Below are 55,910 nucleotides of genomic sequence, written 5' to 3' on the forward strand. Positions count from 1 at the left end.
ACCGCTCCGGAGGAGCCGGGCGGTCCCCCGCAGCCGGCACCGTTTCCGGAGTCCCTTCGAGGCCAGGACCTAACCGTCATCCCCGGGGCGGGCCGTGTGGCTGCCCTCACCTTCGATGCCGGTGCCAATGCTGCAGGACTGCCCAGTATCCTGTCCACTCTTGCTGGCAAGGGGGTTATCGGGACCTTTTTCCTGACCGGCAACTGGGCCGTGAACAACCCGCAGGCCGTGGCACAGATCGCGGCAGCCGGGCACCGGGTGGCCAACCATTCCATGACCCATCCGGGCTTCACCGGGCTGGGCAGCGACCAGATCGCCCAACAGGTGCGCGGTGCCGAGCAGGCCATCCTCGCAGCCGGCGCCGATCCCAGGCCGCTGTTCCGCTTCCCCTACGGCGAACGCGACGCACGGACCATCGCGGCGGTCAACTCGCTGGGCTACGTGGCGGTCAGGTGGACCGTGGACACCCTGGGCTGGAAGGGCACGAGTGGAGGTGCAAGCCTCCAGGTGGTGGCCGGCCGTGTCCAGGCAGGGCTGCAGCCCGGTGAAATCGTCCTCATGCACGTCGGGTCCAATCCCGACGACGGGACCACCCTCGACGCCGACGCCCTCCCCCACGTTATTGACCGCATCACTGCCGCTGGGTATGGCTTCACCACCCTCGATGCCCTGCCGGGACAGTGAAGCGCGCCGCGGCGTTTAGGCTTGGTCCGGCTGCCACAACGGCTGGGCAGCGGGCATGAAGACGGCCAGGCCCACAGCCCGGGCGGTGGCACTTCCAGCGATCCAATGCCCGCCAGTGCCGGAAGCCCGGCGCGGCGGGAGCCCTGCGAATTCCCTGCTGCCCGTCGCGGGACAGGACTAATGGCTCTGCCGGCGGCACCGGCCGCATCCAATACTGGAAGGGAAGGCGGACGGATGGCGTCCGCCTCCGCTAGGCGGAGGTCGTGAAGTGTACGGCTGGAATGACGGCATGGGCCTGTGGGGCTACGTCCTGGTGAGCATCATCATGGTGGTGGCCTGGGGAGCAAGCAACGCCGGCATCGGCCTGCTGGCCCGTTCCCTGCGGGCGCCCTCCCCGGGTGCAACCCAGCCCCCATCGCCTCGAACGGCAGAGGACGTGCTGGCCGAACGTTTCGCGCGCAGCGGGATTGACGTCGCGGAATACCAGAACAGGCTGGCTGTCCTGCGCGGCCGCCCGGGTACCTGAGTTCCGGCTCCCGCAGGCAAAGGACAGTGGGTGCAGCTGTGCCGCTCTCTGAATTTGAAAAACGCCAACTCGAATCTATCGGCCATGGCCTGGCAGCGGAAGACCCCGGTTTCGCGGCCCTGCTTGGCCGGGATGCCTTCGTGCTGTGCCTTCGGAACCGGTTCAGGCGCGGACTGCTCCTCGTAGCGGCAGGCGTCTGCGTCCTGGTCCTTGGCTTGGTAGGACGGGTCCCCTGGTTGGGTATCGCGGGGTTTGCCATCATGATCGGTGCGGGATACTGGGCCGTCAAGGACTTCCGTTGGTCGTCCGGGACGAGGGACCGGGAGGTCACCCAGATGGAAGGCAACAACGAATAATTGCGACAACCGATGCTGGTAACGCGCCTTCTGTCTGTCAAGGCCCTAGGGCCGAAGGTCATTACGGGAAGAACAGTGCAAAGACACTCCGGTCGCCGCCCTGCCATGCACCAGCGCACGCAGGTCCCTTCCAGCTTCACTCCCGCTGGGCAACAATGGGATCAGGCCCTCCCCGGGGGCCGCCCCGCACAGGCGGGATTTGGTCCTGGAGATTTGGGAGCGTTCTGTGCATATGCATGAAGCTGGGTCTGATGTAGCGGCAGGATCAACCGGGCAGGTCCGCGTGTTCATCCTTGACGACCATGAACTTGTCCGGCAGGGACTGAAGGACCTGCTGGAGGGTGAAGGGTTCCTCGTGGTGGGCGAAAGCGGGTCCGCAGCCGAGGCCACCCGTCGTATTCCGGCGCTGCACCCCGACATTGCCATCCTCGACGGAAGGCTCCCCGATGGTACGGGAATCGAGGTTTGCCGGGACGTGCGTTCCCTCGATCCCCGCCTCCGCTGCCTGATCCTCACCAGTTACGACGACGAACAGGCCCTCCGCGGTGCAGTCCTGGCCGGCGCGTCCGGATACATCCTGAAACAGATCAGGAGCGATGACCTCCTGGCCGGGATCCGCAAAGCCGCTGCCGGCGAATCCCTGTTTGAACCGGGGGTTGAGCAGCAGATCATCACAGGCCTGTCCACGGTCCCCACCGATCCCCGGTTGGAGGGCCTGAGCGCGCAGGAGAAAAAGGTTCTTGCGCTGATTGGGCAGGGGCTGACCAACCGGCAGATCGGCGATGAGCTGTTCCTGGCCGAGAAGACCGTGAAAAACTACGTGTCGTCCATCCTGGCGAAGCTGGGCTTCGAACGCCGGACGCAGGCGGCCGTCTTCGTCACCAAAAGCTCGACAGACACTGCCTGACAAAAAGGTCAGGCGGGCAGCTCAGGCCAGCTGGGCGGACCACGTCACCGACGTGCCCGTGCCCGGCACACTGTCGATGATGCAGGCGCCCTTGAGTAACGCAGCCCGATGCCGCATGTTCGCCAGGCCGCTGACCTGGGCGGGCTCGGTGAAACCCCGGCCATTATCGCTGATGAGAAGCTGGACCTGGTCCCGGAGCACGTCAACCTGGATCTCGATTTCCGCTGCTCCGGCATGCCGCAGCGCATTGCTGAGCCCCTCCGACAGGACAGACAAAAGATGGACCGCCACGTCTTCCCGGATCGAGTCCACTGCTCCGTTCAGGGAAACTTTGGGAGTTACGGCGTAGCTGCGCGAGTTTTCCCGGACCACGCGCAGGATCCGGCCCGTCAGTGGTTCCCGTTCCTCGTCGGCGGTACGAAGGGAGTAGATCGTATCGCGCAGCTTGCGGATGGTGTCATCGAGTTCAGTGGTCACAGCGGCGATACGTTCATGCGCCACAGGGTGGGTTGTGTAGCGGCGCAGGCTCTGGATGCTCAGGCCGGCAGCGAACAGGCGCTGGATCACCAGGTCATGCAGGTCCCGGGCAATCCGTTCCCGGTCACTGATGAGGAGGTTCTGTTCGCGCAGGGCGTTCACGCGCGCCAGGTCAAGGGCCAGGCCGATCCTGCTTCCAAAGATGGCGCTGGTCTCTGCCTCGGCCTGGGTGAAGACCGCCGTTCCGTGGGCGCGTGCCAGCAGGAGGACGCCGTTGTCGCTGCCGGCGTGCCCCAGCGAACAGACAAGTATGGAGCCAAGCTTCCCTGCCACGTCGTCGTCGTCGAACACCTGCCGCGGGTCCTTTGCAACGAAAGACCCGCCGTCGTCAATAACGCCGGATACCGCCGGTGAGGGCATCAACTCCTGGCCCGCCTGAAGGCCTTGCACACCAAGGCATGAACGGCATCGAAGGGTACCGTCACCGGCCGGCACAGCCACCACTGCGAGCGCGGAGTCCGATACCTTCAGGGCCGTGTCGGCAACAATGTCGAGGATGTCCGCGTCCCCCGGATGCGGCGCCATGATCAACCGGCTGCTCAGCTCCATGCCTGCCTCAAGCCATTTCTGCCTGCGGTTGCTCTGTTCAAAGAGGCGGGCATTCTGGATGGCGACGCCGGCCGCCGCCGCCAGGGCAACAGCAAGATCCTCATCGTCGCTGGTGAAATCCTCTCCACCCTGCTTTTCCGTCAGGTAGAGGTTTCCGAACACTTCGTCGCGCACACGGACGGGCACGCCCAGGAAGGTCTTCATGGGTGGGTGGTTGGGAGGGAAACCGGACGCAATGGGATGCTTGCCAAGGTCATGGAGCCGCAAGGGCCTTGGCTCGCGGATAAGCGGGCCAAGGACACCGTGCCCTCTAGGCAGGTCGCCAATGGAACGGATCCCTTCTTCATCAATGCCCACCGTGATGAAGTGGCTCAGGGTGCGGTCCTCACCGATGACGCCCAAAGCGCCGTATCCCGCACCGACCACAGCGCAGGCTGACCGGACAAGGCGGTCGAGCACGGCCTCCAGGCTCAGGTCCTCGGCGAGGGCCACCACTGCGGCCAGCAGGGCGTTGATGCGCTCCTGGCTATCCAGCAGCTCGTGGCCCCGGCCGGCAGAGTCCGGCACCAAATCTTCAACGCTGTCCCTCAACGGCGGTCGCCAGGGCTCCTCAGTGCTCACGTTCCACCTCCTGCGGCAAGGGCCTGCGGCGCTGCGGGTCCCTGTCGCGATCCATGTGTCCGGGAGGGAAAAGCCTGCCCCCGCCCACAAGTCCGCCTTCACATGAGCATGAAGACATGTCCTGGGATCATTGTAAAAGGCCTCGTCAACAGCCCGCGGGACCTTCTTCCCTACCGGCCGGCAATTTCGCGGCCCTAGGCTACGCCCATGAACACAGCAGCGGCAGAACCGGAAATCAAAGAACTCGGCGTCCACGATTGCTGGAAGTACCTTCGGTCCACGTCCATCTGCCGGATTGCGTTCAGTGAGGGGGACGCCGTGGAAAACTACCCCGTGAATTTCGTACCCAGCAACGGCACCTTGCTCATCCGTACCGGCGAAGGCACAAAGCTCGCCTCCCTGGCGGACCGAAAGCCGCTTGCCGTTGAGGTGGACGGAATGAACCAGTACGGCACTATCGCCTGGAGCGTCATCCTCAAAGGGTATGCGGTGGTGGTGTCCGATGAAGAGGAAACACAGGATGCGATGGAGGCAGGCCTGTCCCCCTGGCAGCCGGGCCGGAAGAACGTCCTGCTGCGGATCACACCACAGGAGATCAGCGGCCGGAAGTTCGTGATCGCGGCACCAACCCATTGGTGGCCGGCCAGAGAGACCGCCGCAGACTGAGCCCCACGAAAAACGCCGCACGGCAATCCGTCCAAAACCCCTTCGCACGCAACCCCAAAGGATGGCCCCCGTGGCAGCTGCCAAACCAATCGCCGTCGGCATCACGGCTACTTCGGCGTCCAACGCCGCCCTCTCGTGGGCTGCAGCCCGGGCCAACAGGCTCAACTGTCCGCTCGCCGTCGTGAACGTCTTGGACGATCGCTGGATGGCGGCCGAAGTTCTTCCCTACCTGGAGATCCTCCGTGAATCGGGGCTGGCCCTGTTGAAGGAAGCCGGCGAAAAGGCCATTGCCGCCGAACCCGGACTGCAGGTGACCCTCCAGCTGCTCGAAGGAGGTGTGGGGGCGGCGCTGGGTGACTATTCCAGGAATGCCTCCATGCTTGTCCTGGGCAGCAGCGGCCACGCGCACGGTGCCCTGACCGACCGGGCCCTCCAAGCAGCTGCCACGGCCGAGTGCCCGGTGGCCGTCGTTGGGGACGGCCAGGAGCGGGGCCGTGGCATCGTGGTGGGCGTGGATGGATCCCGGGAATCGACACAGGCAGTGGCCTTTGCCGCCGCTGAAGCAGACGCGCTGGGAGAGGAACTGACGGTTCTTTACGCTTTCACCGGCCCAAGCCGCTGGATCGCGGCTGGCCTGCCGCAGAGCAGCTTTGCAACCCACGTGGTGGAGGAGGAGCAGATCGTGCTGTCCGAAACCGAGGCGGGTCTCCGGCAGGACTACCCGGACCTAGTGGTCAACACTGTGATGGAAACCGTCCTGGAGCCGGCGGACGCCCTGATCCGTGACGCAGCCGGCGCACGGCTGCTGGTCCTTGGCAGCCGGGGAAAGGGTGGTTTCGAAAGGCTTGTCCTGGGGTCCACGGCACACGCGGTGCTGACCCAGCCGCCGTGCCCCACCGTGATCACCCGCCTGCACAAGCAGCAGCACAACGAATGACCGCGGGCTGAGGACCCTTAGGCTACGACGCCGGCGCACGGCTCCTCCAGGGAGCGGCCGCTTTGGGGAGTCAGGCACTTTCCTGCGGCCGCGTTTACTTTTTTTCGTCCGCTGGGCATCCTGCGGGCTGGTCAGGGACTTTGGTCCCTAAAAGACGGGCGTGTCCTCTGAGATGGTGGTCTGGGCCGGAAGCACAACAACGAGGTTGTGCATCCGGGTTCGCTGTGGCCGCCGCGGGCCGGCATGCAGCCGAATCCATGACGGCCGGACGGTAGAGGAGAGCAAGGCTTATGGCAGGTACGTTCGAACTGTTTGTCGATGAAGATTCACGGATCCGGTTCCGGCTCGTGATGCCGGACGGGCACGTACTGGCGGTTTCCGGGCAGTTCAACGACAAACAGGCGGCGGCTGCTGCGATAAAAGAGGTAAGGGAATGCGCGGGGACCGGCTTGATCCGGGACGTGGCACCGACGCCAACAGGCCGGATGCTTCCTTCCCCGCCGCAGCCGTGCCGGAAACCCCGGGACGGTATCCGGAGGCTCAACTCCTTGGGCGCCGCATAAGCCCGCAGGCGCAGGGAACACCCAGCCAGGAAAGCGGCTGTTGATGATGAGCCCAGTCACGTGACGCGTGATCCGGAGTCCATCGTGGCCGGCTATGACGGCTCGGACCAGGCAGCGGCGGCCGTCCGTTGGGCGGCGCGCCATGCCCGGGCCACCAATTGCCCGCTCCATGTGGTGCATTGTTCAATGTGGCAGTTGCTGACAAGGCACCTGGGTCCTGTCCCTGGGGTGTCTGGCAGTGGCCTGGAACAGTCCGCCGAGTCCGTCCTGGAGGAGGGCGTCTCGCATGCGGCAGCGGAAGTACCGGGGCTTGAAATCCGCCGCACCCTGCTCCACGGACTGCCCGCGCAGGTTCTGGCCGAATTCTCCGCCGGTGAAAAGTTACTGGTCGTCGGCAGCCGCGGACTGGGCGGCTTCCTTGGCCTTCTCGTGGGATCCGTGAGCCTGGAACTGGCGGCCACTGCTGCCTGCCCCGTAGCCGTGATCCGCCAGGACACCCATCCCGGCGGACCCGTCGTCGCCGCCGTGGATGCATCAGGTTCTCCCGCGGCGCTGGAAGACGCCTGTGCCATGGCTTCGGCATGGCACGCACCGCTCGAGGTGCTCCACGTCCGCCACCAGCCGCCTGGGTACCACCAGCCGAAGAGGCAGGACGCCGCGGCTGATGCCCGGGAAGTACTTGAGTCCGCCTTGGACCGTGCGCGGGCCATGGCGCCCGGTATCGCCGTTGACGGCCGGGTACTCACGGACAGTTCGGTCCCGCACGCCATCCTGAAAGCCGCACGGGAAGCCCGGCTAGTGGTGGTGGGTTCGCAGGGCCGCGGGATCCTCCGGGAGACCATCGGTTCAACCGCCCACGCAGTATTGCATCACGCCCACGGCCCGGTTCTCATTTCCCGGCGCGGCGCCTGATGGAGCAACGCTGCGGCAGGAGTGTCAGCCGGGCTGCAGCGCGGACCGGCGCCTAAGCTGGTCTGGTGACCCCTGTTCCCTCCCCCGGCCCACTGGACGTCGTCGTCCATTCGGGGCCGGCGGACTGGTGGGTCATCCTTGCAGGGCTTGGACCCTTGGCGGTTCTTATCGCAGCCCTGCTGGCCTTCTATATCAACTGGCGGACGCTCAAGCAGCGCACCGCCGCGGACAAGACCGCACTGGACCAAAAGCGCGAAGCGGACGCCGACGCCCTGAGGCAAAAGACCGAAGCAGACAGCCGGGCGGAATGGTGGCGCCGTACCCAGTGGGCGCTGGAACGGGCTTTGGATCCCGATGAGGGAACAAAGGCGCTGGGCCTGGCGACGTTGGAAGTCCTGGCCAGGAGCGAACTCGCCCGTACCGAGGAGCTTGAGTTGTTCGACATCGCCTGGAAGAGCGTGTCCGGCGAGGAGAACGGGGATGATGCAGAGGCCGACGCCGGTACAGGGCAGGAGATGGCGGTCGTGGACGACGGTGGGAACTTAGGCGAGAATGGGATGACGGATGAAGACCGTGCCAAGGAGGTTGGACCATGAGCGCAGCATCGCCTGAACACCGTCTTGTCCATGCTCCCCGGAACGGCACTGCCAAGCCCGCCACGAAAAAAGCGACGCCTGCCGAGCACCGGGTCCAGGTTGCCGCGGCCCGGCTGCGTGTCACACTCGATGAACGCCTGGGGCGGGAAACGCCCGCCAAGACCAAGGCACTGGCCAAGGAACCGATCTAAGTTCCGCTGCACGGGCTTGGGGGTCGACGACGCATGGCTGGGTTTGGTGGGCAGTGGCGGCAGTAGTTCTTGGCTGCGGCATGGACCGGCTGCGCCGCTGGGACTATGGAGCCGTCGTCGCGCAGGTGGCGCAGTCGGGCAGGTTCCTGGACCGTTGGCCTATCGGTTTTTGCCCTGACATCGTCCCTGGCAGCGAAGCATGGCTCCTGCTGCAAGGCAGCAACGATGCAGGCACTGGCCTGATCGGGCACGGGTGGCTGACGTCGGAGCCCTACCAGGCTGCCGCGGGCGCCGATTCCGATGGCACTGACTGGTTTATCGGGGTGGCCTTCGATTCCCTGCTGCCGCTGGGCGAACAAATACGTCCCGGGACGCTTCGGGAGGCCTTCCCCTGCGACCCCTGGGATATCGCGAGCGGTCCCGCCCTGGTGACCTTGCCGCCGTCGTTCGGGCCCGTTCTGCAACGCCTGTGGCGGGAGTACGGGCCAACGACGGGGGATCCGGCCGAAGTGGTCGGTGGAACCTACCCCGCGGGTGCGGTCAGCCATATCCAGGTGAACCGCTTTGAACGGGACCCTGACGCGCGCCGGGCCTGCCTGGCCTTCCATGGCACGTCCTGCGCCGCCTGCGGTTTCTCCTTCGAGTCGGCCTACGGCGAGGCCGGCACAGGGGCGGCCGCCGTGCACCATGTGGTGCCGCCGGCGATGCTTGGAAGCGGATACCAGCTTGACCCCATCGCCGACCTCATTCCGCTCTGCCATAACTGCCATGCGGTGGCACACGGTGTAAATCCAGCGCTGACCGTTTCCGAACTCCGTGGCATCATCATGGCCGCCGGGCATTTCAGGGGTGAGGTGGTCAGTGATTTGGCCCTTCAGGCCCAGGAGGATGCTCGGCGGATCCTCGGGGGCGGCCAGGCCTAGGGTCTGCTGGACGACTGCCGGCTTTTCGTCGATGACTTCCTGGCGGTCACGGAGACCACAACCACGCCGTGCACGTTGTGGCTTATTCTTTGGCCGGCAGCCGGATTTACTGCCCAGCCGGCGTGGTCCCGAACATCAGGGTCCGCCGCCGAACATCGTAAAAGACGGTGGCCGAACGTTTCAGGAGGCCCTGGAGAACCTCGGCATCCTCAGCGTCGAGGGTGAGCACTTCTTCCCAGGCCCCCTGGTCCAGGACCAATTGGAGCGTCCAGGTGCCAGGCTTTCCGGCGTCTCCGGCGACCCAGCTGAATTGGTAATGGTTGACCTGGCGGACTTGGATGCTGTCATCGGTGATCGGCTGTTTCGGTGTGGGGCTCATGGTCCCCCTCCTGGATTCGGTGTGAGTGGGCCCGCTGCATAAGCCAAGATCCAATCTAGACCTGGTGCGCCGCTTCATCCAGAGCCAGCAGCAGGCTGGTAGGGACTGCATTGGCGGTTGCGGAAAAGATGTGAATCACCACACTCACATCGCGCCCACCCGGGTTATCCTCAAAGGGCGTATCCAGTTGTTGGGGCATCCGGGCGGGGGGCAAGGCGCACCCGCGGTGTGACTGCCGCGGACCGGTTTCATCATTTGTATTTGCACCGGGGAAACCCGGCGGATTTCAAAGGAAACGAGCATGGGCCGCCGACACGCAGCAGCTGACGTCAACTATCCGCGCTGGATTTGGATCGCCGCGTCGGCCGTCGTCGTACTTCTCATTGTCGGCGGAGCATTCGTGCTGCGAATGCTGATCTTCCCCACGGGTTCAGGGGAGGGTGGTGCTTCCGCAGGGAACGGCACCACTCCTTCAGCAGGCGAACCCCTGGCACAGGACTCTCCTGCCGCCATCGCCGGGGCCTCTCCCTGTATCTCCTTGAATATCCTCACGTCCCTTGAGAACGCCGAGATGGTCCGGGCTTTGGTGTCTGAGTACGTGGCGAAACCACGAAGCGTGGATGGCAGGTGTGTGACGCCGGCAGTTACCGAGGAAAAATCGGGAGTCGCCGCCGGCAAGGTCGCTTCCCGCTTCCCCGCCGTTCCGGCCGGGGACAGGCCCTCCATCTGGCTGCCGGACTCCTCCGCGTGGTTACGAATTGCAGCGGCCGGTGCCGGAGGAAGCACCGTCCCGCATGATGGAACCAGCGTCGCCCGTAGTGCGATCGTCGTCGCGCTGCCGGAGAAGATGGCTGGTGAGCTGGGCTGGGACGGCAAACCGCCGTCGTGGTCCGAGGTCTTCGCCATGGCCAAGGATCAGAACGTCTGGGGGCAGCGCGGCCATGGCGACTGGGGGAAGTTCAAGTTCGGCAAGGCCAGTCCGCTGGTCTCGACGTCGGGCTTGATGGCCCTGGCTGCTTCCTACGGCGCCGCCGGCGGCAGCGTAGGGGGGTTGGACGCCATGGACCTGCACGCACCGCCGCTGGTGGAGAAAGTGCGCGCCGTGGAACTGGGCACCAGCCACTATATGGCCACCCCTGAACATTTCCTCTGGCACACCAGGGAGGCGGACGACGCCGGAAAAGTCTCGGAATTTCTGTCAGCCGTGGTCGTGGACGAAAAGTCTGTCTGGGACTACAACCGGGGAGTGGTCAGCGAGGACGGCAAAACGAAGAAATCCGGTCCCGCGCCCAAGGAGCCTCTCCGCGCCATTTATCCCAACGATGGAGTGCACGTGGCGGATAACCCGGCAGTGGTCCTCGACGGGGATTGGGTGGGAAGCCAGCAGCGTCTGGCCGCCCGGGATTTCATCGCGTTCGCCGTGACCGAACAGGGCCAACAGCTCGTGAAGGCATCCGGGTACCGGAGCATCCAGGGCGCGCTGGATGCCGGAGTGGCAGAAACCGGGCGGTACGCTGAAACGCTCCAGCAGTTGCCACTGCCCAAGGCGGAGGCGCTCATTAGCATGCAGGACAGCTTTCCCGACATCCGAAAGCGGGCCAGGGCCCTGTTCCTGCTGGATGTCTCCGATTCCATGGTGCAGGAGCCCGGAGTCACCAAGCTGCAACGGGCCAAGGACGCCGTCCGCAAGGCACTGGACCATTTCACGGGTGAGGATGAGATTGGGCTCGCCGCCTTCTCCCACGTGGGCGACGGTCCCCTGCAACCGGGCATCGTCAGTCCGGTAGCACCGTTCAAGACGAATAAGGAAGATATCGTCGCCAAGCTTGGTGAGCTCCAGGCAGTGGAAGCTACGCCTCTGTTCGAAGCGGTGAGCCGGTTTGCGGGCGATCAGGCCAAGGACTACAAAGACACCTTCATCAACACCATCGTGCTTCTAAGTGACGGCAAAAACGATTCCCGCCACCCGGGAGACCTGGCCGGGCTCTCCGAACAGTTGAGCCACCAGAACCACTCGACGCCGGTGCTTGTGTTTACCCTCGCATACGGGCCCGACGCCGATGTCCCCACTCTGCGGGAAATCGCCCGGGCCAGCGGGGCGCACTACTATGACGCCACCGATCCGAACAGGCTGGAAGAAGTACTGGGCGAACTGGTGACCAGTTTCTAGGCGGGGCACCGGGCCGGGTGGGCGGATGCTTGGCTTGCCCCCATTACAGCGGGACCGTTTCGGCCCGGTCCCGGATGTTCAGCAGCATCCTGCGCATCATCCAGATGTCGCCGAATTCCAGCAGCGTGGAGAAGAGGATTGAGGGTGGGAACCAGCGGTAACGCGTGTCCAAGGCGCCACCGCTTCCGGGAACAAGAGCTTCAAGGCTACGATCTCTGAGCACCCACTGACACAGGTGGCTTGGCTTGGCGGCAGAGGAGAAGACTGACGTGGCCGGAAGCAGGAGAATGAGCGGCCCCCATTGGCGGCGGGTCCTGGCAACGCTCGGCAACGGCGACGCACGGATTGCCTACGCCCAGATAGTACTCGGGGCTGCGCCTGCCGACGTCCTGCCTGAAATGAAGGAGCAGCGGCGGAACCGCGCTATCGCCGGCCTTCTTGAAGCCGGACTCGTGGACCAGAGCGCCTCCGGAGACTTGGTCGCGTCGGACTCGGTATTCCGCGACCTGCTCGCCCAGCAGCCGCGCCGGCAGCCCCAGACGGGACTGGACCGGTTCATGCGGCTCGGCCGGATCGACAGGTATCCGGCGAACGTGGCGGAACGGCGGGATCTCCTTGCCAGGATTGCGGGTGAAGTCATTGCCCCTGGAGAAAAGCTTACAGAGAGGCAAGTCAACGAACGGCTCCTCAGTTATACCGACGACGTCGTGCTGCTGCGCCGCTATCTGGTCGACTTCGGGCTGCTGGAGCGCACACCCTCGGGCTCTTCCTACTCCCTGATGGAGTAGTCCTGCTTTACCCAGCCACACCGCCAGCGGTACAGCAGTTTGGCACCTTGAAGTATGGTTCCCACCCTACGGCGACTGGCATCCGCGCAACTGGCTCAGTCATGAAGGCCAGGTTAAGGCGATGCACTGCTGCTATTCATCGAAATGGGTTCGAAGTGCAGCGGCGTGAGGTGAGACGGATTCGATGACTCCTGCCGCTACATCGCGCAGTTTGATGTTCCGGGAACCGGAGGCTCTCCTCAGGATCGTAATTGCCGCGTCCTGGCTGCACCGGTTCTGCGCCATGATCACACCGATTGCAATGTCGATGACAGTCCGGTTCTTCATCGCCGCTTCCAGGTTGTCGTTCGCTTCCTGCAGCTGGGTCAGGCGCAGCTCCAACCGGAGAGTCTTGGCCGATTGTTTGCCGAACAGTTCAGCGCGGGCGATGTCCCCCCCGGTAATGCCATGGGGCCGCGAGGAGTAAATATTCAGGGCGGCGGTGGACTCGCCCTCCAACCGCAGGGGGACGCCCAGGATTGATTGGACTCCCTTTTTCGAGACGGCTTGGATGTATTCGGGCCAGCGGTGTTCGCGGGATACGTCAGGGACGTAGATCGTCATACCGGTCCGCATGGCCGTCAGGCAAGGCCCGTCTCCGAACGCGTACTGGAGTTCATCCATCGCCCGCGCCCGGGCATCGCTGCACGCTACCGTGACCGGTTTCTTCCTGCGCGCCACGGTGACATTGCAGTGAACCTTTGATTCAGGTGGAGAAAGGAGGGACGCGGAAAAGACGGCCAGTTCCTGGAAGAACTCCTCAGCGTCCGACGTTTCCAGAACCATGTCCTGGAGCCGGGACGCAATTCCGTCCCGCAGTTCTGTAAGAAACGGTAGAGCGTCCACGGCGTGTCCTTAGGAAGTATGTTCAACCGCTGACGATCAAGCGCGGCGTGAAGACGCCCACTTCCAAACGTTTCCTTTCCAGCCTACGGCACCAGTCGGTGCCCGGCATGAGAAGACCCTACCCTTTAATGACGAGCGGCCAGCGAGCTGGGAGGCGGCCCGGTGGGTGCTTTCCCCCGGTCGGCTGGACAGTCGGCGCGGGATTGCGTACATTCTAAGTGGCAAGCGTCACACTATTGTGTGTACGCTCCCCCTTCCGGCCGAGTGCAGGGCCCGAGGAGGTACCGCTAGAGCCTGCTGGCGGACAGATGCACAACGGGGAAAGAGAGCCGACATGGCCACCTCGCATTTTACAACGTTCCTTGCAGAAGCCACCGTCCCTGAGTTCGACACGGACTGCCCCCTGACCGCGGACAGCCTTTACGGCCTGTACGTCAGCTGGTGCGTCCTGAAGGGGATAGACGCAGTACCTGACATCACTTTCCGGGCAGCAATGCACTGCCGTGATGTGGACGTGCATGACAGCCGGCTTCGGATGGTGGGCCCTGCGGCCGCGGACTACATCCTCTCCAGCTACCCGACCGCTGCCTGATCGTGTCCATAGAAAGTGGGTTACTCCTGCAGGGCATGTCGGCGGAGCTACCCGCACTTTGCCGATGTGGCAGCCGTTGCCGCAGTCCTGAACAGGGAAAGTAACACAGAGGGCGTCTTGACCTTCGCGGGCAGTTACATCCATTGCGGGCAGCCAATGCAGAAAACCGGCTCGGAGATCCGTCGACTCACGGCCCCGAGCTTCACCGACCTCACCACGGAAGACGACTTAGACGTCTACCTGACAACCCAGGTACTGCATTGTCCCACCCGCCGGTCGCCCTCGTTCCCCCGAACCAGTGCAAAGGTGCGCTGCCCGTAATTCAGCTAGCCGGCAGCCTTGGTTGCCGGCAGGACAAGGTAGAGGTCATGAACTATTCCCTTCCCCAGGCCTATGAACTGGCCGTAGTAACCGGGAGGATGATTACCGGCCTTCTCAGCGAGGAGGATGCTTCCAAAGCGGTGCAATCCCTGGCGTACGTCTTGAAGGACTCGATCCCGAACTCGGCAGGAGCCGGGGCGTCGATCATCAACCCCGACGGCCGCGGCGAAAGCACCGGCGCCACCGATACCTTGTGCTCCGAGCGGACAAACTGCAATACAAGCTCGGAGAGGGACCATGCCTCAGCGCCTGGGCGGAACAGCGCCCCATCATCATCCAGGACACCCAAGAAGAAGTTCGCTGGCCTAGATGGACGGCGGCGGTGGCGGACACTCCCGTCCGTTCCGTTCTCAGCGCACCGCTGACCACCAGGGGAAGACAAATTGGCGCACTGAAGGTCTACTCCCCCCTCCCGCTGGCATTCGATGACAACGCAGTCTTCCTGATCGAGCGGCTCGCCAGCGCAGCCGCCGTCTTGCTGGGCCACCTCCGGGACCGGGAAGTTGCACATCGGATGAGCAAGGAACTGGCGGAAGCCTTGGCCAATCGAGACATGATTTTAAAGGTGCAGGGGATCCTGATTGAGCGCATGAACTTGAACTCGCAAGAGGCTTTGGAGGTACTGCTGGCCCGCTCGCGTGGAGAGAGCACACCACTTCATGATGTAGCACTGGATATTCTCCAAAAGGCAACCCGCGAGTAGGAAGTGCGATTTCGCCACAAAACGGTGCTGGCTTGCCAAACCAATGATAAGCATGCTTAGTATAGATGCAGCCGAATGCGAACGGCTGGACACGGAGAATCGAGAAAGGCGCGCTCAGCGAACGGGGCGCGCCTTTCTCATGTCCTCCTGACTGCGGCCGAACCGTAATTTGTTTTGCCTTGCCCCGCCGCCCTGGTGAGCGGAAACTTTACTCATTGGGCTATGAAGTCAGCCAAACCAGCAGTCACCGAAAGCCGGGACATCATGTCCACCCGTGCTGACCCTCGCCCTGTCCACGACCTGTTGCTCACGAGCTCCGCCCGTTGGGCGCCCTTGTCATGAGCACGATTCAGGCGGTAACCCTGATATTCGTTGCCGCTTTCGTATGGACCGGCTTGACCCTACTCGTTCTGCTGGAGATGCGGCGCCGCAGGAGGGGGTCTTCGAGGGTCGCTTCGGCACCCCAGCCTCCCGACCCCATCAGCTATCGCCCTCATCGGCCGTGGCACCGGGCTCGTCCCGTAACCGGTCAAACTCCTACCCAGAGGAGACACAGGGTGAGGATCAGAAGAGTCCGGGGCTGAAGACGCCACCCCCGGCGCACTGGGAAGTCCCGGCAAGATACCGGGCAGCCAAGAATTCGACCAGCATCACCCGCTCAGGGTGACCGTTCTTTGGAGCAGACATGGACGCCGGGACGATCCTCGGTTTCATCTTCGGGTACTTCGCCGCCATCGCCGGGATTTTCCTCCTGTATGTCCCGGACATCGTCATGCTCCTTGTCCTCCTTGTCGTGGCCGGTGTCCTGCAATTGCTGCTGCTGCCCTTCGCTCTTTTGATCAGAAGACTTCGCCGACGGCAGCAGACGGACACGGACGCATCATGGCTCCTGGACCGGTAGGGCCTAACCTCCCCCGCCGCCTCCTACTGGTCCTACCCAGGCACTGAAGTTCCCGCCGCCACCTCCCCCGCCGCTATCGTCGTCTTTGCCGCATCTTAGACAGCGTTTGTACAGGCTGCCGTCTTCGGTGTGTTCGACGTGCCATTCGTGCCGGATGTTCAGTCTGCACAGCAGGGCCTTCAACATGGCCTTCTCCAATCCGCGTATCTGGCACCTTCAATAATGGCCCTCGCGTAGCCCCGGCGGTACTGGCAGATATTGGCCTTGACCCTCGCGCCCGTGACCCGGCGGTGGTTGCTATGAACGCCGGGCGTGGCCACCATGGGAAGCGTGGACATACGAGGCATCTGCCGCCAGCTAGCCTTTCCCCTGTGCCTGCTGTTACCGGTGGCCGGAACGTCCGGGTGCTCCTATGAATACCCTGACACGGCGGACACATCGACGGCCGAAGCTCTCCATGCCGCCACAACAGAACCTTCACCCACGACGGAACCCGCCACACGACCCGCCGACCCCCTTGTCCTGGAGCGCGAGGTCAAAAACTACCAGGACCTGGACGCGCTCCTTCAGGCCGCGCCGGGGCCGGTCCTCCTTTTTCAAGAGGGTCCACTCGACGGCCCTGCCCGAGGCTTTGGCACCACGAAAGAGGTGACAGCTGCCGGCTCGTACACGGTCACAGCTGCCTGCGTCGGCGCTCCAAACGCCACGATCTTCATCCGGCAGGAGAACCCCACGGTTACACTCTGGCCCGTCGAACTGACCGTTGACTGCCCAGGAACCACGACGCAGGTCATCACACTTCAACAGGGCTACGTTTCCGCGCACCTATCCCTGCCCAGCCCGGGAGACACGCCCCGGACGGGGGCCGTCGGCGGAGTACGGGTCACCCGCTGACGCGGTGAGTGACGGTGAACCTCCGGCAGGGCCGTGAGTCCCCTGTGGCCTAAGATACTGGCATGCCTACACGTGTTCATGAATTTTCCTGGCCTGATCGGGTCGTCATCGGTACCGTCGGCGTTCCAGGGGCGCGTACGTTCTACCTGCAGGTACGCACAGGCGCACAAATCGTGAGCATCGCCCTGGAGAAGCAGCAGTCGGCTCTGCTGGCCGACAAAGTTGACGAAATCCTCGACCAGCTCATCACCCTCGAGGACAACCCCTTCAGCGTTCCCACCGGCACTCCCATTGAATTGGTCGATAATGATGGGCTCGAGGCGGTTGAGGAGCAGTTCCGAACCGGCGCCATGAGCCTAGGTTGGGACCCGACGACGGCGCAGGTGGTGATTGAGGCTTACCCAGTCACCGATGTCGACGCTGACAGTGACGACGAATCCCTTGATCAGGAAGGCGCTGACGTGTCCGAGATGCTGCTGGTGCGGATGCCGGTCGGCACCGCCCGCGCGTTCGCCAAGCGGACCCGCGAGGTGGTGGGCGCCGGTCGTCCGGCATGCCCGCTCTGCGGTTACCCCATTGACGTCGAGGGTCATACCTGCACTCTTCCCGAGGTCTGATGCCGGCACCGGACCTGCAGGCTGACTAGCCAACGGTCTGGGCACAGGCTGTCGCAGACGCTCGGCGAAACCCGCTGATCACGTGCCTTGCCATAGTGCCGCCGTCGGCAACCTTGAAACAGACCAAGGACCCCGCACGCCTCAGCGTGCGGGGTCCTTGGTCTGTAACGGGACAGCGGCCCGGCTATTGGAAGGAGGAGGAGGAGGAGGAGGAGGAGGATGTGAGATTTTGATCTAGTCGGAAGAACTTCCAACAACGAATCGGCGGAAATACGCGCGACACATCTCCGGCGGCCAGGGCGCAGTGGCAGGTCGAATTGGAAGTTTGTCGGTGCAGTTCTCGGAAGACCGCCTCGGGGACCGTCGACGTCGCATCCGAGAAGCCCCTCGAGCTCCACGTTTTTACGAGGTTGCCTACCGGCATGGCGTCGATCAGACCAGCGGGACGGAGGTTCCCCTAAGTATCCTGGGAGGTCCGACGGTAGGCTGAGCTGACTGAACGGCAAGGGAGAGGTCGGGGACAAGTTGGTTGCAGTCTGGGGCATTCACAATGACGCACTGTCTGATGAATTGGTTGAGGAGGGATTCATCAGCATCGGCTGGTCTGCCATTCCCGACATTCGCTCAATCGGCAGAGACCGCGATTCATTGAAGCGCGCACTTAGCGGCGCTTATCCGGAAGCCAAGGCAGGAGCTATCCCAGTCTGGGCTGGCATTCTCTATCGCTTCGGCTTTGAAATGAAGGCAGGCGACGTCGTCATCGCACCGTACCGCGCCGATAGCACCCTCAACTTTGGCGTCATTACGGGAGAATACGAATACCTACCCGAAGTCCCTGTGCACCCTCACCGGCGCAAGGTCAGGTGGGTCAAGACGGGAGTTTCTCGAGGCTTGTTTCCCCAGGCTGCACTCTATGAAATTGGCTCTGCAATGACGCTTTTCCGGGTCAAGAAAAATGTTCCCGTGTTCATGAACTTCCTCGATGCAGGTACGGACAGCCCGACACAGGAACACGTTGTTTCAATTGAGTCACACGCGGTAGATGAGTGGATCGAAACCGAGCCAAGTGCCGCCCGTTTGGACCAATTCACCCACGACTTCATTCTGAAGACCCTGCTGCAAGACCTCTCACACGAAGAGTTTGAACATTTCACCGCCGATCTCCTCCGCGCCATGGGATACCAAGCGCGCGTGACGCCTTACTCCTCGGACGGCGGTGTTGATGTCATCGCGCACAAGGACCCTCTCGGCCTCGAACCACCGGTGATTAAAGTCCAGTGCAAACACACTGCCGCGCAGCAGTCCCGGCCGGACGTTCAACGCCTGAGTGGAACGCTTGCACACGGTGAACTTGCCCTCTTTGTCTGCCTTGGTAGTTTCAGCAAAGACGCTTTGGGCTACGAGCGTGAACGGCAAAACCTGCGGCTGCTCACAGGAGCGGAAGTCGTGGAACTGACCCTCGACAACTACGACAAGTTGGAGCCGCGCTGGAGGACGCGTATCCCCCTACGTCAGGTGTACGTTGTGGACCGCGCTAGTGAAGGTCGTTAGCTCAGTCGGGGATTGCCGCTAAGGCAATGTGTTCGTCCAGTGGTCCCGCCAATTGCCGTGGAGTTCGAGCATCAGGGCGGGCTTCTCCACTGCACGAACGCTCGAAGCCTCGACCGAAAATTCCTGGTCGTGGGTGTTCAGCTTGCCACGGCACTTATCCCAGGACTGCAGAGAGCTTTTTCGTCCTCTGCCACCAGCCTCGTCAATCCTCGAGAACGAGGCTGACCGCATATTCCAGCGCATGCCGAGCGAGGCTTCATGGTCCTGCACAAGTTGAAGGCCCAGTGCCACGTGCGCGAAGTCAGTCGGCCCTTTCCGTAGCTTCGTCAGAGCCAGCCGCGCGCGCTCGTGTCGGTATCGAGGCGCCAACAGCTTCACTCCCGGGTAGTTTGTCCCCGGCAGGGCAGTGAGCAACAAAGACCATTCCATAAGGAGTTCGAGACGCTTTGCCTCAGTCTGGGACCTAGTGCCGGTACCGCCATAGACATCTGCTAGGGCACTCCAGAACAACACGAAGTTCTTGAGCAACCCGTCAGCGGCAAGGGCGTCGGAAGGCGCGCCCCGGTCGAGTTCAATTATGTCGAGTACAAGGGATTGGGGCAGAGTTAAGCACCCCTCGTGCCCCAGCTGCAAGAACCTGTCGATGCGGGCGGCCGTTGCGCTGAAGCACAGACTCCATTCCTGAATGCCCGGCACCTGAACCACAACAGACCGCTCGTGGTAGCGAAGCAGGTTTTTAGTCCAATTAAAGTACGGTGTGATTTCTTGCTCGGTCATCGTTTCTCCTTTAGTGGGTTAAAGCAAAGTGCCCTTGGCGGATGCCAAGGGCTGGAATTTTGGACAGAATATTCGTTCATGGATAAGCGGATCGGCGTGCACGGCAGCTGGTGCGGGGGTCAGGGAATGCAAAAGGCCTCCGGAACGATCCGGAGGCCTTCATTGCTTCTATTATCTTCTTTGCCGCGTTACCAAATCAATTATCGTTGTTCTGAGTGGGTTTCAGAGCGCCCGTCATCTCGGCAACCTGGACAACATCGCTGATGGCAGCCCGCTACTCCGGGTTATCGATGTGCTCTTCCGTCGTATCGTGGGACCGCTTCCGTGACACATGCAAATCCCAGTCACTGCATATCAGATCGCAACCGCGAAGCAGTGTGCCTATTTCATGAGGTCGTCATGGCTGCTTTAGTCGATCCGGGCCTCAGCCAACGGCTCGTCTGAATCAGTAACCAGGGCCGCCGGCAGCGGCAACCCGTACTTCTCACACAGGAATCGGGTCTGGCAGTACCGCTGCGCATCAGCGGCCACGTTGCCGAGAACTGCTGAGTTCATGCCGGCACCAATGAGGATGCCCACGTACGGCAACACTTTAGCGACGTTTTGAACCGGCACTTTGGTACCGGCCGGACCAACGTGCTGCAGTAACTTCTCCAGGGCGGCCAGCAGACGATGGTCGGCACGGAGTTTCTCCGACCACCGAACACGTCCCTTGATAGCGTCAGCTGCGCGGGCGACGTCACGCAGCGGCTCGACCTTGGCTGCTTGCGCCATGAATGACCGGCGTACCAGGCGTTGGATGAAGATCTGCTCATCGGGGTCTTTAGCGTCGTAGCCGTACGAGTACGCGATTCGCGCCGCAATCGATGTGCTCAAGACTTGGATGACGAGAATGTCCGCTGTCATGGCAACAGGGATACCGGCCACGGGAGTCAGAGCCAGCACACCCATGGTCCCACCTTCCAGTGCGCCTGCTGTCCGCCACGTGAGGGTGTTGAATTTCAGCAGCCGGTCGCAAACCTTGAGATCGTGCTGCCGCAATTCGGTGAAACTATTGAGGTCGAGACCTCGCTTGCGGGCAAGCTTCTCAACGCCCTCAGGGTCGTTAAGCTCCATAGCCCAGTCGTTGACCAGCTCGAGAAGCGCTGCAGCGCCTTCGAGCGCTGGCCGCACCGCTGCAGTGGCGACAGCGTCGCCGGCACGGCGGATAGGCTCTTTGACCCCCTCTGGCACAGCTGCCGTGACCCTGTTCACGGCCATTCCTGTTACCTCTCCGGTGCGCTCGAGCGCAGTGCTCGCCCAGTTCGGCAGGCCACGGCGGTTGTTACGCTTCTGCCAGTGATCGTTGAGCTTCTCCCACACTTGCCCCTCGTAGGTGCTCATCGGCATCGCGCCGCCGACGATCGGATCGGTAAATGTGCTCACTGAGGTTCTCCATTTCGACTGCGATTGCTGGGTCCCATGATGCCCTACCACCCAACTCATGATTGAGAAGGACCGCGTGTGGACGAGAAGGGCATCCGTCTTGTTGATCCTTAGCCGCGGGAATGCAGGACGGTAAGAAGCTCTCCGAGGAGTGCGAAGGAGACGAACCGGTGAATCCGGTAGGCCTCCTTTCGACCTCAAGACCGCCTATCCCGAAATTTGGATCCGGGCAGCCTCCTGCAGCAGCGGATCAGAAATCATGACGGTGGCAGCACCCGGAGCAATATCGAAGGCCACGTTGCCCCGCGCCTTGTCGCCGGGCAGAACCTCGCCTGAGCCCAGCTGATTATCGGCGAACATGCTCATGTCTGCCTTACGCCCGTTGGCATCCTTCGCCGTGAAGTAGAGCGGGTTGGAGCTCGTCTTGCCGGATTCCGTTTCCCAGAGCACGTCCAGGAGCAGGTAGGTGCCGTTCTTGGGCGGTGTAGCGAACGCGCCGGTGGTGACTGAGTCGGTGCGGACGGCGGACACGATAGTGATCCTGGCGACGTTGCCGTTGCGCATCTTCACGGAGAACGGAACGCCCACCACAGGTGCCGCGGGAGCAGCAGGAGCTGACGACGGCGGTGCTGCCGCCGCCGGGGCGGCAGGCACAGCGGCAGCCGGCGCGGTGGCCTCAGCGGACGCTACGGCGGAGGCGACGGGGCTGGAGTCCGCAGCCTGCTTGCTTCCGCCGGAGCAGGAACCCATGAGAATGCCCACCAGCAGGACGCCTGCGGGGACAACGAAGCGCTTTTTCTTGTAGAACGGGCGGGTGGCAGGTGCCTGGGCAGCCGGCGGGATGGGGACGAAGTTCTGGTTGGTCATGATGGTGCCTTTCAAGTGATGCGGTTGGATGATGCTGCGGAGTAGCAGTGGTTACTGTTTTTCCCATTTGCCGCAGCGGGTTGAGTTGAAGTCTTGCCCTGCTGACAGGGTGACAACCGGTCGGCCGCCGCCGGGGATGTCGTTTTCGATGATGTCGCTGCCGTTGCTGCCGCTGCGGTAGATCCCCCAGTAGCAGGTGGATCCCACGGCAGCCGCGGCCCGGTAGGTGCCGGGTTCGATGTCCGTGCCCACAGTCCACGTGCCGTCGCCCACGGTGCGCGCCGCCTTCGCCTTCTCGGCTCCGGTCACGGCGTCCTCGCGGGCCTTGACCGCTGCCTCAGCCGTCTTCACGGCAGCGTCGGCCTTGCCGACTTCGGCCTCCCTGGCCGCAACCTTGGACTCGCGGGACGCCATTCCGTTCTCAAGCGAGTCGTACTTGCCTTTCAGCGAGGCGTAGCTGGAAAGCGCCGCATCCCGTTCGGTCTCGACGGTGGACTTCTCGCTGGCAAGGGACTTGTACGCGGTGCTTTCCTTGGGATCCGGCAACACCGTTCCAAGAGCCGTTCCGCCGGCTAACAGCACGACGGCGGCCGCCGCCAGAAGGACAGGCTTCTTCCGGCCCCGCCTGATCACCTCGGCAGGCTCGTCCTGCCCGGCTACATCCACCTGCTCGGTTTCGGGGATCTCCCCCGGGCCGATGTCGTTGTTCAACACTCAGTTCGCCCCATTTCGTCAGTCGTGCAGGTCGGCGGCGGGATACCTCCCCCCAATGTGCGGTTTCCCGCCACCGCCACAGCCCCGGAGAATCACCTCTTGGCTGCAGAAACAAGCTATGGCTGTGTAGGCAAATTCAGACGCTGACTAGCTGATAACGGGGGTTATCAGCAAGAGTCTGGCGATGTCAGGGCATCAGGTTACGCTGTGGGAACATTCAACGAAGGGGGACGGCAATGGTCACAGCAGCGCACTCACTGCGCATGACACTGACGGACGTGGCATCCGTCTCGCAGGTTCAGCGTCCCGTCGTCTCCATGTGGCGGAAGCGCAGCAGCGCGAGTTCACTCCCGTTCCCCGCGCCGGTGGAAACTGTAAACGGCGTCGAACTTTTCGACGCCGACCAAGTGACCGCATGGCTGCAAGCAACCGGCCGGGGCAACAATCCTGAGGCAAAGGACGACGTCGCGGTATACGCGAAACCTGCGGATCACGCCGGGCCATTGCAGGACGGCCGCAAGACCTTCGACGGCCTCACAGCCCTGCTCGCCCTGAAAGTCATCACCGGAGAGGTGCTGGGCCACCGGAGTGCATCCGGTCTCCTGGATGCGGCCGATGAGGCCGACTCTGATGACCTGTTCCTCTACTCCGAGCTGGAGGCTCTCGGCCCCGCTCTTACCGGGCTGGCCAGCTTTGCGGACAGGCTGGCGAACAGCGCCTACAGCGCTCCGGCGGCGTTTGAGAAACTGCTGACCCACCGCTTCAAGGAGGGCCTGAGGGAGCATGCGAATACCGCACTTACAGCCCCAGCCCTCAACCTCATCAGCGCGGCAGCCATAGAGCTCGCGGTCACGCTGGATAGCCGGCCAGTCTTTGTGGACGCCACACCAGGCGGAAGCGACGTCATGCTCAGCATCGCGCAGCAGTTCGGCGCGTCAGAGTCCGCCACCTTTTTGGCAGCGGATCACGACGGCGGCGCCTCACGTTTGGCCCGCCGGCGCCTGGCAGTGCATGGTGCGGACAGTGGGCCCGTCAAGGTTGATAGCAAAGGCGCCTTCGCCGTCACCGGTCCTGCAGTCCATGTTGCGCAATATCCCGCGCCCGGTGAACCCGGTCTGGACACCGAAGGCATCCTGTCCGGCATCGAGAACATCGTGCTGCAGATGGACGACTCCCAGAGGGCCGTCATTATTGCTCCCGCCCGGGTGCTTTGTGATGCACTGTCGGGCGTGGCCGGCAACGTCCGTGCCGACCTGCTCCGGTCCGGCCGGGCGCGGGCCATCATCCGGCTCACGTCTGGGCTCCTTCGGGCAAAGCCACGCGAGCCGCAGGCGCTGTGGGTGTTGGGGCCGTCTTTTGCCGACGTGCCCATCGCCGAGCGGTGGACCATGGTGGCGGATCTCAGCACCACCCCACTCACCCTCGACGTGAGTCAGGACCTGATCAGCGACGTCGTCGCCTCCATGGGCGACCGGGGCACCATCCGCGCCCACTCCTTCCGGTTCGCCCGGTTGGTGCAGACCCGGCTTCTGCTTGCGCGAACCGGTGCCCTGGTAGACCTGCCGGCCAAGGCTACGTCAACGGCGGCGCCCGGCGCAGAGGCGGCACTGCGTGCCGACGAACTCGTCAGGGCCCTGTCCACAGGGGGAAGTGGTGACACCACGCTTCTTGGTGTTCAGCCTGCCGCCAACCCTTCCTCCCCCGCTCCCGTCTCCGTCACAGAACTTACGGGCTCCGGATACCTCAAATACGTCAAGGGCATCCGGGTCGAGGACCAGCACATTAACAAGACGGCGGGAAGCAGGATCCTGGGCCGCGAGGAACTCATGGATCCCCAGAACACCCAGCCGCGCTTCATCACCCTGCTGGACTTCGCCGCCAACTACCCCGCGGGACGGCTCACCGAGCCGGGTGACGTCGTCTTCTGCACCAGCCCGCGGCCCGCCGCGAGGGTCGACCCAGAGGGCGGCGCCGTCGTCGTCTTTCCCGCGCGGATCCTGAGGATTGACCAGGGCGACCCGGGCGGCCTCCTGCCCGCCGTCGTCGCCAGCGACGTTAACAACCTCAACCCGGCAGACAAGTCCTGGCGGGGCTGGCTGCTGCGCCGCACAGGCGAAGCCCAACGCCAGCCGCTCACCGAGGCCCTGCACCGCCTGCAACACGAGCAGGCTCTGGCCCAGGAACGACTCAAACAACTCGAAGAACTCGCTACCCTGATTACGGACGGCGTAGCGGGCGGAAGCCTCACCCTGACAGACCCTATTACCCACGCCGTACCAGAAAAAGGAACTGCATAATGCCCCCGAAAGTGAAGGTGGACCTCGCCCCGTCCACCATGAAGGAACTTAAGGACACTCTCTGGAAGGCGGCGGACAAGCTCCGCGGCTCGATGGATGCCTCACAGTACAAGGACGTGATCCTGGGGCTGGTGTTCCTGAAGTACGTATCGGACGCGTTCGAGGAACGGCGCGAACAGATCCAGGCCGAGCTGGAAGCTGAAGGGCTCAACGAGGAGCAGATCTCCCAGCTGATCGACGACGTGGACGAATACACCGGACGAGGCGTGTTCTGGGTAGCACCCCGCGCACGCTGGACGTACCTGGCGGAGAACGCCAAGGGCCTGGATGCGGTGGACGGTGCCGCGCCGAAGTCCATCGGGCTGCTGATTGATGAGGCGATGGAGCTCATCATGCAGGACAACAAGAGCCTGGCCGCCACGCTGCCCAAGATCTACAACCGGGACAACGTGGACCAGCGCCGCCTCGGCGAGCTGCTGGACCTCTTCAACTCGGCACGGTTCACCGGCCAGGGCGCCAGCAAGGCCCGCGACCTGCTCGGCGAGGTTTACGAATACTTCCTGGAGAAGTTCGCCAAGGCGGAGGGCAAGCGCGGCGGCGAGTTCTACACGCCCGCCGGCGTGGTCCGGGTACTCGTGGAAGTACTTGAGCCGCACCGCGGGCGCGTCTACGACCCATGCTGCGGCTCGGGCGGCATGTTCGTCCAGGCGGAGAAGTTCCTGGCCGCCCACCACCTGGAGGGCTCGGACATCTCCGTCTACGGCCAGGAGCTCAACGAGCGCACCTGGCGAATGGCCAAGATGAACCTGGCCATCCACGGCCTCAACGCAAACCTGGCTTCCCGCTGGGGCGACACATTCGCCCGCGACCAGCACCCAGAGCTGACCGGGAACAACGGCGCGGACTTCATAATGGCCAACCCGCCATTCAACATCAAGGATTGGGCCCGCTCGGAGTCGGACCCGCGCTGGAAGTACGGCGTCCCGCCGGCCGGCAACGCCAACTACGCCTGGATCCAGCACATCATCTCCAAGCTGGCGCCCGGCGGCAGCGCAGGTGTGGTCATGGCCAACGGCTCCATGTCTTCCAATTCAGGCGGCGAGGGCGAGATCCGCGCCCAGCTGGTGGAAGCAGACCTCGTATCCTGCATGGTGGCGCTGCCCACCCAACTGTTCCGCAGCACCGGCATCCCGGTATGCACCTGGTTCTTCGCGAAGGACAAGACCGCCGGCCCCCAGGGCTCCGTGGACCGGACCGGGCAGGTGCTCTTCATCGACGCCCGGAACCTGGGCTACATGGTGGACCGCGCCGAGCGCGCCCTGTCCGACGACGACATCGCCAAGATCGCCAACACCTACCACGCCTGGCGCGGCACCGCTTCGGCAATTGAGGCAGGGCTGACGTACGACGACGAGCCGGGCTTCTGCTACTCGGCCAGCCTTGCGGAGGTCAAGGCAGCGGACTACGCGCTGACGCCCGGACGGTACGTTGGTGCCGCTGAGGTTGAGGCCGACGGCGAGCCGATCGAGGAAAAGATCGCGCGGCTTTCAAAGGAGCTGTTTGAGCAGTTCGAGGAGTCCGAGCGGCTTGCGGCTATCGTGCGCGAGCAGCTGGGGCGGGTGCTGTGAACAATCTCGTCCTGGACCAGAAACTTGGAGACGCTGTCGAAGTATCGGACTACGTGGCAAATGGCAGTTTCGAATCGCTACGGCTCAACGTTTTCACGTCTTCAGCCAAGGGATACGCGGTATTAGTTCGCCTCGTCGATCACAATGCCGGATGGACCGGCCCATTCAGTTATGTTGATAGGTCTTCCTACGAGTATCTGCGTAAGAGCCGCCTGAGCGAGGGCGATGTGGTAGTCGCTAACGTTGGTGCGAACGCCGGAACCGTGTTCCGCGTACCTAACCTGGGCATGCCAACGACGTTGGGACCAAACTCGATTGTCTGCCGCCCTCGAGACCTGGACCAGGTGGACAAGACCTATCTGTATTACTACCTCGCGGGTCCTGTCGGTCAGTCGCTAATCGCCGGTATCATCAGCGGCAGTGCGCAGCCAAAGTTCAACAAAACATCATTTCGGCAGCTTCCCATCTCCCTCCCTCCCATCCGTCAACAAAGAGGGATCGCAGAGGTGCTGGGCGCCCTCGACGACAAGATCGCCGCCAACACCAAACTTGCTAAGACGTCCGCAGATTTGGCGCAGGCCCTGTTCGCGGCTTCAATGCGCGCCGCGGACCACGAGGTAGCGCTTTCCGAAGTTACCGAGCTCCTTAGTCGAGGCGTTGCACCAAAATACTCGGAGGCTGAGGACACTGTCGTGGTGCTCAATCAAAAGTGCATCCGCGATCAGCGCGTCAACCTAGATCCGGCTCGGCGAACAATTGCATCGAAGGTCGGCAGGAACAAGATGCTGAAGATGGATGATGTACTTGTGAACTCCACAGGCCAGGGAACCCTCGGCCGGGTAGCACGCTGGACCAACAGTGACAACGCTACTGTTGACTCCCACATCACTATTGTCCGGTTCGATCCAGCGAAAGCTGATCCCGTCTGCGCGGGCATGGCTCTCCTGGCTTCACAGACAACCATCGAAGAGATGGGCGAAGGAAGCACCGGGCAGACAGAGCTATCACGAACTGAACTCGGCAAGCTCCGTATAAGGCTCCCCGAGAGGAGCCGGCAGGCTGAACTCGGGGAGCGAATCGCGTCGATGTCGGAGATGGAGAGCGCGCTCCTGAGCGAAAACCAGACCCTCGCTGCTACTCGTGACACCCTCCTCCCCCAGCTCATGTCCGGCAAGCTCCGGGTCAAGGACGCGGAGAAAGTTTTGGAGAACGCCGGGGTGTAAACGCTCAGCGCAGTTGCGGCGGGTACCGGGGACAGGGCAGAAGCCTGAGTAAGCTGAGCAACAAATCGATTTTGGGGGAATCACCGTGACATCACCAGCAGTAGCCTTCTCGGAAGCCGACTGGGAAGGCGCCGCGAAGGAGCGGCTTGGCGAGCTGGATTGGAAGCCGTTGGAGGGCCAGTCCATTGCGCCTGGTACAGGGGAACGAGAGTCGTGGTCGGAGCTGCTGATCCGGCCGCGACTGCTTGCCGCCCTCCAGCGCCTTAATCCGGTCGTCCCCGCCCAGTACCTGCAGCAGGCCTTGGCGGAAGTCGCTTCACCCAAGTCAAACGATCCGATGGCCGAAAACCACCGCATCCACAACTGCCTCGTCGACGGCTACCGGCTGAGCTATATCGACTCCGACGGCAACGAAGCCAACCCGACCATCCGACTGCTGAGCCAGGCACCGGACCAAAACGACTGGCTCGCCGTCAACCAGGTCACGCTGGTCCAGGGCGACTACAAACGGCGCTTCGACATCGTTCTTTACTGCAACGGCATGCCCATAAGCATTATTGAACTGAAGAAGGCCGGCAGCGCCCACGCCGACCTTCCCGGCGCCCACGCCCAGCTGCAGACCTACCTCCGCGAATTCCCCATGGCGTTCCGCTTCTGTGTTTTCACGCTCGCCAGCGACGGCATCCAGGCAAAGTACGGAACACCGTTCACCCCCTTCAACCACTTCTCACCTTGGAATGTCGATGACGACGGCGTCCCGGTCCCCCCGGGCTACATGGTGGATGGGGACGCCGTCACCGCCCTCGACACCGCGCTGGACGGCCTCTACAACCAGGAACGGTTCCTGCAGCTGCTCCGCAATTTCACGGCCTTCGACCAAGGCTCGGGCGGACTGGCCAAGCGGATTGCCAAGCCGCACCAGTACTACGCCGTGACCAAGGCGGTGGCCAGCACCATTCAGGCAGTGGAAAGCAACGGCAAGGCTGGCGTGGTGTGGCATACCCAAGGGTCTGGCAAGTCCATGGAAATGGAGTTGTATGCCAACATGGTGGCGCGCCAGCCGAAGCTGAAGAACCCCACTGTCGTGGTCATCACCGACCGGAATGAACTGGACGGCCAGCTGTTCGAAGGCTTCGACCGCAGCCTACTCCTCGCTGAGTCGCCCAAGCAGATCAAGAAGCGGTCGGAACTTCGTGACGAGCTGAGCAACCGTACCACTGGCGGCATCTACTTCACGACGCTCCAGAAGTTCGGCCGCAGCAAGTCCGAAAAGGAAGCCGGCGCTGACCACCCTCTGCTGTCCGACCGTCGCAACATCATTGTGGTCGTGGATGAGGCACACCGCTCGCATTACGACGACCTGGACGGCTACGCCCGCCACCTGAGGGACGCACTTCCCCACGCCACGCTCATCGCCTTCACCGGCACCCCCATATCTTTTGATGACCGGAATACGCAGGAAGTCTTCGGCGATTACATCGACATCTACGACCTGTCCCGGGCAGTTGAGGACGGCGCCACCGTGCCGGTCTACTTCGAGCCGCGGCTGATCAAGGTGGGACTTTCCGAGGGCGTCACGGAGGAGGATCTCGACAAGTCAGCAGATGAACTGACGCTGGGCCTCGACGATACGGAGCGTGCCCGGATTGAAGCGAGTGTCGCCGTCGTCAACGCTGTCTACGGGGCGCCGCAACGCATCGCTGCTCTGGCCGAGGACCTGGTGGCGCACTGGGAGAACCGGCGCGACCGGATGCTCAAGTTCATTGAGGCGCCGGGCAAGGCGATGATCGTGGGCGGGACGCGGGAGATTTGCGCAAACCTCTACTCGGCCATCGTGGCACTGCGGCCGGACTGGCATTCGGACGACCTGTCGAAGGGCAAGATCAAGGTGGTCTACTCGGGCGACGCGACTGACGTTCCGCCGGTGTCGTTGCATGTGCGCCGCGATTCGCTGAATGCGCAGGTGAAGGAGCGGCTCAAGGACGTCAACGACGAACTGGAGCTCGTCATCGTCAAGGACATGATGCTCACCGGCTACGACTCTCCCCCACTGCACACCCTGTACCTGGACCGGCCGCTCAAGGGCGCCCTGCTAATGCAGACTCTGGCCCGGGTCAACCGCACGTTCCGGGGCAAGGAGGACGGGCTGCTTGTGGCGTACGCGCCCCTGGCCGAGAACCTCTCGAAGGCGTTGAGCGAGTACACGCAGTCTGACCAGTCGAACAAGCCGGTGGGCAAGAACATCGACGAGGCTGTGGGACTAACGGTCACCTTGGTGGACACTTTGCGCTCCCTATTGGCTGGCCACGACTGGAAATCGGTCCTTCTGAAGGGAGGGCCGAAAGCCTTCCTTAACGCAGTCACCGGAGCTGTTAGCTACCTGAGGAACCCCGCCACGTCCGGTAATCAGCCGGGTGACGGTGACGAATCCTTGGCCTCGAAGTACCGCAAGTTTTCCGGTCAGCTGTCGCGGGCGTGGGCACTGTGCTCCGGCTCGGACACTCTGGCCGAGCTGCGTCCCGAGATCCAGGTGTATGAGGAAATCCGGGTTTGGATGGCGAAGTACGACGCCGCCGACCGACAGGCAAGCGGCCAACCAGTGCCGGAGGAGATCCAGCGGCTGCTGGGAAACCTCATTGCTTCCGCGACATCCTCAGGTGAAGTGCTGGACATTTATGATGCAGCGGGAATGCCGAAACCGTCGCTGGATGACCTGACGCCCGAGTTCATCGCCAAGACGCAGAAGGCACGGAACCCACAGCTGGCCATCGAAGCGCTGCGAAAACTGATTGCCGATGCGTCTGCCTCTTCCACACGGAACAACGTGATCCGGCAACGGGCCTTTTCCGAACGGATCACCGAGCTAATGAGGAAGTACACAAACCAGCAGCTGACATCGGCTGAGGTTATCGCTGAGCTCGTGGAGTTGGCGCGGGAAGTCGCCGCGGAAGGGAAACGTGGAGAGCAGTTCACTCCCCCGCTGAACTCTGACGAACTCGCGTTCTACGACGCCGTGGCGCAGAACGAGTCAGCCGTAGAGGTCCAGGGCGAAGGCGTCCTGGCCGACATCGCGCGGGAACTGGTCGCTGTCATGCGTCGCGACGTCCGCACTGACTGGACCGTGCGCGACGACGTCCGCGCCAAGCTGCGCTCGTCCATCAAACGACTCCTAGTGCGGTTTGGGTACCCGCCGGACAAGCAGCCGGAGGCCATCAAGCTCGTCATGGAGCAGATGGAATCCATGGCTCCGCGCTTCGCTGACGCCCGCCTTTAGCATCAAGAACTTCTGCCACGAGGCAGCAAGCAACAAATCAAGAAAATGGGAAAACTATGTCGTCTTACGACCCGCCTACGAGCTACAACAAGCCCGCCGTTCCTCCGGCCCCGGAGAGCGCTCCCCTAGTGAAGGTCGGCAAACGTGAAGGCCGGATTAGGAAATTTGCAGCGTCCGCAGGGCCAATCCAGCTGACCCGTGTCATCTTGGGCGCAGTCCTCGGATTATTGTTCATCTTAACCTGGGTCGGCACCGGGCCTGCTGCCGTCGACGCCGGAAGCCCCTCCAAGTGGAAGTCCGACCTCGCTGCTGCAAGCGTCAAGAACGATGTCAATAACGGGGAAACAAAGGGAGCCCCGCAGCAGACGGTGGTCAACGGTTGGTACGCCAACGATATTGCTGCTATCACAGCCACGCAGAACACCTATATCGCCGCCAGCTCCGCCCGGAACGGCACCCTCCTGACGCTGCTCGGCCTCGGAATTGCTGGTGAGCTGATCCTTCGAGGACTGGATCGTGCACGACTTTCGGCGGCGAACGCAGGGACGCCGCAAAGGACGCACATCCAGTGATCAAGCGCATCATGATGGTGCTGGTCGGCGCCATCATCTTGGGATTAGCCGTAGTGGGCGCATCGAATATGGCAGGGTTCAACCCCTTTCAGTCGCAACGGACCGACCGGAGTCAGCCCGCGTTGCTGAAGTCGATCAAAGACATCAGCCAGTATCATGCCGCCGTGGGTAACTTTGAAACAGTGCTGGACGTCGAGGACAACATCCCTGGCATTCCAACCCTCATTACTGGACGACGGACCCTGTTCGTTGCCGCCGGCACGGTCGACGCCTATGTCGACCTCTCCGGTTTTGCGGACAACGACCTGACACTGTCAGCCGACGGGAAGTCGGTGACTGTTCGGTTACCCGAGCCACAGCTGGACAAGCCCAACTTAGACCACGAGCGGTCCTATGTATTCAGCCAGGACCGCGGCGTCTTGGATCGGATCGCCGACGCCATGGAGGCGCCCCAACAGGCACAGTTCTTTAAACTTGCCGAAACCAAGCTGGCCTCTGCCGCGGAGGAGTCGAAACTGCGGGAACAGGCCGCCCAAAACACTAAGTCTATGTTGACGGGGATGTTCAGCTCCTTGGAAATTCAAGCCTCTTTCCTCTGAAAAGAATGACCCCGCTTGCCTTGGCATACGGGGGCATTCAATAGGCGGCAGCATATGGGCCCCACGCGGCCTTATGCCTCCGAGAGGGGGTGTGCGCCTGCCCCGCCTAGGATCTGGACCAGACGGAGCGGCGCTGCCGCACCTTGTTTGGTATTGCTCGGCTGGCAGGCGGGCAGCTCGTGCATCCGCCTGCCCTGCGCCTGTTGACTACTGAGACAAATTGGGTGTGGCCAGCTGGGCAAGTCCAGCAATATTTCCTTGTTCCTGGCACCACTTCTGCAGGAGCAAAGCCGTTGCGGTCGTGATCCCAGTCGCGGACTAGTAACGGCTCGCGTGTGGCGAGGTCAGATACCCCAGGCTGCAAGATCTTTCCTGTCTCCATAGGGCAGGTCAGTTTTGGATACCTGCAGCGGTTTGATATTCGCCGTTCGAATTCATGGCCATTGGGGCAAACCCACCAGACCTTCGTCTCTGACCCGGCTAGGACTTGATCGGGGGTGAGCGTCCCATTGCGGGCGTGGTTCCAGTGCGCCGCGACGTCCGGCCGCTTTGTAGCCAGGTCGTTGAAGCCGGTCAGCAGGGTGCGGCCTTTGCAGACGTTACAACGTCCGTCGGAGGCAACAAGGCGAAGGGGTGTCCGCGTGAAGGGGTGCCCTTGAGAGCATCGCCAGTGGATACGGTCTTTAGCGTTGCCGGCAGTAATTTCTCGGGGTGTCTTTTGATTGCTGCTCTCGGGATCCCACAAACTTGCTAATTGTGGGTGTGTGGTGGCGAGATCGTTTGTGCCCGCGAGCACTTTGCCGAATCCACAGTGGGGACAGCCTGTTCCCCTCAGGGCGCGATGAACGAATGTTGCGTCGTAGTGGTGGTTTTGTGGGCAGATCCAGTGTCCCTGCTTGTTGCTTCCCGGTGACACTGTCCACGGCGTTGGGCCGGATTGTGATTGCTGGTCCCATTCGTCGACGAGCCACGGCATCTTGTCGGCGAGCGAGTTGTACCCTGGAAAGACTTTGCGGCCGGAGCAGGCCGAGCAGGCTGACTCGTATGGACCGTGCAGGGCATTTTTGGGAGGGTGCTTTCGACTTACGTGTCCTTCCGGGCAGAGGTAGCGGGTAATGGCTGCTGTTTGCCGGTACCGATCGTCCCACCATTGCTGGTCGTTTCTGTCGTGTGTCCGGAGGCAGTCCAAGAAGGTGTGGAAAGGTTGAAGATGGCCATTGGAGCTGGACTCCGGCTTCAGGGGGTCGATGAGGGGTCCTGGGTCTTCCGTGTTCCATTCATCTTCGAAACGGTGCCTTGCGGCCGCCGCTGTCCATCTAAGCACGAGCCACGCTTGGTCTGTCCCGGCATCTCCGACAGGATTTTTAGCCTCATCCATCCTGCGCGCGACTGCCTTGTAGACGTCAATGTACGGCTGGTTTTGATCACTGACAGCCCGAATAACCTCTCCATCCATAGCTGTCTCCAGTATTGCGGCGGCAGTGGGAAGGTCTGTCGGCTGCGGAGCGACGCCCCCTTCACTTCGGACTGCCGACGCCGCTCGTCGCAGTACTTCTTTGATGATCGATACCGATGCGCTGCTGTTATGAATTCGCGCAGCTGCTTCGGCGGTATCTTCATCCACGCCCCGGGAGTGCGGTTCCGCCGGCGGTGGGATGGACCAAGGCGGCAATGGTTCACGGCTCTTGATCAGAGTAGGTCCAGCCCACGTCTGGTGGAGGGGACAAACGAGTCGAGCATAGTCTGGGTGCAGTGCCACGATAGCGCCATGACTGCACGACAGACAGGCATGCCATACAGTTCTTGAGGTCTGCCCTAGTAGAAGCAGCCGATCGGCCCTGCTTCCGGCGAACTCCTGGCAGAGCGCCAAGGCTTGGCGCTCTTCAATGTCCTGGTCGATGCGGCTATGAACCGGCAGGCTTTCGCGTCGCCGGTAGGCTGAGACCGCGATACGCCACAGGTGGCCCGGGTAGGCCCGAGTGGCAGCGTCGATCCGGGCTGCATAGCTGGCGACAATTTCCCCGGCAAAAGGAAGCGGCGTCATCGCCAGCGGCAAGGTGCCAGCCATGTCAAAGTTCATCGACAGCTCCATGTCGGATAGCTGCTTTGAAGAGACCTTCCTCAGCGATCTCTGCCGCTTTAGCTTCTGCCATGCCGCGGGTGAGCACTTCGCCCTCCGGGTTACCGGCATCGATAAGGTCCAGCGCTACCCTGCTGACGAGGGAATTTAGGACTCCTATTCGACCATTTGTGAGCTCGTGCAAACTGGCACTTAGGGTCTTCAGCCGGCACTGGTTGTTTCCAAACAGGGGCATTGACCGGACAAGTCGCGTGACAAGCATTTGCCATCCCGTCGAATTCTTGTCCTCGTAGGAGACCATATCGGCCGCTCGGTATCGCGCTGCTATCTGGGCTCCTTCCGGCCCTTCGAGCAGATTGGTTTTCTGCAACTCGATTCCGGCTAGAAGTATGGGGCAGTCGATGTCGTCGCCGAGTCTTCGGATCGCGGCGCTGACTTTGCGGGAGTGGGCGCCGCCGTACTTGAGATTATGCACGTCGTCTATCACGAGCAGCTCAGTTTTGCATGTATTGATCGCTTGCTGGACCATGCCCTCTAACCGCGCTTCCGTCTCTCGTTGCCCGATCGGTAACCCATAGAACTGGGCAATCATGCGGTACAGCCCTAAAGGCGTTCCCGTCGACGGAAGGTTCACGTACGCCACCGGTACTTCACCTCGCCTAATGCAGTCAGGGTCATTGTCTAAGCGTTGCGTGAGTAGGTCGAGCATCAGGATTCGGGCTACCGTGGTCTTGCCCAGATATGATTCCGCCGAAACAAGCACACCATGGCCGCCTCCGCTGGCATATTGATGTTCACGCATGACCCGAACAAGCACGGCCCTTACATTCAGGTACGAATCGTTCTTGACTACCACCCCACGGGTGATAATTTTCCGGCGGGTCTCGTCAAAAGCTTTCCTTTCAACAAGAGGCAGGGACAAGTATTCTTTGACGGCAACAGGAGGAGTCGGCGTACCGTGGTCCTGGAGCTCTTCCATGAACCCTCTGTGATTCTTCAGGTCCCGTCCGGTGCGTTCTCGGAGCGGATACTGCATCATGCACCCCACCCGTTCACACCTTCGAAGCCTTCGAGATCGTCGCCGTCGTCGTCGTATTCGTCATCCTCTTGCTGAAGGTGTTCATTGACGGGGGATTGATAACCCTCCTGACCACGTAGGTTGGCTATGTTGGGCAAGTTCCCCCGCTGTGCGTCTTGGATCCTACGTTCGAGGTCTCTGGCTGCCTGCTTCTTCCGCTGACGTCTGAGCTCCTGCAGCGCAACTTCAAGGAAGTTCCTTGTGGTCGAAGCCTCATTGAGTGCTGGGTCGACGCCTCCATCATCGAGAATTTGAAGTGCGAGATCGCGGACCTCTTTTGAAAACGGCTTGTCGAACCGGTCCTCTTTCCATTCGCAGGCGATATAGTCCTGGACGGCTGGGTCATAGACCCAGACAACCCTTGGATCTGCTGGCATATAGTGAACTTCCCACTTTCCGTTCAGCTCAGTACCCGAGGTGCGTTGACGGAGGTGGCCCAGCCCCGGAGCGTCGTACATTCGGTATTCGATCTGGATGCCGTCTTTTTGAATTGTGCGGGTCACGACAGGCAGGAGCCCGATGTAATCCTTGCGGCTCAGCGGTTTGGGTATAAATCCGACGTAGGGAAACATGGCTTGGTATTCGGCATTTGGACTCAAAAGAGCACCACCGCCCAGGCGCGGATCGCGCAGCCCATCCGTGGGCGTGTTCTGCCAGTAATGGACAAGCCACCTTTCCAGTAACCAAGCAAATTCCCCTAGCGTCAACAACTCTTTCCTGTTCGGTTTCTTGTCACCCCCGCTTGAGATCGAGCCCCCAGTGAACCCCGGCAAATGCGCCAGAAACATGGTTTTCAGTGTCCCGAACAGGCGCTCGGCGATTCCCTTATCCGTGGGGGAATACGGCGCTGCCCTGACGAGGGTGATGCCTAACTGCCGACACGTCGCGTCCACGACATTGGAACGATAGTCGCGCCCGTTATCGGTCATGATGAACCGGGGTCGGATCAGCGGGAGCATTCCGTCAAATCGGTCCCGCTCTTCGGCGTCGAACATCTGGACCCAGGGCAGGTCCCGGCGCTCCGTTTCCCACCGGTTCTTTAACTCCTCTGGCAAGTCGTAGCGGGGGCGCGGCGTCATCGCCTGGGCGATCATGAAGGCAAGATCCGCTCCGCATATATCCTTTGCCAACGCGAAGGCGCTTACTGTTCGGGTTGCTTGGTCACTCATCATGGACAGATCGGGTCTTTGAACTGAGCCGTCCGGAAAGATGAGCATTATGTCAAGGCGCGTGGAATCAACCTGCATGCGGGATCCGGGCATGAGTGCCGGATGCGAGCGATACATCCAATTCGGGGCGTTGGCAGCTGAGCGGCGGTTTGCGGCATCGCCATCCAAATACATCCCACGTGCGAGTTCATCCAGAATTTGCTTCAACCGCAGGTCCCCCGGAATGCTGAAGTTTCTCTCTTCCATTTTCTCGATGCGTGCCCGAACCATATCAACGCGCTGCTTTTTACTCACCCGTGGCCGGCGCACAAGTTCCTTATTGACACGTCCACAGACTTCCAGCACTTCCGGAGCGATTCCATCGGTCACTCTGTGATTGCAAGTTTTGCGTCCGTCAATGAGGCCAGCTGGACCGTCCTGCAAATATGCCTTCGCACGGCGGAGTAACGTTGAACGAGATACAGCCACTTTCTTGGCCAGGTGAGGATCCCGTGACTTCAATTGCTCGCCCAGTGCCTCTAACTCGGCAGCTTTGAGACCAGCTCTGGACCAAATCGAAGAACCTAAGCCGTATCCTTCCCGGTAGCCTTCTGCCCCTGCCGGTTTGCCCAGGGCTACTTCCTCGATGTCGGCAAGGCTGAGGTCGATGTCCTTCAGGATCTCGCTTCCGCTGCGGCTGAGCTCTGATGCGGCCGTATTCAGTTTTGTTATCCCTTGGCTAAGGCGGTCGCTGGGCGGGTTTTCCTGGGCGACTCTACCGATGGACGCGCTCAATCTTTCGTCCGCACCAGCGTCGTAAAGGCCTAGGACACTTCCGGCGATCTCAGTGATTTCCCACTGTCGTTTCAGGTACGTCACCACATCGCCGATACGAAAAATGTTCATTTCTTACCTTCTCCATCTCCTGCAATAACCATGAGACCGGGGTATAAGGGGCCCTGCTCGAGCGGCACGACGCGGCGGTGGAACATCATGTTTGATAGCAGCGCGTAGCCAATGCCCAGCCCCTCACGGGGGTCCAGACGGAATGCCACTTCCTCCATCGTCCGCGGTACCACCAAGAAGTCAGCAAGGTTAGCCGCCCGAGCTGGGTCCGGAATGTACTCCTCGTATCGGAAAGCACACATCCATTCGAGGTTGTCTCTCTGCCACCCTTGGCAACCGTGCATAACGCTGTATCGCCAATTCTGACTAGCGCACGCCTTTTCAGTAAGAACGGCGGCGTGGACGAACCGGTCGTGAGTTGCAAATTCCAGAGGCTTGACGTCTACAATCAAGGTCGTCCCATCGCGGAGCCGTGCGGCGAAGTCAGGGTAGTGAATCGTCCGGTCGCCGAACACAAGGCCGAAGGGTTGCGCGGCGACACGCACGACCTCTCCCCCGTGATCCAGCTCCATCAGGCAAGTGAGTTCCGTCAGTGACTCGAACATGACCATGTGGCGATCTTCGCCGAAAGGATATAGCCCGGGATAGTTGCGCCTGTGCGGAAACTCGCTGCTCCTTCGGCACGGTTGAAAGGTGACCGGATCCAAGTCGCGGGCGGGTTCACTCAGAAACCACCACTTGCGTCTCCCGCCCGTTCCCTTGGTGATTAACAAAGGATGGGGGGTGTCGTTGACGACGTCAGCGTACGGATTGTTGTGTAAGGTCGGCACCTTTTGATCGTTCTCTTGATTCGCCTTCTCGTCATAAGCGGGAGACGCAGTGTTTAGATTTTGCTCATACATAAAGGCGCGGACCGTGAGCTTGGTCTTGTACATGCGAATTGAACATGCGCTCGGCAAAGGCCAAGGGAAGTTAGGCTAGTCATATCCCGCGTGAAATACAGGTCATAGCTGCAATCCACTGAGCCAGGACTCTCGACGGGCCCGGCAGCACCAAAATTTAGATTCATCAATAAAGTTACGCCTTCCACACGGAATTGCAAGAGCATTAGAAATATTGCGCCTGGGAACTGTGCACGTGCGTAAGTAAAATAGAAGTATTAGAAGAAATAGAAGTATTAAATTCGGAGCATGAAACTTATCGGCTGCGTATGCTGACTATGTGCCTAATACTCATCCCATAGCGATCTTCGGCGACTGGCACGGAAACGCCGGATGGGCCTTGACGGCCATCAGGTCAGCAGCCCGCGCGGGCGTTCGCACGGCTATACATGTCGGAGACTTCGGATTGGACTGGCCTGGCGCCAAGCGGGGACGCTACGAGGGAAAGCTCAACAAGTACCTCGTGGAGTTGGACATGACGCTCGTCGTCTCCGGCGGCAACCACGACAACTGGGACACCTTGGAAAAGCTCGTCGTCGAAGGCGATGGCTTAGCGACTATCAGATCAAACATACGGGTACTACCGCGGGGCGGCAGAACCCTCATCGATGGTCTCGTCATCGGCGGTCTGGGCGGTGCGTTTAGCGTCGATTTTGAGTACAGGGTCGAGGGGAAGGATTGGTGGTCCAATGAGGAACCTACCCGTGAAGAAGCTGAAGCCCTCGTCGCCGGTGGCCCCGTCGACGTCCTGATAACCCATGATGCACCTGAAGGCGTCCCGGTAGAGGGGGACATTCAACTCCGCGCGGCACTAACTGCGAAGGCGAATAGAACACGCGGGCTTCTGAAAGAAGTAGTCGATGCGCTGGCTGTGCCTCATCTGTTTTGCGGCCACTGGCATCAGCGGGGCATCCATCAACTAAGTCTTCCAAATGGCCTGATCACAAGAGTTGATGTGCTCGATATGGAAAACTCCCGTAACGGGAACGGTGTCCTCGTTTGGCCTGGCAAGGCCCCGCTTCGGATTGAACCGCTCGAAATCAGGGACCTGCAGGTACCTGCTTCTGCTCGTTTAGTCACCTAAAGTAGGCTGCATGGACGCGGCCGAGTGGGCGCACGAACTGGCCTATTCCTTGCGCGTTGGCCCAGGAACACCTTCCTTGCTGACAATCGCTACTTGTTTCGGCCCCACTGCTAGCAGGGAAGTTATAGCAACGGCCAAACGAGTGGTCGGGGAGGCCGGATGGCCGATCTATGAGCTCGTCGCTCGCGAGGTAGCCCCTGATCCGTCACTTTTGCGCGAAAGCGGCTTCCTAATCCTTCGGGACGTTCGCCAACCGTTACCCCCAGCGGTGCCGGTTCTCATTGGCGCTCACCAACTACATATCAGTCGGGGCTTGCCAGTCGGTCTCCTCATCGTCGGGTCTCCTGCCGGAATCAAGGGCCTGCGGAGACATCCCGGGTTAGGCTTTCTAAGCCGCGCCGAATGGGTCGTACAGAACTAGCGCGCGACCCAGCCCCGGTACAGCTAGCTAAGCTAGCCCAGGAACGGTGTCTGAGGCCGCAGCTACACTCTCACCATGGTGCAAGAGCTACGTAATGACGACGCGGGCCGCTACCTTGTGACCACTGCTACGGGCAGCCAGTATCTGCTGGATCTGACCGCCAGGACAGTCCAACGCGTTGTGGCCGCCACCGCTCCCCTCATCGATTATCTGGATGTGGGGTTTTCGCAGCTTCGCCGGGACGGGGAAACAGTTAAACTGCTCATGCTTGAGTCTTGCACCGTAGGCTGGCCCGCTCGGTACTGGCTCCAGATCCGCGCCGACCACGTTGTTACGCTCAGAACAACTTCCCCTGTGGTGGACATCATTGCCCTGGGCCCGTTGAATGGGTGACGTGCAGAGCCCCGCAATTGCTACGCTTCGTGCCTTCACGGCTTGACGGCTTCATACCGGGTTTATTGCTGCCTTTGATGAGGGCGGCAGGCACTGCATCGTTTTGGCCACCGTCATGCTCCTCGCCACGGCTGCTAATCGGTCGGCCTGGCTGCCGCAGCGGCTGTCCCGATGCAAGGCGATCCGAGTCATCGCATCAAATACAGCCTCGGGATTGACCGCTGATCATGACCCGTCGAACCGGCTGATCTAAGGGCCCGCATCCGGGAGCAGCTGGGCCTTATTCGTGGTGTTACCGCAATGGGCAACGGCCCATGCACCCGAAAGGTTCGATTTCGATCTCGCGAGTACTGTCCGAACTACACGTTCGACGGGGCCGCTTACGGGTACGCCTGAAGTTTGTTTCGGATACGGCGGGTCGGTGGCGGGGGAACTAGTTTTTACGTAGACATGATGCCCGTGAACGCCGCGACTGAAATACAGAACCTGCAGAGCACCAATGTCGTAGCTGCATCGGATGTTCGTCAAGTCCTTTTCTCGGATCCTAATGGGCGTGAAGATGGAGACGGTAAGTGACCCACAGGTCCAGAAGGCCCTTCTGACGCCCGCTTTCTCACATCGCTGACTGAGCCCCGACAAGTGGGCTGCCTGCGGTGATCAAAGTCGACGTGAGCGTGAACGGGAGGTTCTCCATCAGGTTCTCCATCAGCTCAACGCCGTGCCACGGGGTCTACTCAGCGTGAACCGATACGACACCGACGACGAGGCGAAGATTCGTCTTTGGGCCGGCCAGGACAATTCGTACGCGTACGATGTGGCCGTTGCCATCAGCAGATTACCTAAGGGGAGCAACTAGCTCCCTTTTATTGTTGGCATCTAAAGTGGCCGGCCGCTCCACGACTCCTTGTCTACGCGCTTGATCTGTCGAGCAGGAAGCCACTCCACCTGATAATTCCGCTGTTCATCCACCCACTCGATGAGTCCGTAGGTCCGGGTGTATCGGATTGCGCGACCGTAGATCTCGCCAGCTCGAACTAGAGGCATCTCACCGCTTGGAAACTCCATGATCTTGCCGTCATCAGGCTTGGGGTGCTTGGACTCGGCATTCAGCCGAGCCATCATGCGGTCGAACCCGCCCTTATCATGATTGTTCACAGGACCAATCTTAGAACATATATTCGACTGAGCAGCACCGTGAAAGTTCCCGTGGTGCCACGTCGAGTAGACCAGATAGCGCGAAACCCACTTGTTCTCTTGAACTTTGGGGTTTCGTCGACATGGATTCGTCGTCCGGGAAGTCGAGCACAGCTTGTCGCACATGCTCGAGTTACTTCAGATGTTCCCGACCGTGAAGCCCAACTTGATCGTGTGCTTCAACTACCTCAACTCGCAGGCTAACTTCCTCGCCCAAGTGGAACCCGCGGGTGGTGATGTCAGCTGGATCTTCCAAATGCACTTTGCGCTCGCGATTGCTCACCTGCCGGACAGTCATGATGCCGTCGAGGTCGAGCCCGGTGATCCTGCCCGTCACGATCGTTTCTTTCGGCTTGTCTATCTGCTTAAAGATGCCTTTTGCATAGGTGCGGCCACGTTCGGTGAGGTTCGACTGCACGCGACCACCTGTAGGTGACCGCCACTTGCCGTTCATGTCTAGCTCGTACTTATCCAGCGCCACAGTCAGCTTGCGCGCAGTCTTGAGAAGCTTCTTGTTCTCCCCGAACCTGCTCGCGATAACGGCTGGCAACTCGCCGCGCTCAAGCATGTGGTGGAGATCAAAGGTATCTCGCACAGCCCGGTCAACGGGAGATACCTCTACCTCTACTTGCCCAGGCTCGGATGAAGCCAAGGGTCGCTTTGGCTTGTAGTGGAGAACCAGACTTCCCCGAGTGATCCGTACCAGTGGCATTTAGGATTCAGCCGACCGTTTGTCGGCTGCAGCTTCTATCTCTGCGCCAATTGGCCCTAGTAGATCGTTAGCAATCTCATGGTTGACGCCACCGTCCGCCACTGCATCACCCGACAGCTTGATACCAAGTATGAGAACGGCGGAAGATCTGGTTGCATGCGACGGGCCGCTTCGTCCTCTGCCTCTTCGAAGACCTCAAATACGTCGCCCTCAGGCTCGGGCAGCGCCGATAAGAAACGAATGAACCTCGTCCGCTTTCTCGGTAGTGACGTGCCGTGCAAGGTAATTCCGCACGCTTTCGCTCACCACATCACCTCCAAGTATCCACGCGCTGACGTTACTTCTGGTGCCAGCGCTGCCGCCTTTGGACCTAGTGGCCGAATCCTCTGCCACCAGTCATCCAGCCCACCTCGTTTAGCTAGGTAGTTCTGTTCATGTTCAAGCAGTGTTGTCGGTAGGAGCGTTGTTTCAAGGCTACGCCAAGGGATCGGGAAGGGCTCCACCTTGTACTTCTCAACCAGTTTCTTGCGATGGCCAACCAAGGTTTTCACCTTCTTGATGCCTTGGGTGCCAACCAGATCGCTGATTATGCCCTCGTCGTAGACGGGGGATACGTCAATATCGTTTGGGTGGACCTCGTTGGAGATGAAACTCCCAGCAATCCAGATCGCGTGCAGGATCGGCTGGTCGAAGGGCTTCTCCGATTCCTTCCATGCCTGCAGCTAGTCTATGAAGCCATCCCAGATTGCTTGCCTGGTGGTTGAGGCTCCGAACTGTGGGTGATCAACGAAACGATGCCGAATGTGTCCGAGAGTTGTCCTGTACCGACCCGGTGGAAGGTGGCCCGTTTCCGGATCAAGAGGCGGGATCGCGTGCAGGATACCCGCCGTACTGACGTCCGGTACCCGCTCGTCTGTTGCCTGCCCCATAGCATAAGACCGCTACAGCGCACCCCGAAGCAGCTTCTTGGAGTGATGCCCTGGCCGTCGTGTTACATAAGACCGCTGAAAGGCCAATCGCGGGGGCAGATTTGCTCCCAAGATTTCTCATCGCCCCAGATTGAGTTGTAATGCACCAAGCGCTGAACCTGAGAGAGACGTTCTTCCTCTGCGTTTCCCTTCAACGCGCTCTCTGCGACTTGGCGGGTAAAGCCCGCAGCGATGTCGGCCAGTTGGATACGCGGATCTGCTTTGGAGTCGATGTGCGTGATTCCACGCAGATCAAAGTTCCTGTTCGGCAAGTTGAAGTGCGCGGGAACCTTCTTTGTCGCTGCTGCCATAACGGCGCCCATTACTTTTTCCGTGAGACCGTTCTGGGCGTCGTGCATGATCCTGATCGGTCGCTGGAGCTTCCGGCTCCAGCCATACGCCAACTCCATCAACGAGGTTTGTAGCGGGTCTAGATTCTTCGTGAGATCGCCTTTGGCTAAGTCTGCTTGAAACTCCTCAGCCTGTTGCCTCGTTGCGGCAATCTGGGTAAGGATGATCTTCAGCTTCCCGTTCGTGGCAGATGAACGGGCTTGCTGTACCTTCTCGAAGAAGCCGTCTATGGTCTCCTTCTCACCCTTCCGCTGCTTCTCCCGCATGAGCGATGTGAAGGCTGAAACCAGATCGAGCCATTGCTCTTGGCCGAGATTCTCAGGGCCGAGCTCGTACAGGGCGGTTGCCATCCGCTGGGCGGTGCCGTCGTAGAAATTGTGCCCATCGGCGTAGGCGCGTTCTTCAATGAGCAGGTCAATCATCTTCCCTGCGGCCATGTTGGCCTTCTCGACAAGGTAGACCTGCACCTTGCCGACGAGCTTTCCCTGATCTCCGAACAGATCGTTGATAGCCTGCCCATTACGGAGTATGTCCGCAGCCTTTAGTTCGGGACTTTGAGCCTTGGTCTTCGCACGAAGATAGGTCACCAGCTCATTCGCCTCGCCAAGTTCCATGTAGAGGCTGCTGTGCGCCAAGACCGGAGTTTTGCCGCCCATCAGGTTCTCACCGTCATGACCGGACTCGTCACAGAAAATCTCTGCGACCTTGATGGCTGCGGCCATGTGCTTCCTCGTCCTTACCTCGACGTGATCCCAAGGTAAGCATGTCAGAGCACAACACGACCGGTAAATCGAGAAGCTCAGAGCTTGATGCCCAAGTCGTTCTCCATGAGGGCGACGCTCAATGGCATCGATGAACAACCACACTTGGAGCCTCCTCCGCCAGGCGCATGCCGACTTTCACTCCGAGGCGTCAGAGGTTACGACGAGGTTCTTATTGAGGTATCGGATCGAATCCGCAGTTCGGGGTCGATTGGCAAGGCTGACATCGGCGCTTTGCTCTTCTGGAAGCGTCTCCGTGCCGACACTTGTTGGGTATGGGACCTCATGGTTATGGCCGATTCCGGAGTTCGCGATACCTCGCGTCACGCCGTCTCAGCGGTGAACGACGCTGCCCTGGACAGGACCTCAGAAGCCGCTGAAGGCCGAAAAGCTCTAAGCGCCTTGCCGGGCTTCGTCCGCGGTGGGAGGTACATGGCCATCATCGATGGACTGGCGTCCGAGGCCGAACGTCGGGGTCACCCCTGGTCTCCCCATCAGGTGAACCTGGCCCTGTTTGCCTTGGGCGGTCAAAAGAGAGGATCAGCTAAGGCGGTTTGAACCCACACGGCCTTGGCGCTCCGTTGTGGCATCGGCTTTCCATGGCTTCGGGTAGCGTGCGAGGAAACGAATCATTGGGGGAATGATGAAGCGGATGCGACGTGTGCTGCTCGCTGGTGTCCTGGTAGCGGCACTGTCCCGCGTCGTCACCGTCTGCATCGCCATCGCCATTTCAGCCCCTGAAGGGGGATGGGCCTCGCCCTGGACCCATGCCGGCGGGGCGGCCACCGTCGGGCTCATGATCGCGTTCTGGGCTCGGGGACTCCCCGGCCGCTCCCGGCGGCTGCAGCTCAAGGATGGGGTCATCGTCTAGGTCGGGAAGCCGCCCTTAGGATGACGGCATGGCTGACGATGATGGCTATGGGGCGTTGCGGAGCCGGCCGGTGAAGCATTTCGGTGAGACGCTGCGGAGCAGCAAGTCCAGTTACCGGCTCAAGCGGCACGAATACGCTCTGCCCAACAAGAAGAACACCCTCTGGCGTGCGCGGGAACACTACAGTGAGGAGGCCTGGGACGCCGAGGCCTGGATGTACGAGGACGAGGACCATCGGGTCTACTCGGATCACTTCTGCGAACTGTACCGGGCGGCCGCGTTGCAGAACTTCGATGCCAACATGGCCTTCTTCCGGCAGCTGTCCGGCGGCCAGTTCCTGGAGACCATCAACGCCATGCTCGAACAACATCCCACCATGCAACGTGTCACCGAGCTCTCGGCCTGGAAGTGCGTCGAGGGCGTCTACGTCATGGTGCTCGACCGCTATATGCAGGCCTACGTCGGCCATGCCGGCAACATCCGGACACGCATCATGAAGCACTGGAGCCGGACCATGGATTTCGACCATCTTATCTTCGGGGCCAAGGAGACCTCGGTCCTGCCCATCGACGCGTTTCGTGCCCTGGACACGACCCGCATCTTCGCAGTGAAAACCACCCGCCGGCAGCAACTGGAGCGGCGCCTGGTCAATGACCTTCCGGCGGACTTTCTACTCAACCGGGTTCCCGGCGGGAATGGACCCACGGGAGGCATGTTCCTGCCGTCCGAAGTGAAGCGGCGGCAGCTGCCGATTGCCCCTGAAAGGAGCGAATAAGCCGAGCCTGATTGATAGAGTCAGGCCGACGGTATAGCCGGAGGACAGAGGGGGATTCGGTGGGGATTGGTCCATGGCTTCGTAAAGCCATTACTGGAACGAAGGCTAAGCCGACTGAAGCAGCTCAGCCTGCTCCCTCTGAGCCCATCGTGACCGTGTCGTTCGGCTTCAACCCCTGTACCGAGGTGGCGGGCACGACCACCTTCGCCGGGGAAGCCGTCGCTGCCTTGGCGGACCGGAAGGGTCTGGGCGATCGGGGCTATTTTGAGGGCCAGGCGCAGCTGCAACGCGACCCGGCGAACCCTGTGGACCCGCAGTCTGTGGACGTTCTCGTCGACGGCGAGAACGTGGGCTGCCTGCCGTCCTACGCCGCGAAGGACGTCCCGCTGCCGGTCGGCGCCAGCCATCCTGTCCCCTACCAGCTGCATGTCCTGACCGGTCAGAAGCTTCTCGCCAAGGCCTACGTCTGGCTGGGTGCGGGCGATCCTGAATGGTCCCACACCCGCGAGAACCCGCCGGCCCTGACGCCCAGGGAGCGGATCAACGACTCGCACATCCAAAAGACCACGATGGTCCGTGAGGCGCTTCAGGAGGGCGGCGACCGGGCACGGCAGTTCCGGCGCGGAATGGTTGATGACGTCCATTACCTGGAGCTCGTGGAGCCGATCAAGGAACTCAAGCGCGAAGGCAGGCTGAACGAAGCCCTGGTCCTCTGCTACAAGGCCATCGAGGCAGCCGAACGTGACCGGGACGGGCGGGAGCCTGCGCCCTGGTACACGGAGCAGGCAGCGATCGTGCACCGGAAGCTGGGCCAGAAGGCTGAGGAGATCGCCGTGCTGAAGCGGTGGATGGCCGCCACCCCAAAGTCGCGCCGGGCTGGCAGCCGCATCGCCGAGCGGTTAGCCAAGCTGGAGGCGTTCAGTAAAGAGATAGTGCGCCTGCCTCCAATGGATACGTATTGGTAGCGGTCCCGCTACCAATACGTAATGGCTTGCCAACCTAACTATCAGCATGCTTACAATAAACGCATTCGGATGGGGATCCGGTGCAAATGGGGTAGTTAATAGGGTGCGCTCAGCGAACGGGGCGCACCCTTCCCGTGTCCGGGCTTGCCCCCTAGAGCGCCTCGCCCAGTTCCGAGGCCCCACCCGTAGCCGACAGCAGCCACGCCACGGCCTTGTCAGACGAGGTGAAGTACTTGATTGGGAACCCGGCTTGGACCAGGGTCAGCCGGAACATGGCTATGACCCGGTCGACGGGAGAGGTTCCCAGAAGGGCCATACGGGACACGTTTTCCGGGGAAGGGAATTCTTTGCGGGCGGCTGCGGAATGGGTCACGCCGCGGATCTCAACCAGCATAGGCACCGGCCTGTCGTTGGTGAGGGCCTTGATGGCCTCGAGAGTGCTCCTGGCGACGTCGATGCCGATATACGCTCCCGGCTTCCAGCGCAGGTGAAGCACCCCGCCGGAGAGTTCCAGTGTTCCTTTGCCCTTGATGTCGATCGTGCTCATGCCATCCCCGTCTTGAATGAAGCCAACGGTCTCGACGGTAGTCGAGCGGCATCCGCATTGCAGGTCAGCGCGCAGGCCTCTCGCCTGCTCGCGTAGCCTAGGGGCAAACGACTATTGGGGGGGGTAGCAATGTTTTCGAGTCCAGCCTTAGGCGTCATGGGCATGCTGTACGGAGTTCTCACTTTCGTCGTGGCCATCCTGGCGGTCTACGCCCTGGTGTTGGCCATCATCTTCCTGCGGCTGCGGATCGCCGAAATGAAACGGGCGGCGCCACCGAGGAACAATCCCACAGTTTGATGACGCAGCCGAAGCGCAAGACGCCGTACTCGGAGTGGGTGATGATGTACCGGACCGGTATTCCCGCCAAGCAAATCGCGGCGGTCACCAGAGTGGCGGAGTCGGTCATCAGGTTCCATCTCGCCAGGGCTGCTGAGCAGGACCCGGGTTTGCGGGCTGTGCACCGGGCCGCGGCCGCACCGGTTCTCAAGCGCGTCACTGAGCCCGGCCATCGGAACCTGCAGGAAGTCATGGCGTTTTACGAGGCCGAGGGCAGGCTCCCGGTCAGCGGCCGGTCCCGCTTGGAATCAACCCTCGCGGAGTGGCTGACCCGCCGCCGCAGGGACGCCGCCGACGGCACCCTCTCCCCCACCTACGCCGAGGCCCTAGACACCATCCCCGGCTGACGCGAGCACACAGCCAAGCGTGCAGCGGACGCGGCCCGGTGGAAGCAGCGACTGGCCGAGGTTGCGGCCTGGCTGTGCGCCGGGAACGACTGGCCCCGGCACAACAAGACCGACGACCAGGAGGAACGGACGCTTGGGGTTTGGCTGCACACCCAGCGCATCGACGCCCGGGCAGGGAAACTGACCGCAATCAAGGAGAAGCAGCTCAATGGGGTCATCCCCGGCTGGCGGCAGGGACGACAGCGGCGGGGAGTGACCAGCCGCCCGCCTACGGGCTGAAGCGCCAAACCTTCGAGAGGTGACTGGCCACGCCGTTTGCCGGGTGGAGACTGCGGGATGGGGAAATTTCAGGCGGACCCGTACTTTCGAAGCGTCCGGGCCCAGGTGTTGGGCGTCCTCTTGGGGGTATGCCTCATCGCCCCACCGCTGATCGGGCTTGATGAAGACCGCTGGACCGGGGTCGACCGGTTCTTCGTCATTGGCGCGGTCGCTTTCATCATCTTCTGGCTCTCGGCCGCGATCATCGGATGGCGAACCAGGCGAGGCAATGCCGGCCACGGGAAATCATCTGGGACGCGGCCTCCGGACCGTCCGCAGACCCGCTAATCCGTCTCGAAGATCACGGAATCGACGGTAACGCCAGCATCCTCGGGCGGACGACCCTGGACCCTGACGTACCGCGGGTACTGTACAACATTCCCGTTGCGGTCCGTGTGGTGGTCATGCCATTGGATGAAAACCTCGAATGGACCGGGGCCAGCCGTCGTCGCAGCCCAGCCGATGACATCGGACACCTGCTCCGCTCCGGCAACATCCCACTCATCCACCATCCACCCCATGGCCGCCGATGACGGACGCTTCCACACCCGGACCCGGTACATCGGGCCGAGATCGGGATCTCCAACCGGGTCACTATCAGCTGCTCGTTCGATGCGCATGACGCCGACCCTACGCTTTGCCGCCAGCCCCCGCGAGCAGAGCTCACTGAAGCGCGGTGCGCAGCCGCTCCGTGAGGTCGCTGAGGGATTCGCGCCATCCGGGTTCGTCGGCGTCGTCCCACAGCTCGGCCAGCTCTGACTCCTCGCCCGCCACCCGGCCTACCGCTTCAAGGGCCAGCTCCACGTCCTCGGCGGTGAGCTCGGCACCGTGGGCGGTGACCCAGTCGGCGACGTTCTCGGGCAGGTCCCCTGACGGGTTGCCCTGGCAGGCTGCGGTGATGTCGGCCGCGGCGATAGCGATGCTGCCCTCCGGAGCGTCGACGTAGCCGTTATTGGCTTTGGCTAGGGCCCGGCGGATGACGTCGCCGCCTCCACCTTCGAGTTCGTCCAGCCAGTCCAGCGCGTCGTCATTCTCAAACGGCAGGTAGCCCCATGCGCCCATCAATCGCCCCTCTCGGTGTACGGTCACGTGCTGGCTCCAGCATGCCAGAAGCCTCCCCGGCATCGACACAATCCTGCCCAATTCCACCCGAGAGAGCTCTTGGGCCAGGAACGCCCAGGGGCCATCGTAGGATTGCCCGCATGGGGGTCTCGTTGCTGGTGTCGAGCAGTGGGTATTCCCGCTGTATGTCCACCAACGCTAGGAGAACCATTGCATCCCGAACACACCGGCCAGCCGCCAGTCCCCGCAAACTACCCCCAGGCTCCTGCCGGTTACTATCCCCCGCCTGGATACTGGCAGCAGCCCAAGCCGCCCGCATCGGGACTGCGGGTCGCCGCCGGGGTCGTGGCGCTTGTCTCCTCCGTCGTCGGCATCATGATTGCCGGGATCTACCTCTTCGTCCGGCACGGCGGAGCAAGCACCCCGTTCAACGGGTGGATGAACTTCTTTCTGATCGTCGGCTCCGTTGGCTGCCTCGTCACCGGCATCGTCATCCTGGCAAAGCAGCGCAGGAAGGGCGGGGCCACCCCGCGGCTGGTGACATCCTTCTCGGGCCTAATGGTGCTCGGCTGCCTGGGCTTCTTGGTGGGCGGCAACTCAGGGCTGCCCGGCGCGCCGCTCATGGTCTTGCCGTTTGCCTTGGCGACCCTTGTTCTGGGCATCTTGGTGGTCGTGAAGGACAAACCCCAGGGGCGGGTTCAGCACAGGTGACACGACACGGTGCCGGCGACCCAGCCAGCCCTGCCCGGCGAGGACATTGTGCAGTTCGTCGATGACGAGCATGCGCACTCCTGTTAACCGCAGCAGTTTCAGCGAGATCTGCTCCACGTCCGCCAGGCGTCGGCGTCCAGCGGCACGATGACCGACTTCCTACCGGGACGCACCGGAGTACCGGCGCTAATCTGGTGAATGGACGGTCGTGTTTGCCGTACCAGCTGTTCGGGCGCAAAGGAGATGCCGAGGTGGTCGAACGCCAGATGCTAAATGTTCCCGATCTGGTTGGGCAGCCTGTCCATATCGCACAGGAGACTGCGGCGAACCTTGGGTTCGGTCTCGCGGCCGGGGACCCTGATGGTCCAGGCCTTCGCTCGCGCACGTGGCCCGGGCTATTCTGGGTGACCTCTCAAGATCCTCCGGCAGGGTCGGTCCTTGAGCGGGGGGAGCCAAATTCGGATCACCTTCGTTCAGGACGGTCAAGCCCGAAGCGACGTGCCGGAGCAGACGGGCGGGCCGACCCCCACATTGCAAACTCATGCGGAGGGCGACACGGAGTCGTGAGTTGTCCGCTGAGGGAGGCTCTTGGTCCTCGCCCTGGACCTACGCCGGCGGGGCCGCGACGGTGGGTTTGATGATCGCCTATGGAGTCCGGGTCGCCCCACGGGCTTCCCGACGCCCACAGCTCAACGACGGGGCAGTTGTGTAGCCGGCAATCTCTTGCCGCCCCGACTCGACAGGCGGACACTTGATCTACTGCGCTAAGTAGTCAGCCTAACAGGTCGCCACCGAACCAGGAGAGGCAAACGTTGCGGAGGCATTGGGGGCGCAGGAAGAAACGGCCAAGGCAACCGCCTTCTGGTCCTGATGCAAGGGGGTGAGTGATGCTCAATGAGGCAGATCTCCTGGAGGCTCTGCAGCGTCACTGGGAGTTCGCGGGCGTGGACGAGACAATCTCCCACGAGATCTACCACGATGATGCTGTGCTTGAGTTCCCTCAGTCAGGTGAACGATTCGAAGGCTTGGAGAACTTCCGCGAGTGGCGGCGGCAGTACCCGGCGAGGCTTAAGTTCCATACTCGGCGAATCACTCATCGTGCCGATCTGGTCGTTGTAGAGAACTTGATCAGCTATGACGGCGGGCCTTGGATGTTCACCGTCGATCTGATGGAGTTCAGAGGCGACAAGGTGGCTCGTGAGCGTATCTACATCATGGATGGCTGGGAAGCTGCGGAGTGGCGCGCCCCGTGGCGTGCCGAGCGTTCTGCCGACCCCGCACCTCCGCCTCCCCAAGCTAACTGATACACGTGTTTCCTGGCCGAACTGCTGTTTACTCGGGCTTCAAGTGGGGACCGTACCTTGGGGGACAACAAGCCTAGGTACGGGAAAAGACAATGAACACCGATGAGATAGCCGAACCGACCGACGGCGCGTCCCTGTGGAGGGGTCAGGAGGTCCGTGTCCGTGCGGGGGGACCTGGGCCACGGCACCGTCGATGACCTGACCGATGACGGGTCCATCGTCTGGATTGTCTTTGGTGGAGCCGAGCCGCGGCGCATGTTCCTTGAAGAGGGCCCGGGGAAGTATACCGTACTGGCGCCCATCTCGATTCGCTAGAGCGGCGGATGGGGCAGGGACTTTTCGCTGCCAGTCTCGGCCGTAGCCCATTGGCTTCCGCCAGGCCGGCGAGGACCTCCCGTAGCCTAGGGGCAGCGACTATTCGGGGGTAGCAATGAGTTTGAGTCCTGCGTTCGGCATTCTCGGTGTCCTGTACGCCATCTTCACCCTCACGCTGGCCGTGATGGCGGTGTACGCCCTGGTCCTGGTAATCATCTTCCTGCGGCTGCGGATCGCCGAGCTGAAGCGGGTCGCAAAGGCCGAGGGGCAGTAATCATGAGCAAGGGCTGCGGCTGAATGGCCAAGATCAAGCGTCCCGCCCCGCACCCGGAGTGGGTGTTGATGTACCGGAAAGGCATCCCGGCGCCCAAGATCGCCGCCGGTGCAGGCGTCGCTGCATCCGTGGTCCGCTACCACCTGGCCATCGCCGCCAGGCAGGACAGTGGCCTGCCTCAGGAGCACCAGGCGGCTCTGCCCGCGTCGCCGCCGCGGGTGACCGATGCGGGCCGCCGGAACCTGGCGGCCGTCCTGGCGTTCTACGAGGCCGAGGGACGGCTTCCGGTCAATGGCCGGTCATCCGAGGAGTCGGCGTTGGCGGGGTGGCTGGCCCGCCGGCGGAAGGAGGCCGCGGAGGGCAGCCTCTCCCCCGTCTACGCCCAGGGCCTGGACGCCATCCCAAGATGGCGGGACTACCCCACGAAGCGGGACGCCGACGCCACCCGGTGGCAGCAGCGCCTAGCCGAGGTCGCCGCCTGGTTGGCCGCCGGAGGCGACTGGCCCCGGCACAGCAAGACCGACGAGCACGAGGAGCGCACCCTGGGTGTCTGGCTGCACACCCAGCGCATCGACCACCGGGCCGGAAAGCTCACCTCAGCCAAGGAAAAGCAATTGAACACTGTCATCCCCGGCTGGCGGCAGGGCAGGCAACGGCGCGGTGCCAACAGCCGGCTTACCGCTTAGGGTGCGAGTCCGCGTGCGGCAATGCAAGGCTGGGTCGCCAAAGGAAATCAGGCCAGGGGGTTGAACCTTCCGTGCCATCAGGGCCAGTCGTAAGATTGACCTGCTGGGACGGCGGTGCCCTGGACGTCTGGCCGGATATGGAGCCGCAGACGGCCATAATCTGTACGTCGTCCCGGGCGGATACGGCAATGAGCACGAAAAATCGCTTTTGGTGTCGAACAGCCCTCGCCGTCGTTCTCCTTTTGGCCGGCTGTACCTATTCCAACGATCAGCCCGCACCCTCATCAAGCTCACCGAGCGCTTTCGGTCCCCTCGAAAATCAGATCCAGCTCTTCCTTGACGAGGGCGCGGTGGCCGCCGTTGTTCAAATCCGCTGGCCCGAGGGCGAGTGGTCTAAGGCCTACGGCGTACGCGATCTGGAAACCAAGACTCCGGCACAGACCACGGACCGGATACAGATCGCCAGCGTCACCAAGACAATGACGGCCGTGGCGGTGATGAAACTCGTAGAGGATCACCTCATCGCTCTCGACGATCCCGTCAATGACGTGATACCCGGATTCACTTCGGCACTCAAGCCTCCGGCGCCGATCACTGTCAGGCAGCTGCTCAGCCATACGTCGGGCATGCCCGAGGTCAATGATGCTCAGCCAAAAGATATTGACTTCCGCCCAGCGTTCTTCTCTCAGCCGCTCACAATGGAGGGCGGATTGCAGTTGGCCGGGACTCTCCCCTGGCCCGCGGCCAGTGTGGGGACTTTCAAGTACTCGAATACGAATTACCTGGCCCTGGGCCTGCTGATACAGGAACTAAGGCACAAGGCTTTCGCCCAGGTCATCCAGGATGAGATCTTTGAACCGCTCGAGTTGAAGAACACGAGCCTGAAACCTGTAGACCTCACCGCGCCCGGACTTCTGCATGGCTATGCCACCATCCGGGGTGAGCGGGTCGACGTTACGGACAACACCGCCTGGGCGGGTAACCCGGCCGGAGGGGCAACCTCCACCGTCGAAGACGTGAATTTCTTCATGGCAGCCCTCTTCACCGGCCGGGCGGTCTCGCCGGCGTCGCTGAAGGAAATGAAGACCAGCCCTGGTTTCGCGCCTTACGGGTTGGGCATGTGGGAGCATGCGGACGGGTGCTCGAAAGAGTCGAGATACGAGGGCCTTGGCTCGCTCTGGGGCCATCAAACGACAGCGGTCAGCAGCGCTGACGGGCGTTACCAGGCAACGATGACCGTGACTGTCCCACCGCTGCCAACCGGCCTCGAGGACCCAGCCAGCGAGGAGAAGCGCAGCGCCATGAACGGCCGGATGGAGTCCAGCCTTAACGAGGCCCTGGACCGCATCTGCAAGCCAGCCAGCTGACAACACCTGTCGCCCAGTTGAGATGGACATGGGCAGCGCTGCCAGCGAGACCTGATGGCCGCTCGACGAAGAAGGCCAGCGGTCTAACCCCCGCCTCCTCCGACTGGTCCTACCCAGCCACTGAAATTTCCTCTTCCCCTCTGGCGCTCATCGTCGTCCTTTCCGCAGCGGAGACAGCGCTTATACAGGCTGCCGTCCTCGGCGTGTTCGGCGTGCCACTTATGGCTGATATTCAGCTTGCACAACAGGGCCCCAAACATGGCCTTCTCCGATCAGTGCAATGTGCCGCTCTGGCAATTTAATGATGGCCCTGGTTCAGCCCGGGCGGAACCAGCAAATACTTGCCATCCATCAGTGTCAGGACCAGTAGGAGTCAGCCTCAACCTGGCAGCGAGAAAAAGCTGGCCGGATCATCCGCACCGAGCAGGTCGTGGTGAAAGACGATGGCGTCCACCGGCCGGGTATCCACGAACAGGACGGCGACATCGCGGGAGTGGACCACCGTAAAGCGGGTCGGCCCGTCCACCCAGGAATGGATCCCGGTGAATTCCTCGACGAACAACCCGTCCCCGAGCAGGCCCCGCTCCTGAAGCAGGTCGTAGACAACATTCCAGGCGAGATCCATCAGTTCGTGGATCGCCGCCTCCACCGTTGGAGCCGTCATAAGACCATCGTGCTCCCGGGGGCTGACAGTCTTGCGGACGACGGAGGGCGTGTCCTGTAGAGGCCGTCGCGGGTTAGGCTGACCGGAACCGGCGCGGATTGGGGGATCCAGTGAAACACAAGATCTGGTTGGCCTTCGCGGTGATTCTGGTTCTTGCTGCCACTGCCTTATTCGTGGTCCGGTCCGCCGAGGACAAGGTGACGGATCGAATGCTTTCGGGGGCCGGGCGGTTCGCCATCCCGGCCGAGTGGAAGCTGACCCGGGAGACAGTCCGCCCTGAACGGTTCATGTGCATCAGCACGAACCCGTGTCCCAGTCTTCACCGGACCTGGGACACCGGAAAAGAGCTCACCGACGCCGACGTCGCGGCCCTAATGTCGGGACTCGGATTCGACATGGCAACCGACCATCCGTGTAAGCGAGATGCGAGGATCATCGGCGACGGCTCCATATGCACCTCGACAGGAACTGACGGCGAGTTCGACTACTGGCTAAACGTCACGAGCCCCGGCCCAGGCGAACCCCAGCTCGTCACGCTGAGCGTCGAGCCTCGCTATGTGCCGGACTAGCTACTCCTGAGACTCCGTCTCGCCCTCATCCTGCAGCTCGCCGGCGGCGATCCGTTCGGCGGTGCGCCGGTACGCCTCGGCGATGTAGTCCTCGACGTCCTGCCGGCCGATGCGCCACATGCCGCGCCCACCCACCTGAAACGCCCGAAGCTCGCCCGCCTTGATCAGTGCGTGGACCTGGTTCGGCTTCACGTTCAGCTCTTCTGCAACTTGGGTGGGCGTCAGGAAGCGAAGGGGCTTTTCGGGTTCATCGGTCACCCGGTAATCCTATGTGGCAGGCCCTGTGCAGCCCTAGACTCGGCCCATGAAGACGGGTTGGGGGATCCTGGGCACTGGGCTATTGCTTGCTGCCACACTGGGCACTGTTGGATGCAGCTTCGTCTGCCCAGCCAGCGGATACGCCAGCATCATCACTGTCAACGTCGAAGGCAACGCGGCCGCAGTCGACGAAGTGCAGATGTGCAGCGATCAGGGATGCTCCCAGCGACTGCCGGACTACGCGCCTGCCATACCCATGAAAACCGTGCAGCCAGGTGTTCCGGGGTCAGACACACCGACCCCGTTTATCCCCGCCACTCCCCCGGCCGCGTTCCTTGGCACGAGGACCGACATCGACA

At 61.8% G+C, this 55,910-nt stretch carries 62 protein-coding genes and 2 pseudogenes (2 of these 64 cut by a window edge); 42 read left to right on the forward strand and 22 right to left on the reverse strand.

The features are described from left to right. The 4 genes from Q9R31_RS07260 to Q9R31_RS07275 all read left to right on the forward strand — a co-directional run. Nucleotides 1-684, forward strand: the 3' portion of a protein-coding gene (locus Q9R31_RS07260) for a polysaccharide deacetylase family protein (RefSeq protein WP_311262053.1). Its footprint begins 312 nt before the window's first position; only the last 684 of its 996 coding nucleotides appear in the window; its start codon lies beyond the left edge, outside the window; its stop codon occupies nt 682-684. A 268-nt stretch (nt 685-952) separates the two neighbouring features. Beyond that, nucleotides 953-1,210, forward strand: a complete 258-nt coding sequence (locus tag Q9R31_RS07265) for a hypothetical protein (RefSeq protein WP_311262054.1) — start codon at nt 953-955, stop codon at nt 1,208-1,210. A gap of 38 nt (nt 1,211-1,248) precedes the next feature. Continuing rightward, nucleotides 1,249-1,566 (forward strand): DUF3040 domain-containing protein, encoded by a 318-nt coding sequence (locus tag Q9R31_RS07270; protein ID WP_311262055.1) that lies wholly within the window; start codon nt 1,249-1,251, stop codon nt 1,564-1,566. A 232-nt stretch (nt 1,567-1,798) separates the two neighbouring features. Continuing rightward, nucleotides 1,799-2,473: a response regulator transcription factor gene (locus Q9R31_RS07275; protein WP_311262200.1), complete on the forward strand. Its 675-nt coding sequence runs from the start codon at nt 1,799-1,801 to the stop codon at nt 2,471-2,473. Between the two features lie 21 nt (nt 2,474-2,494). Here Q9R31_RS07275 and Q9R31_RS07280 read toward each other — a convergent pair whose 3' ends face one another. Next, nucleotides 2,495-4,180, reverse strand: coding sequence for a GAF domain-containing protein (locus Q9R31_RS07280; RefSeq protein WP_311262056.1), 1,686 nt, complete (start codon nt 4,178-4,180; stop codon nt 2,495-2,497). Nucleotides 4,181-4,387: 207 nt separating this feature from the next. Between Q9R31_RS07280 and Q9R31_RS07285 the strand changes: the two genes are divergently transcribed. The 7 genes from Q9R31_RS07285 to Q9R31_RS07315 all read left to right on the forward strand — a co-directional run bounded on the left by Q9R31_RS07285 (nt 4,388) and on the right by Q9R31_RS07315 (nt 8,968). Beyond that, on the forward strand, nt 4,388-4,846 hold the full coding sequence (locus Q9R31_RS07285) for a pyridoxamine 5'-phosphate oxidase family protein (RefSeq protein ID WP_311262057.1): 459 nt from the start codon (nt 4,388-4,390) through the stop codon (nt 4,844-4,846). 70 nt (nt 4,847-4,916) lie between these two features. Beyond that, the gene (locus Q9R31_RS07290) at nt 4,917-5,783 is read left to right on the forward strand and encodes a universal stress protein (protein ID WP_311262058.1); all 867 of its coding nucleotides are present in this window, start codon (nt 4,917-4,919) and stop codon (nt 5,781-5,783) included. 290 nt (nt 5,784-6,073) lie between these two features. Further along, entirely contained in the window at nt 6,074-6,346 is a 273-nt protein-coding gene (locus Q9R31_RS07295) for a YegP family protein (RefSeq protein WP_397428213.1), read from the forward strand. Nucleotides 6,347-6,406: 60 nt separating this feature from the next. Further along, nucleotides 6,407-7,258 (forward strand): universal stress protein, encoded by an 852-nt coding sequence (locus tag Q9R31_RS07300; RefSeq protein WP_311262059.1) that lies wholly within the window; start codon nt 6,407-6,409, stop codon nt 7,256-7,258. A 65-nt stretch (nt 7,259-7,323) separates the two neighbouring features. Next, nucleotides 7,324-7,854 (forward strand): hypothetical protein, encoded by a 531-nt coding sequence (locus Q9R31_RS07305; protein WP_311262060.1) that lies wholly within the window; start codon nt 7,324-7,326, stop codon nt 7,852-7,854. Continuing rightward, nucleotides 7,851-8,045: a hypothetical protein gene (locus Q9R31_RS07310; protein WP_311262061.1), complete on the forward strand. Its 195-nt coding sequence runs from the start codon at nt 7,851-7,853 to the stop codon at nt 8,043-8,045. The genes Q9R31_RS07305 and Q9R31_RS07310 overlap by 4 nt, the downstream gene beginning before the upstream one ends. A gap of 53 nt (nt 8,046-8,098) precedes the next feature. Continuing rightward, the gene (locus tag Q9R31_RS07315; RefSeq protein ID WP_311262062.1) at nt 8,099-8,968 is read left to right on the forward strand and encodes an HNH endonuclease; all 870 of its coding nucleotides are present in this window, start codon (nt 8,099-8,101) and stop codon (nt 8,966-8,968) included. 106 nt (nt 8,969-9,074) lie between these two features. Here the strand turns inward: Q9R31_RS07315 and Q9R31_RS07320 are convergent, their stop codons facing one another. After that, on the reverse strand, nt 9,075-9,347 hold the full coding sequence (locus Q9R31_RS07320) for a hypothetical protein (protein ID WP_091419761.1): 273 nt from the start codon (nt 9,345-9,347) through the stop codon (nt 9,075-9,077). Between the two features lie 301 nt (nt 9,348-9,648). On the opposite strand from Q9R31_RS07320, the gene Q9R31_RS07325 reads away from it, so the two are divergent. Beyond that, nucleotides 9,649-11,517, forward strand: coding sequence for a substrate-binding domain-containing protein (locus Q9R31_RS07325; RefSeq protein WP_311262063.1), 1,869 nt, complete (start codon nt 9,649-9,651; stop codon nt 11,515-11,517). Between the two features lie 43 nt (nt 11,518-11,560). Here Q9R31_RS07325 and Q9R31_RS07330 read toward each other — a convergent pair whose 3' ends face one another. Beyond that, nucleotides 11,561-11,689: a hypothetical protein gene (locus Q9R31_RS07330; protein ID WP_311262064.1), complete on the reverse strand. Its 129-nt coding sequence runs from the start codon at nt 11,687-11,689 to the stop codon at nt 11,561-11,563. 115 nt (nt 11,690-11,804) lie between these two features. Here Q9R31_RS07330 and Q9R31_RS07335 point away from each other — a divergent pair, with 115 nt between their 5' ends. Continuing rightward, the gene (locus tag Q9R31_RS07335) at nt 11,805-12,305 is read left to right on the forward strand and encodes a DUF2087 domain-containing protein (protein WP_311262065.1); all 501 of its coding nucleotides are present in this window, start codon (nt 11,805-11,807) and stop codon (nt 12,303-12,305) included. 132 nt (nt 12,306-12,437) lie between these two features. Here Q9R31_RS07335 and Q9R31_RS07340 read toward each other — a convergent pair whose 3' ends face one another. After that, nucleotides 12,438-13,190 (reverse strand): GAF and ANTAR domain-containing protein, encoded by a 753-nt coding sequence (locus Q9R31_RS07340; protein WP_311262066.1) that lies wholly within the window; start codon nt 13,188-13,190, stop codon nt 12,438-12,440. A 334-nt stretch (nt 13,191-13,524) separates the two neighbouring features. Here Q9R31_RS07340 and Q9R31_RS07345 point away from each other — a divergent pair, with 334 nt between their 5' ends. The 6 genes from Q9R31_RS07345 to Q9R31_RS07370 all read left to right on the forward strand — a co-directional run bounded on the left by Q9R31_RS07345 (nt 13,525) and on the right by Q9R31_RS07370 (nt 18,829). Continuing rightward, a complete protein-coding gene (locus tag Q9R31_RS07345; RefSeq protein WP_311262067.1) occupies nt 13,525-13,782 on the forward strand; it encodes a hypothetical protein in 258 nt (85 codons plus the stop codon). A 574-nt stretch (nt 13,783-14,356) separates the two neighbouring features. Then, the gene (locus tag Q9R31_RS07350; protein ID WP_311262068.1) at nt 14,357-14,866 is read left to right on the forward strand and encodes a GAF and ANTAR domain-containing protein; all 510 of its coding nucleotides are present in this window, start codon (nt 14,357-14,359) and stop codon (nt 14,864-14,866) included. Between the two features lie 685 nt (nt 14,867-15,551). Next, a complete protein-coding gene (locus Q9R31_RS07355) occupies nt 15,552-15,767 on the forward strand; it encodes a hypothetical protein (protein ID WP_311262069.1) in 216 nt (71 codons plus the stop codon). 387 nt (nt 15,768-16,154) lie between these two features. After that, a complete protein-coding gene (locus Q9R31_RS07360; protein WP_311262070.1) occupies nt 16,155-16,661 on the forward strand; it encodes a hypothetical protein in 507 nt (168 codons plus the stop codon). Nucleotides 16,662-16,723: 62 nt separating this feature from the next. Next, nucleotides 16,724-17,278 carry a DUF3090 domain-containing protein gene (locus tag Q9R31_RS07365; RefSeq protein WP_311262071.1) on the forward strand — a complete coding sequence of 185 codons (555 nt, stop codon included), beginning with the start codon at nt 16,724-16,726 and terminating at the stop codon, nt 17,276-17,278. A 525-nt stretch (nt 17,279-17,803) separates the two neighbouring features. Beyond that, nucleotides 17,804-18,829 carry a restriction endonuclease gene (locus Q9R31_RS07370; protein ID WP_236819653.1) on the forward strand — a complete coding sequence of 342 codons (1,026 nt, stop codon included), beginning with the start codon at nt 17,804-17,806 and terminating at the stop codon, nt 18,827-18,829. Nucleotides 18,830-18,847: 18 nt separating this feature from the next. Here Q9R31_RS07370 and Q9R31_RS07375 read toward each other — a convergent pair whose 3' ends face one another. The 4 genes from Q9R31_RS07375 to Q9R31_RS07390 form a co-directional block, all read right to left on the reverse strand. Beyond that, complete coding sequence (locus Q9R31_RS07375; protein ID WP_311262072.1) at nt 18,848-19,606, reverse strand: hypothetical protein; 759 nt, start codon at nt 19,604-19,606, stop codon at nt 18,848-18,850. A gap of 408 nt (nt 19,607-20,014) precedes the next feature. Next, a complete protein-coding gene (locus Q9R31_RS07380; RefSeq protein ID WP_236819661.1) occupies nt 20,015-21,031 on the reverse strand; it encodes an EcsC family protein in 1,017 nt (338 codons plus the stop codon). A 207-nt stretch (nt 21,032-21,238) separates the two neighbouring features. Then, complete coding sequence (locus tag Q9R31_RS07385; protein WP_236819663.1) at nt 21,239-21,898, reverse strand: DUF4352 domain-containing protein; 660 nt, start codon at nt 21,896-21,898, stop codon at nt 21,239-21,241. Nucleotides 21,899-21,949: 51 nt separating this feature from the next. After that, a complete protein-coding gene (locus Q9R31_RS07390) occupies nt 21,950-22,612 on the reverse strand; it encodes a hypothetical protein (RefSeq protein WP_236819665.1) in 663 nt (220 codons plus the stop codon). A gap of 236 nt (nt 22,613-22,848) precedes the next feature. Here Q9R31_RS07390 and Q9R31_RS07395 point away from each other — a divergent pair, with 236 nt between their 5' ends. The 6 genes from Q9R31_RS07395 (at nt 22,849) to Q9R31_RS07420 (ending at nt 32,205) form a co-directional block, all read left to right on the forward strand. Then, complete coding sequence (locus Q9R31_RS07395) at nt 22,849-24,909, forward strand: hypothetical protein (protein WP_236819667.1); 2,061 nt, start codon at nt 22,849-22,851, stop codon at nt 24,907-24,909. Then, nucleotides 24,909-26,537, forward strand: coding sequence for a class I SAM-dependent DNA methyltransferase (locus Q9R31_RS07400; RefSeq protein WP_236819669.1), 1,629 nt, complete (start codon nt 24,909-24,911; stop codon nt 26,535-26,537). Before Q9R31_RS07395 ends, Q9R31_RS07400 begins: the two co-directional genes overlap by 1 nt. Further along, complete coding sequence (locus tag Q9R31_RS07405) at nt 26,534-27,760, forward strand: restriction endonuclease subunit S (protein WP_236819677.1); 1,227 nt, start codon at nt 26,534-26,536, stop codon at nt 27,758-27,760. Before Q9R31_RS07400 ends, Q9R31_RS07405 begins: the two co-directional genes overlap by 4 nt. Before the next feature lie 85 nt (nt 27,761-27,845). Beyond that, nucleotides 27,846-31,034, forward strand: a complete 3,189-nt coding sequence (locus Q9R31_RS07410) for a type I restriction endonuclease subunit R (RefSeq protein ID WP_311262073.1) — start codon at nt 27,846-27,848, stop codon at nt 31,032-31,034. A gap of 56 nt (nt 31,035-31,090) precedes the next feature. After that, nucleotides 31,091-31,606, forward strand: a complete 516-nt coding sequence (locus Q9R31_RS07415; RefSeq protein ID WP_311262074.1) for a hypothetical protein — start codon at nt 31,091-31,093, stop codon at nt 31,604-31,606. Further along, nucleotides 31,603-32,205 (forward strand): DUF4230 domain-containing protein, encoded by a 603-nt coding sequence (locus Q9R31_RS07420; RefSeq protein WP_311262075.1) that lies wholly within the window; start codon nt 31,603-31,605, stop codon nt 32,203-32,205. Before Q9R31_RS07415 ends, Q9R31_RS07420 begins: the two co-directional genes overlap by 4 nt. Before the next feature lie 106 nt (nt 32,206-32,311). Here the strand turns inward: Q9R31_RS07420 and Q9R31_RS20135 are convergent, their stop codons facing one another. The 4 genes from Q9R31_RS20135 to Q9R31_RS07435 are packed head-to-tail and all read right to left on the reverse strand — an operon-like array spanning nt 32,312 to nt 38,292. Continuing rightward, entirely contained in the window at nt 32,312-34,297 is a 1,986-nt protein-coding gene (locus tag Q9R31_RS20135) for a zinc-ribbon domain-containing protein (protein ID WP_397428215.1), read from the reverse strand. Further along, entirely contained in the window at nt 34,275-35,264 is a 990-nt protein-coding gene (locus Q9R31_RS07425; protein ID WP_311262076.1) for a TniB family NTP-binding protein, read from the reverse strand. Before Q9R31_RS07425 ends, Q9R31_RS20135 begins: the two co-directional genes overlap by 23 nt. A gap of 56 nt (nt 35,265-35,320) precedes the next feature. Continuing rightward, nucleotides 35,321-37,417: a Mu transposase C-terminal domain-containing protein gene (locus tag Q9R31_RS07430; protein ID WP_311262077.1), complete on the reverse strand. Its 2,097-nt coding sequence runs from the start codon at nt 37,415-37,417 to the stop codon at nt 35,321-35,323. After that, a complete protein-coding gene (locus Q9R31_RS07435; protein ID WP_311262078.1) occupies nt 37,414-38,292 on the reverse strand; it encodes a hypothetical protein in 879 nt (292 codons plus the stop codon). Before Q9R31_RS07435 ends, Q9R31_RS07430 begins: the two co-directional genes overlap by 4 nt. Before the next feature lie 286 nt (nt 38,293-38,578). On the opposite strand from Q9R31_RS07435, the gene Q9R31_RS07440 reads away from it, so the two are divergent. Together Q9R31_RS07440 and Q9R31_RS07445 are read left to right on the forward strand one after the other, a co-directional pair. Next, nucleotides 38,579-39,382 carry a metallophosphoesterase gene (locus Q9R31_RS07440; RefSeq protein ID WP_311262079.1) on the forward strand — a complete coding sequence of 268 codons (804 nt, stop codon included), beginning with the start codon at nt 38,579-38,581 and terminating at the stop codon, nt 39,380-39,382. A gap of 496 nt (nt 39,383-39,878) precedes the next feature. Continuing rightward, a complete protein-coding gene (locus Q9R31_RS07445) occupies nt 39,879-40,196 on the forward strand; it encodes a hypothetical protein (RefSeq protein ID WP_311262080.1) in 318 nt (105 codons plus the stop codon). A gap of 876 nt (nt 40,197-41,072) precedes the next feature. Here the strand turns inward: Q9R31_RS07445 and Q9R31_RS07450 are convergent. The 4 genes from Q9R31_RS07450 to Q9R31_RS07460 form a co-directional block, all read right to left on the reverse strand. Beyond that, nucleotides 41,073-41,351, reverse strand: coding sequence for a hypothetical protein (locus Q9R31_RS07450; protein ID WP_311262081.1), 279 nt, complete (start codon nt 41,349-41,351; stop codon nt 41,073-41,075). Between the two features lie 172 nt (nt 41,352-41,523). Further along, nucleotides 41,524-41,958 (reverse strand): hypothetical protein, encoded by a 435-nt coding sequence (locus Q9R31_RS07455; protein ID WP_311262082.1) that lies wholly within the window; start codon nt 41,956-41,958, stop codon nt 41,524-41,526. Between the two features lie 446 nt (nt 41,959-42,404). Next, on the reverse strand, nt 42,405-42,824 hold the full coding sequence (locus tag Q9R31_RS20140; protein ID WP_397428220.1) for a DUF6932 family protein: 420 nt from the start codon (nt 42,822-42,824) through the stop codon (nt 42,405-42,407). Between the two features lie 269 nt (nt 42,825-43,093). Then, complete coding sequence (locus tag Q9R31_RS07460) at nt 43,094-44,143, reverse strand: DUF3800 domain-containing protein (RefSeq protein ID WP_311262083.1); 1,050 nt, start codon at nt 44,141-44,143, stop codon at nt 43,094-43,096. 679 nt (nt 44,144-44,822) lie between these two features. On the opposite strand from Q9R31_RS07460, the gene Q9R31_RS07465 reads away from it, so the two are divergent. The 3 genes from Q9R31_RS07465 to Q9R31_RS07475 all read left to right on the forward strand — a co-directional run bounded on the left by Q9R31_RS07465 (nt 44,823) and on the right by Q9R31_RS07475 (nt 46,793). Further along, entirely contained in the window at nt 44,823-45,053 is a 231-nt protein-coding gene (locus Q9R31_RS07465) for a hypothetical protein (protein WP_311262084.1), read from the forward strand. Between the two features lie 28 nt (nt 45,054-45,081). Continuing rightward, nucleotides 45,082-45,828 carry a hypothetical protein gene (locus tag Q9R31_RS07470; protein WP_311262085.1) on the forward strand — a complete coding sequence of 249 codons (747 nt, stop codon included), beginning with the start codon at nt 45,082-45,084 and terminating at the stop codon, nt 45,826-45,828. Nucleotides 45,829-45,977: 149 nt separating this feature from the next. Further along, nucleotides 45,978-46,793 carry a hypothetical protein gene (locus Q9R31_RS07475; protein ID WP_311262086.1) on the forward strand — a complete coding sequence of 272 codons (816 nt, stop codon included), beginning with the start codon at nt 45,978-45,980 and terminating at the stop codon, nt 46,791-46,793. A 151-nt stretch (nt 46,794-46,944) separates the two neighbouring features. On the opposite strand, the gene Q9R31_RS07480 is transcribed toward Q9R31_RS07475, so the two are convergent. Continuing rightward, entirely contained in the window at nt 46,945-47,340 is a 396-nt protein-coding gene (locus Q9R31_RS07480) for an STAS/SEC14 domain-containing protein (protein WP_311262087.1), read from the reverse strand. 162 nt (nt 47,341-47,502) lie between these two features. Here Q9R31_RS07480 and Q9R31_RS07485 point away from each other — a divergent pair, with 162 nt between their 5' ends. From Q9R31_RS07485 to Q9R31_RS20145, 3 genes and pseudogenes are all read left to right on the forward strand, one after another. After that, a complete protein-coding gene (locus tag Q9R31_RS07485; RefSeq protein WP_311262088.1) occupies nt 47,503-47,637 on the forward strand; it encodes a hypothetical protein in 135 nt (44 codons plus the stop codon). Further along, nucleotides 47,637-48,023 carry a helicase associated domain-containing protein gene (locus tag Q9R31_RS07490; protein ID WP_311262089.1) on the forward strand — a complete coding sequence of 129 codons (387 nt, stop codon included), beginning with the start codon at nt 47,637-47,639 and terminating at the stop codon, nt 48,021-48,023. The genes Q9R31_RS07485 and Q9R31_RS07490 overlap by 1 nt, the downstream gene beginning before the upstream one ends. A gap of 45 nt (nt 48,024-48,068) precedes the next feature. Further along, a pseudogene (locus Q9R31_RS20145) lies at nt 48,069-48,302 on the forward strand (helicase-associated protein); the annotation flags it as partial. 323 nt (nt 48,303-48,625) lie between these two features. On the opposite strand, the gene Q9R31_RS07495 reads toward Q9R31_RS20145, so the two are convergent. Both Q9R31_RS07495 and Q9R31_RS07500 read right to left on the reverse strand, forming a co-directional pair. Next, nucleotides 48,626-48,961, reverse strand: coding sequence for a hypothetical protein (locus tag Q9R31_RS07495; RefSeq protein ID WP_311262090.1), 336 nt, complete (start codon nt 48,959-48,961; stop codon nt 48,626-48,628). Between the two features lie 43 nt (nt 48,962-49,004). Continuing rightward, nucleotides 49,005-49,430: a DUF4259 domain-containing protein gene (locus tag Q9R31_RS07500; RefSeq protein WP_311262091.1), complete on the reverse strand. Its 426-nt coding sequence runs from the start codon at nt 49,428-49,430 to the stop codon at nt 49,005-49,007. 183 nt (nt 49,431-49,613) lie between these two features. On the opposite strand from Q9R31_RS07500, the gene Q9R31_RS07505 reads away from it, so the two are divergent. After that, a complete protein-coding gene (locus Q9R31_RS07505; protein ID WP_311262092.1) occupies nt 49,614-50,114 on the forward strand; it encodes a hypothetical protein in 501 nt (166 codons plus the stop codon). Between the two features lie 33 nt (nt 50,115-50,147). On the opposite strand, the pseudogene Q9R31_RS20150 reads toward Q9R31_RS07505, so the two are convergent. Continuing rightward, nucleotides 50,148-50,249: pseudogene (locus Q9R31_RS20150) on the reverse strand (TniB family NTP-binding protein); the annotation flags it as partial. Nucleotides 50,250-50,380: 131 nt separating this feature from the next. Here Q9R31_RS20150 and Q9R31_RS20155 point away from each other — a divergent pair. The 6 genes from Q9R31_RS20155 to Q9R31_RS07535 all read left to right on the forward strand — a co-directional run bounded on the left by Q9R31_RS20155 (nt 50,381) and on the right by Q9R31_RS07535 (nt 54,060). Then, nucleotides 50,381-50,752 carry a PASTA domain-containing protein gene (locus tag Q9R31_RS20155; protein WP_397428221.1) on the forward strand — a complete coding sequence of 124 codons (372 nt, stop codon included), beginning with the start codon at nt 50,381-50,383 and terminating at the stop codon, nt 50,750-50,752. A 249-nt stretch (nt 50,753-51,001) separates the two neighbouring features. After that, nucleotides 51,002-51,418 carry a nuclear transport factor 2 family protein gene (locus Q9R31_RS07515; RefSeq protein WP_311262093.1) on the forward strand — a complete coding sequence of 139 codons (417 nt, stop codon included), beginning with the start codon at nt 51,002-51,004 and terminating at the stop codon, nt 51,416-51,418. Nucleotides 51,419-51,574: 156 nt separating this feature from the next. Then, nucleotides 51,575-51,733 carry a hypothetical protein gene (locus Q9R31_RS07520; protein WP_311262094.1) on the forward strand — a complete coding sequence of 53 codons (159 nt, stop codon included), beginning with the start codon at nt 51,575-51,577 and terminating at the stop codon, nt 51,731-51,733. A 115-nt stretch (nt 51,734-51,848) separates the two neighbouring features. After that, complete coding sequence (locus Q9R31_RS07525; protein ID WP_311262095.1) at nt 51,849-52,007, forward strand: hypothetical protein; 159 nt, start codon at nt 51,849-51,851, stop codon at nt 52,005-52,007. A gap of 23 nt (nt 52,008-52,030) precedes the next feature. Further along, nucleotides 52,031-52,693, forward strand: a complete 663-nt coding sequence (locus Q9R31_RS07530) for a helicase associated domain-containing protein (protein WP_311262096.1) — start codon at nt 52,031-52,033, stop codon at nt 52,691-52,693. A 188-nt stretch (nt 52,694-52,881) separates the two neighbouring features. Next, nucleotides 52,882-54,060 (forward strand): serine hydrolase domain-containing protein, encoded by a 1,179-nt coding sequence (locus tag Q9R31_RS07535; protein ID WP_311262097.1) that lies wholly within the window; start codon nt 52,882-52,884, stop codon nt 54,058-54,060. Between the two features lie 379 nt (nt 54,061-54,439). Here Q9R31_RS07535 and Q9R31_RS07540 read toward each other — a convergent pair whose 3' ends face one another. Continuing rightward, entirely contained in the window at nt 54,440-54,724 is a 285-nt protein-coding gene (locus Q9R31_RS07540; RefSeq protein ID WP_311262098.1) for a hypothetical protein, read from the reverse strand. A 110-nt stretch (nt 54,725-54,834) separates the two neighbouring features. On the opposite strand from Q9R31_RS07540, the gene Q9R31_RS07545 reads away from it, so the two are divergent. Continuing rightward, the gene (locus tag Q9R31_RS07545) at nt 54,835-55,293 is read left to right on the forward strand and encodes a hypothetical protein (protein WP_311262099.1); all 459 of its coding nucleotides are present in this window, start codon (nt 54,835-54,837) and stop codon (nt 55,291-55,293) included. On the opposite strand, the gene Q9R31_RS07550 is transcribed toward Q9R31_RS07545, so the two are convergent. Next, entirely contained in the window at nt 55,294-55,551 is a 258-nt protein-coding gene (locus tag Q9R31_RS07550) for a helix-turn-helix domain-containing protein (protein ID WP_311262100.1), read from the reverse strand. 46 nt (nt 55,552-55,597) lie between these two features. Between Q9R31_RS07550 and Q9R31_RS07555 the strand changes: the two genes are divergently transcribed. Next, a protein-coding gene (locus tag Q9R31_RS07555) for a hypothetical protein (RefSeq protein ID WP_311262101.1) crosses the window boundary here: on the forward strand, nt 55,598-55,910 show its 5' portion. Its footprint extends 179 nt past the window's final position; the window shows 313 of its 492 coding nt (coding positions 1-313); the start codon lies at nt 55,598-55,600; the stop codon falls past the right edge of the window.

The organism is Pseudarthrobacter sp. BRE9 (assembly GCF_031844305.1).
Taxonomy (GTDB): Bacteria; Actinomycetota; Actinomycetes; order Actinomycetales; family Micrococcaceae; genus Arthrobacter.

Bases quoted from the DNA above. Each gene is read 5' to 3' on its own strand.
- Q9R31_RS07275 (WP_311262200.1), top strand. From the start codon at position 1,799: ATGCATGAAGCTGGGTCTGATGTAGCGGCAGGATCAACCGGGCAGGTC.
- Q9R31_RS07285 (WP_311262057.1), top strand. From the start codon at position 4,388: ATGAACACAGCAGCGGCAGAACCGGAAATCAAAGAACTCGGCGTCCAC.
- Q9R31_RS07295 (WP_397428213.1), top strand. From the start codon at position 6,074: ATGGCAGGTACGTTCGAACTGTTTGTCGATGAAGATTCACGGATCCGG.
- Q9R31_RS07310 (WP_311262061.1), top strand. From the start codon at position 7,851: ATGAGCGCAGCATCGCCTGAACACCGTCTTGTCCATGCTCCCCGGAAC.
- Q9R31_RS07320 (WP_091419761.1), bottom strand. From the start codon at position 9,347: ATGAGCCCCACACCGAAACAGCCGATCACCGATGACAGCATCCAAGTC.
- Q9R31_RS07325 (WP_311262063.1), top strand. From the start codon at position 9,649: ATGGGCCGCCGACACGCAGCAGCTGACGTCAACTATCCGCGCTGGATT.
- Q9R31_RS07335 (WP_311262065.1), top strand. From the start codon at position 11,805: ATGAGCGGCCCCCATTGGCGGCGGGTCCTGGCAACGCTCGGCAACGGC.
- Q9R31_RS07345 (WP_311262067.1), top strand. From the start codon at position 13,525: ATGGCCACCTCGCATTTTACAACGTTCCTTGCAGAAGCCACCGTCCCT.
- Q9R31_RS07355 (WP_311262069.1), top strand. From the start codon at position 15,552: ATGGACGCCGGGACGATCCTCGGTTTCATCTTCGGGTACTTCGCCGCC.
- Q9R31_RS07365 (WP_311262071.1), top strand. From the start codon at position 16,724: ATGCCTACACGTGTTCATGAATTTTCCTGGCCTGATCGGGTCGTCATC.
- Q9R31_RS07375 (WP_311262072.1), bottom strand. From the start codon at position 19,606: ATGACCGAGCAAGAAATCACACCGTACTTTAATTGGACTAAAAACCTG.
- Q9R31_RS07385 (WP_236819663.1), bottom strand. From the start codon at position 21,898: ATGACCAACCAGAACTTCGTCCCCATCCCGCCGGCTGCCCAGGCACCT.
- Q9R31_RS07395 (WP_236819667.1), top strand. From the start codon at position 22,849: ATGGTCACAGCAGCGCACTCACTGCGCATGACACTGACGGACGTGGCA.
- Q9R31_RS07400 (WP_236819669.1), top strand. From the start codon at position 24,909: ATGCCCCCGAAAGTGAAGGTGGACCTCGCCCCGTCCACCATGAAGGAA.
- Q9R31_RS07415 (WP_311262074.1), top strand. From the start codon at position 31,091: ATGTCGTCTTACGACCCGCCTACGAGCTACAACAAGCCCGCCGTTCCT.
- Q9R31_RS20135 (WP_397428215.1), bottom strand. From the start codon at position 34,297: ATGGAGCTGTCGATGAACTTTGACATGGCTGGCACCTTGCCGCTGGCG.
- Q9R31_RS07425 (WP_311262076.1), bottom strand. From the start codon at position 35,264: ATGGAAGAGCTCCAGGACCACGGTACGCCGACTCCTCCTGTTGCCGTC.
- Q9R31_RS07430 (WP_311262077.1), bottom strand. From the start codon at position 37,417: ATGAACATTTTTCGTATCGGCGATGTGGTGACGTACCTGAAACGACAG.
- Q9R31_RS07435 (WP_311262078.1), bottom strand. From the start codon at position 38,292: ATGTACAAGACCAAGCTCACGGTCCGCGCCTTTATGTATGAGCAAAAT.
- Q9R31_RS07445 (WP_311262080.1), top strand. From the start codon at position 39,879: ATGGTGCAAGAGCTACGTAATGACGACGCGGGCCGCTACCTTGTGACC.
- Q9R31_RS07455 (WP_311262082.1), bottom strand. From the start codon at position 41,958: ATGCTTGAGCGCGGCGAGTTGCCAGCCGTTATCGCGAGCAGGTTCGGG.
- Q9R31_RS07460 (WP_311262083.1), bottom strand. From the start codon at position 44,143: ATGGCCGCAGCCATCAAGGTCGCAGAGATTTTCTGTGACGAGTCCGGT.
- Q9R31_RS07465 (WP_311262084.1), top strand. From the start codon at position 44,823: ATGATGAAGCGGATGCGACGTGTGCTGCTCGCTGGTGTCCTGGTAGCG.
- Q9R31_RS07470 (WP_311262085.1), top strand. From the start codon at position 45,082: ATGGCTGACGATGATGGCTATGGGGCGTTGCGGAGCCGGCCGGTGAAG.
- Q9R31_RS07480 (WP_311262087.1), bottom strand. From the start codon at position 47,340: ATGAGCACGATCGACATCAAGGGCAAAGGAACACTGGAACTCTCCGGC.
- Q9R31_RS07485 (WP_311262088.1), top strand. From the start codon at position 47,503: ATGCTGTACGGAGTTCTCACTTTCGTCGTGGCCATCCTGGCGGTCTAC.
- Q9R31_RS07490 (WP_311262089.1), top strand. From the start codon at position 47,637: ATGACGCAGCCGAAGCGCAAGACGCCGTACTCGGAGTGGGTGATGATG.
- Q9R31_RS07495 (WP_311262090.1), bottom strand. From the start codon at position 48,961: ATGCGCATCGAACGAGCAGCTGATAGTGACCCGGTTGGAGATCCCGAT.
- Q9R31_RS20155 (WP_397428221.1), top strand. From the start codon at position 50,381: ATGCTAAATGTTCCCGATCTGGTTGGGCAGCCTGTCCATATCGCACAG.
- Q9R31_RS07515 (WP_311262093.1), top strand. From the start codon at position 51,002: ATGCTCAATGAGGCAGATCTCCTGGAGGCTCTGCAGCGTCACTGGGAG.
- Q9R31_RS07525 (WP_311262095.1), top strand. From the start codon at position 51,849: ATGAGTTTGAGTCCTGCGTTCGGCATTCTCGGTGTCCTGTACGCCATC.
- Q9R31_RS07530 (WP_311262096.1), top strand. From the start codon at position 52,031: ATGGCCAAGATCAAGCGTCCCGCCCCGCACCCGGAGTGGGTGTTGATG.
- Q9R31_RS07535 (WP_311262097.1), top strand. From the start codon at position 52,882: ATGAGCACGAAAAATCGCTTTTGGTGTCGAACAGCCCTCGCCGTCGTT.
- Q9R31_RS07540 (WP_311262098.1), bottom strand. From the start codon at position 54,724: ATGACGGCTCCAACGGTGGAGGCGGCGATCCACGAACTGATGGATCTC.